We start from the raw sequence: 56207 nt of genomic DNA on the forward strand, positions 1-56207 counted from the left end.
GGATCACCTCCGAGCACATGCAGGCCATGCATGACGGGACCATCGTGTTCGAGCGTGAACGCAACGCGCGCATCCCGCGCGATCACATGTGAAGGATGTCCGGCTTTCCGTGCTGTCTCCGGTCGGTACGGAAAGCCGTCGTTCAGAGAGATCCATCCATTCGAAACCCATAATATAAACTACTGAATTTGCTACATAATTGTAATGTTTCCATTCAGTTTTGGTTCATGTTTCGAGACCTAATCCTCCTTGTGTGAACACATCAGGAGCCACACAGATGAAACGTCTTCTTCTCTCCGGCCTGGCGATTTCGATGCTCGCCGCATCGAGCCTGCCGGGTTTTGCCGCGCCGATCGCCGTTCCTGGCGTTCCTGACTCGAACCTGATCTCGGCGCAGCACCGGGAACCGGTTCGGAAGGACCGCCGCGTCGTCGACGAACGCGTCATCGTCAAGAAAAAGGTCGTCACCAAGCAGGTGGTGGTCAAGAAACGCTGGAAGAATGGCCAGCGTTACGACAGCTGGCGCAACGCCAAGGGCATGAAGGACTACAGCCGCTATGGTCTGCGCCGTCCCGGACCCGGACAGCATTGGGTTCGCGCCGGCAACGACTATCTGCTGGTCGGCATCGCCACCGGCGTGATCGCGAGTGTGATCGCCGCACGATAGGCGCAGCACTGCCTCTCGGCAAAAAAAGGCGACCCGCGCGGGTCGCCTTTTTCTGCATCCGTCAGTCCGCGCCAGCTTCGAGAGCGAAGCCATCGTCGTTATTCGACGGCGGCAAAGTCGGCCGGGTCGAAGTCGTAGCGCGTCGAGCAGAACTCACATTCGACGCTGATGTGGCCCTCTTCCGTGCTGTCCTTGATCTCCTGCGCGGTGAAGCCTTCAAGAATGCCGCGGATCTTGTCGGACGAGCAGGAGCACTGGTCGGCGACATGGACCTCGTCGAACACGCGCACGCCATGCTCGTGGAACAGGCGGTAGAGCAGCCGTTCGGTTCCAACCGTCGGGTCGATCAGTTCAGCCGGTTCGACGGTGGCCAGCAGTGCCAGCAATTCCTGCCATGAATTGTCGGCCGGATCGAGCACCGCTTCCGCCGCATCGCCGTCGCCGCCCGGAAGATCGGGTACGCGCATGCGCTCCGGCGCTTCGGGCAGGAACTGCGCGAGCACACCGCCGGCGCGCCACTGCTTGCGCCCGCCCGGCAGCACCAGCTGGGCCACGGCAAGCCTGAGGTCGGTCGGAATCTGCTCCGACTGCCTGAAATAAGTGCGCGCGGCCTCTTCCAGCGAGGTGTTGTCGAGCTGGACGATGCCCTGGTAGCGCTGCGTGTAGGCGCCCTGGTCGATGGTGAGTGCCAGCACGCCGGAACCCAGCAAGGTCTCGGCCGACACGTCGCCTGCGGCGATCGCCGCCGCCAGCTTGTCGGCATCGAAACGGGCATAGGCGCGCAGCGCGTTGGGCGTCGAGAAGTCGGCGACCAGCATATCCACCGGCCCGTCGGTGCGGGTCTGCAGGATGAACTTGCCTTCGAACTTCAGCGAGGTACCGAGCAGCACGGTGACGACACAGGCTTCCGCCAGCAGCCGGGCAACCGGCTCCGGATAGTCATGGCGCGACAGGATGGCGTCGAGCATTGGCCCGAGCTGGACGGCGCGGCCGCGCACGTCGAGCGGGCCGACCTCGAACGGCACGACATGGTCGTCGCCGGCATGGCCGAAGTCGCCGAGTTTGGGGGCCGTTTCCGTCATTCCGTGTTCAGTCAAAACAGTCGTTTCCAGCATGACAAAGTCTCCCGGCGCGGCACAACCGCCCTTTTGGGAGCATGCCTTCAAACGCCAATGATTTGCGTGATGCCCGGGAGATAGGCATCACACCGTGCTGTATCAAGTCGCAGGCCCTCGCCGCAAAACCGCGGGACACTTTTGCGGGGCCTGCCGGTATCAGGCGCCGAGACACCAGGCCAGCACTGCCTTCTGCGCATGCAGCCGGTTCTCGGCCTCGTCGAACACCACGGAATGCGGACCGTCGATCACCTCGTCGGTCACTTCCTCGCCGCGATGCGCCGGCAGGCAGTGCATGAACAGGGCATCGGGCTTGGCCTTGGCCATCAGCGCGGCATTGACCTGATAGGGCACGAACACGTTGTGGCCACGCGCACGGTGCTCCTGGCCCATCGAGACCCAAGTGTCGGTGACGATGCAGTCGACCTGGTCGACCGCTTCCTCGGCCGAGCGGGTGAAGCGGATCTTGCCGCCGTTGCCCTTGGCCCAGTCGACGAATTTCTGCTCCGGCTCGCTGCCTTCCGGCACGGCGACGTTCAGGTTGAACGCGAAGCGCGCGGAAGCCTCGACAAGCGAATGCAGCACATTGTTGCCGTCGCCGGTCCAGGCGAAGGTCTTGCCGGCCACCGGCCCACGATGTTCCTCGTAGGTCATGATGTCGGCCATCAGCTGGCAGGGATGGGTGTCATCGGTCAGGCCGTTGATGACCGGGACCGTGGCGTTCTCGGTCAGTTCGAGCAGCCGGTTGTGCGCGGTGGTGCGGATCATGATCGCGTCGACATACCGCGACAGCACCTTGGCGGTGTCGGCGATGGATTCCGAACGGCCGAGCTGCATCTCGGTACCGGTCAGCATGATCGTCTCGCCGCCGAGCTGGCGCATGCCGACATCGAAGGAGATGCGGGTGCGCGTCGACGGCTTGTCGAAGATCATCGCCAGCACCTTGCCGTCGAGCGGCTTCGAGCGCTCGCCGGCCTTGAGGCGGGCCTTGCGCGCGGCCGCATCGTCCAGAATGGCGCGCAGGTCGGTTTCGGAAACGGCGGATAGATCGGTGAAGTGACGAACGCTCATCATGTCGTCCGATTACTTCGCCGCAGCCGCAACGGCTTCCGACAGGCCCTTGGCGGCACCGCGGATACGCTTCAGGCCATCGCGGATGTCGTCTTCGGTGACGGTGAGCGGCGGCAGCAGGCGGATGACGTTGTCGCCGGCCGGAACCGCCAGCAGGTGCTGATCGCGCAATGCGCCGTTCACGGTGCCGTTGGGCATGACGCATTTGAGGCCGAGCATCAGCCCGTCGCCGCGAATGCCTTCGATGACATCGGGGAATTCGTCGGCAACGGCTGCAAGTCCCTGCTTGAACAGCAGCGCCTTGCGGTTGATGTCTTCGAGGAAGCCCTCTTGCAGCACGACGTCGAGAACGGCGTTGCCAACGGCCATGGCGAGCGGATTGCCGCCGAAGGTGGTGCCATGCACGCCGGCGGTCATGCCGCGCGCGGCTTCGTCGGTGGCCAGGCACGCGCCCATCGGGAAGCCGCCGCCGATGCCCTTGGCGATCGCCATCAGGTCTGGCGTCACGCCGGACCATTCATGCGCGAACAGCTTGCCGGTGCGGCCGATGCCACACTGGACCTCGTCGAAGATCAAAAGCAGGCCATGCTTGTCGCACAGCTGGCGCAGCCGCTTCAGCGACTGCAGCGGGAAGGAACGGATACCACCCTCGCCCTGCAGCGGTTCCAGCAGGATCGCGGCGGTCTCCGGCGTGATCGCCTTTTCGGCGGCTTCGATGTCGTCGAACGGCACCTGGTCGAAACCGTCGACCTTGGGACCGAAGCCTTCCAGATATTTGTACTGGCCGCCGGCCGCGATCGTCGCCAGGGTGCGGCCGTGGAAGGCGCCCTCGAAGGTGATGACGCGGAAGCGCTCGGGATGGCCGGTGACGAACTGGTAACGGCGCGCCGTCTTGATCGCGCACTCCAGCGCCTCGGCGCCCGAATTGGTGAAGAACACCTTGTCGGCGAAGGTCGCCTCGACCAGCCGCTCGCCGAGGCGGCGCTGTCCCGGAATCTCATAGAGATTGGAGACGTGCCAGAGCTTGTCGGCCTGGTCCTTCAGCGCCGCAACCAGGTGCGGGTGGCCATGTCCCAGCGAATTGACAGCAATGCCGGCGGCAAAATCGAGGTATCGGTCGCCCTTTTCCGTCACCAGCCAGGAACCCTCTCCTCGCTCGAAAGCCAGGGGTGCACGGGCAAAGGTCTCGTAAAGCGCCGAACCGCTCATTATATGCTGCTCCGGTACTGAAAAAATAAAAGCCGCCCAAGCGGCGGCTATTGGCAGCTTATCGTGTTTTTCGGCCATGAAGTCAACGAAAAGCTCTTTTACAGCACCGCCTGGACCAACCTGTTTCAGCTGGCGGAATTTGAATGTCGAAAATCGCTGGCGCAGCCAAGTTGGGGAAAACTGCGAAATCCGATTCGTGTTGCAGTTGGGACTCTTGTCACCGAGTCAGCGCATCGGTAATTGTGAATGAGAAATAGCTAGATTTCGTACGGCGGATCCAATCACCCCAGATATGTGGTGCCCGCCCGGCGCGAGCCGGAACGATTTTGGATTCTGAAAACACCGGACGGTTCAAAGGAGCGCGGTCTTATGAACTGGACTGACGAGCGAGTAGAACTCTTGAGGAAACTGTGGTCGGAGGGTCTGAGCGCAAGCCAGATCGCGGCCCAGCTCGGCGGGGTCAGCCGCAATGCGGTCATTGGCAAGGTACACCGGCTGAAGCTGTCCGGTCGTGGCCGCACTACGGCGGCGCCGGCACGGCAGAAGAAGGCACCGGCCGCCGGCGGCGCTTCGTCGACCAAGTCGACGACACGCACGGCTGCCAGCACCTCCCATCGCCATGTCACCGCTTCGATCGGCGCGACCGCGCTGCAGGTGCAGTTCGACGCCGAGCCGGTAGCTCGCCAGTATCTGCGCCCGGTCGAAAACGTGGTGGTGCCGATCTCGCGGCGCCTGCAGCTCACCGAGCTGACCGAGCGCACCTGCAAGTGGCCGAACGGCGACCCGCTGACGGAAGAATTCCACTTCTGCGGCAACGACGCCGGCGAAAGCGGTCCATATTGCGCCTATCACTCGCGCATCGCCTTCCAGCCGGCCTCGGAACGCCGCCGGCTGCGTTGAAGGTAAGGAACCGGGATAAATCAGGGCAGCAGGCGACCACGCCGCTGCCCTTTTCATTGCCCTACTGCCCTACTCTCCCGTCGCGCCCTGTGGTGGCGAAAGTTCAAGGCAACGGCGATCATCAGGACGATACCGACGCAGATCAGGAGAATGACGCTGCGCAGACCATCGGCTGTTGCCGCAAGACGCAGATCGCCGGTCAGGTCGCCGACGGGCGCGTTGGCGATTGGCACCAGCATGGCAAGGCCGAGCGCATAACCGATCTGCTGGGCGGTGGAAGCCAGACCCGAGGCGATGCCCTGTTCGCGCTGCAGCACATCCGTCGCCACGGCGGCGAACATGATGGTGAATGTCGCGCCCATGCCGAGACTGAGGATCATCAGTGCAGGCAACAGGGCCGGGAACGTGCTGTGCGACGAGAGCACGGCGCTGTACATCAGCGTCCCGCCCAGCCCTACGACGAGGCTGCCGATCAGCGCCACGCGCACGCCTAGCCGCGAAGCCAGCGTGCCGCCGATCGACGAACCGACGAAGATCCCGGCATAGGGCACGAGATAGGCGAGCCCGGTCTGCAGCGCGCTGTATTGCAGCACCACCTGGAAATGGATGGTCAGGAAGTAGAGCACCGAGCCGAAGGTGATCGTATAGAGCAGGATGGTGGCGATGCCCGTCGTCAGGTTGCGGTTCCTGAGCAGATGCAGCGGCAGCAGCGGATCACGGCTGCGGTATTCGACCGCCACGAAGATGACGAGCAGGATGGCTGCCGCGGCCAGGCTTGCAAGGATCACCGCCGAACTCCAGCCTGCTTCCGGCCCCTGGACCAGCCCGAAAACCAGCAGCGTTATCGCAGCCGTCGCGGTCGTTGCGCCCGGCAGGTCGAAATGCCGTGCCTGCGCCGAATGCCTGTCCGGATGGATCAGCATCAGGGCGAGGACAATGCCGATCAGCGACAGTGGGACAACGACGAAGAACACCGCCCGCCAGCCCCAGGTTTCGGTGAGCACACCGCCGAGCAAGGCACCCAGCGCCATGCCGCTGCCGCCGACGCCTGCCCATATGGCGATGGCGCGATTGCGCTGCGGCCCCTCGTGGAACAGCGTGTTGATCAGCGACAGCGTGGCCGGGAACAGGAAGGCGCCGCCGATGCCCTGGACCGCGCGGGCGGCGATCAGGATAGCAGACTTGCCGGCAAGGCCACCGGCGAGCGAGGCCACAGCGAACAGCAGCAGGCCAAGGATGAACATACGCCGCCGCCCCAGGAGGTCGCTTGCGCGCCCGCCGAGCATCAGCAGCCCGCCGTAGGGAACGACGAAAGCGCTGATGATCCATTGCTGCGACTGCGCCGAGAAGCCGAGGCTGCCGCCGATCTCGGGAAGCGCCACGAACACGATCGTATAGTCGATCGAGATGATCAGATGGGCGAAGGCGAGCAGCGCCATGACCGCAGCCAGGTTGCGCTTTTCCGGCTCGGCCGTCTCTTTGTGGGTATCGGTCGACATTGCATGCTCCATGAAAGTGAGCCGCGCAGCGTGAAGAGGCGCGTTTTGCCGACCGTTACCCCTCGTATCCGGAGCTTCACACCTAACAATTTCGCAGCGCCTCCCTACAATTCTGTATGCCGCCTTCGCTGCCTCACGGAGATCACATGGATTGGGATGACCTGAAACTGGCGCTCGCCATCGCCCGGCATGGCTCGCTGACCGCGGCCGCGCGCGCGCTGGGCGTCAGCCAGCCCACCGTCGGCCGCAGGCTGGAAGGTTTCGAGCGGAAGATCGGCGTCAACCTCTTCGACCGCAGCCTGGAGGGCCTCAGGCCGACCACATTGGGTGCGGCACTTTTCGACAGCCTGTCGATGATGGAAGAAGGCGCGCTTTCCATCGAGCGGCGCATCGCCTCGCGCAACACCGGGCTGGAAGGTTCGATCGTGGTGACCAGCCTCGACTGGCTTGCAGACTTCCTGACCGCGCCGATCGTCGCCCGTTTCGCTGCCCTGCACCCGCTGGTGTCGATCGAGCTGCTCAACGACACCCGCGTCTTCAACCTGTCGCGCCATGAAGCCGACATCGCCTTTCGCTTCGGCAAGTTCGAGCAGGAGGACCTGGTGGTGCGCAAAGTGGCGGATGTCGCCTACGGCCTCTACGCGTCCCGCGCCTATCTCGAACGCATGGGGCTTCCCGATATCGAGGCGGGCTGTCCGGACCACGCGATCGTCATGCTGCACCAGGCGGCCGGGCATGTCTGCTACCGGGACTGGCTGGCCGCACTGGCGCCCAACGCCCATGTGCTGATGCGGACGAATTCCGTGCAGTCGCATATCGCGACGGTGGAGGCCGGCATCGCGATAGGCGTGCTGCCGCGCTACGTCGCCGACCAGAAGGAAGAGCTGATCCGTATCGAGACTGGCCAGCCCGAACCGGTACAGAGCGTGCAGATGGGCGTTCACGCCGACATGCGCGACAACCCTCGTGTCCGTGCTCTGCTCGACTTCGCGGCACGGGAATTCAAGCAGCTTTCGTCGGTGCTGGTTCCAGGTTGAGAACTGGCGCGGGCGTGTGCCTTTCTCCCCGCAAGGGGGAGACATAGGGTGCCGGGCCTGCCTCGCGAAGCCATACGGTTTCGTATGCCCCCTCTGCGATGCTGACGGGTAGACGGCTGCGAGCTGTCATCGGCACCATGATCCTGTTTGTCCCTTTCGCCAGGATCCTGAAATGCGCCAGCCGAACCCATCGCTGCTTGCCCGCAGTCTCATTCCTACAGCCACGACGCTGGCAGCCGCGCTGACCATGACGGCAACGCCGGCATGGTCGGCCGAGCAAAGCTGCAGCGTGGCTGTCGATCATGACGTGCCAGCCAGGATGCGCGACGGCACGACCTTGCTCGCCGATGTCTATCGCCCGACGGAGCCCGGTACCTATCCCGTGCTGCTGATGCGGCTGCCCTACAACAAGAGCGATGCGCAGGCCTTCGTCTATGCCCGGCCGGAAATCTTTGCCTCGCACTGCTACATAGTCGCCATCCAGGACGTGCGCGGCCAGTACAAGTCCGAAGGCACGTTCTATCCGTTCCGCAACGAAGGCGCCGACGGCTATGACAGCGTCGAATGGGCCGCTGCGCTGCCGGGTTCGAGCGGCAAGGTCGGCATGTATGGCTTCTCCTATGTCGGCGCGACGCAATGGCTCGCCGCCGCCGAACGGCCGCCGCATCTGGTGGCCATCGCCCCGGCGCAGACCGGATCCGACTATTTCAACGGCTGGACCTATGAAGGCGGGGCGCTGTCGCAGGCTTTCGTGCAGTCATGGCCGCTCTCTTCGGTGGCGCTGTCGGCATCGCGGCGGCTGGGCAACCAGCAGGCGCTGAACGACATCCAGGCTGCCGCTGGCAGGCTTGCGTCGGTCTACGCCCAGTCGCCCCTCTCACGGCTGCTGCCAGCATCGAAATACGAAGCCGAGATCGCGCCCTATTACGGCGACTGGATCGCCCACAACACATGGGACGCCTACTGGAAGCCCTGGAGCATCCGCGCGCGCCATCACCAGGTCACCGTTCCCGCCCTCAACCTCGCCGGCTGGTACGACGTCTTCCTGCGCGGCGGCGTCGAGAACTACGCCGGCATGCGGGAACAAGGCGGCTCGGACACGGCGCGTTCGGGACAACGCCTGATCATCGGGCCATGGAGCCACATGCCCTGGCTGCAGAAGGTCGGTGAGCTGGATTTCGGCGCCGAGGCGACCAATCCGATCGACGCGCTGTTGCTGCGCTGGTTCGATTACTGGCTGAAGGGCGAGGCCAACGGGCTCGACGCCGACAAGCCGGTGCGCATCTTCGTCATGGGCGCCAATCGCTGGCGCGAGGCGGACAGCTGGCCGCCGGCGGAAGCCGAGACCGTTGCGTTCTACCTGCACAGCCGGGGCCAGGCCAACACCCGCTTCGGCAATGGCAGCCTGACGACAGGGAAGCCCGAGGGAGAACAGACCGCCGACCAATATCGCTACGACCCTGCCGATCCGGTGCCGAGCCTTGGCGGACATTCGTGCTGTTCGCCCGACAGCGCGCCGATCGGTCCTGCCGATCAGGCCAGCGTCGAGGACCGTGCGGACGTGCTTTATTACGCAACGCCGCCGCTGGAGCAGGACATGGAGGTGACGGGGCCGGTCAGTGTCGAACTCCATGCCAGCTCGTCGGCCGTCGACACGGATTTCACCGCCAAGCTTGTCGATATCCATCCCGACGGCAAGGCTTACAACCTGGCCAATGGCATCATCCGCGCCAGCATGCGCGACTCGCTCGAGCGCCGTACGCCGCTCGAACCCGGCAAGGTCACCCGATACACAATCGACCTCGGTCCGACATCAGCGGTGTTCCAGCGCGGCCATCGCATCGCGCTCGAAATCTCCAGCTCCAATTTCCCGCATTACGACCGCAACCTGAACAACGGAACGCTCGACGGTGCGGGAACTCCCGTGGTGGCCGAGCAGCGCGTCCTGCACGACGCCGCCAATCCATCGCGGCTGCTGCTCTCCGTCATGCCGAAACCGATCACCGCGGCGCAATAAGGCGTTTCGCAACAGCCATTCAACAGGATGATCAGACCATGCGAATAGATGTGCACGCCCATGCCTGGAGCAGCGGCTATCTGGACCTGCTCGAGGGTTTCGGCAGAAGCGAAGTCGCTGCCTACCGGCAGCTCGGCGCCGGCGTGACGGACAACGAGCTCGCCGCCCGCTTCGCCATGCTCGATGCCGTCGGCATCGACCTGCAGGTGCTGACGGCCACGCCGCTGTCGCCGCATTTCGGGGACGAGGCAACCGCCGTCACGGCGGCACGGCAGATCAACGACGAATATGCCGCGCTGGTCAGGCGCCATCCCGACCGGTTCCGGGCGATCGCCTCGCTGCCCCTGCCCCATATCGACGCCTCGCTCGCCGAGCTCGACCGGGCGATCTCGCAACTCGGCATGCTGGGTGTCTGCATCACGACCTCGGTGCTCGGCCGTTCGATCGCCGACGAGATGTTCGAGCCGCTCTACCGCGAGCTCGACCGCCGGCAGAGCGTGCTGTCGGTCCACCCTGCCGGCCACGGCGCGCATTCGCCGCTGATCACGGAACATCAGCTGACCTGGTCGATCGGCGCGCCGGTCGAAGACACGGTCGCCGCCATGCACCTGATCCTCAAGGGCATCCCCAGCCGCTTCCCCGGCATCAAGATCATCATCCCGCATTTCGGCGGGCTGCTGCCGATGACGCTGGAAAGGATCGACCAGCATGTCGCGTGGGAAGCACCACAGAACCCGGAGAAGCCGAGCTTGGCCGCCCAGCGCCTGTGGTACGACACGGTCGGACACGACCACGTGCCGGCGCTGCGGGCGGCGGTCGACACCTTCGGCGCCGAGCGGCTGCTGTTCGGCACCGACTTCCCCTTCCAGCCCGGCGCATTCTTCGCAACGAGCGTCGACTACATCAAGCGGGCGGGACTGCCGGAACGAGACGTGGAAACGATCCTCGACCGGAATGCGGCGAAGATGTTGGGAATAGGGCAGTAGGGGAATGGTGTCCTGCCCTACTGCCTTACTGCCTTATTCCCCTACTCCGCCACGAACTCGACCTTGATCCGGTCCGGATCCTCGACGAACAGGGCGTAATAATCCTTGCCGCCATTGGCGAACGGATATTTCTCGTCATAGAGGCTGGGGATGTCGTGTTCGATGCAATATTGCCTGAGCGCATCGACGGCATCCCTGCCCTTGACCTTGAAGGCGAGATGATTCAGCCCGACGCCGCAGCGATGGTACCGGCGCTGCCGATGTTTTTCGGCGACCTGCACGAAGGTCAGATAGGCATCGTCTCCGTTGCCGAGGGTGAAACCGTCGTCCCAATGACCCGTTTCCTCATAGCCGATCCTGGCCAGGATGTTGGCCCAGAACGCTTGCGACGCCGCAAGGTCCGAGACGTAGATTTCGACGTGGTGAAGCATTGGGGTCCCTAGGAGGCAGTAGGCTGTCGGCAGTCGGACGCAAACCAGCAAACGGGGGAGATGAGGCAGCCGTTGTTACCCGACTGCCGATTGCCTGCTCCCCTCTCGTTCACAGCCACCCATTCTTCCTGAAGCGCCAGTAGAGGAAGACGCAGATGCCGGCGATGGCGGCCAGCACCGTCGGGTAGCCATATTCCATCTTCAGTTCCGGCATGTCGGTGAAGTTCATGCCGTAGATGCCGGCGAAGGCCGTGGGCACCGCCAGGATGGCGGCCCATGAGGCGAGTTTCTTCGAGATCGCCGTCTCCTGGCTCTGGCCGACCAGCAGGCTGGCCTCGAAGGCGAAGGCCAGCACCTCGCGCAGGGAATCGATCTTCTCCTGCACGGTGCGGATGTGGTCGGTGACATCGCGGAACAGCGGATGCATGTCGGCATCGATCTGCGGCAGTTCGGAGCTGGTCAGCCGGCGGCAGACCTCGACCAGGGGAAGTGCGGCGTTGCGCAGCCGCAGAAGGTCGCGGCGCAGCATGTAGAGGCGCTCGATCGCCTTGGCGTCCATGGGTTTCACCAGCACGCCGTCCTCGATCTCCTCGACCTCGTCCTCGATCTGCTCCAGCACCGGGAAGTAGTTGTCGACGATGAAATCGAGGATGGCGTAGAGAACGAAATCCTCGCCCTTGGCCAGCGATGTCGGGCAGCTTTCCCAGTGCTGCCGCACCGTGGCGTAAGAGGTGGAAGGGCCATGGCGGACACTGACCAGATAGCCCTTGCCGATGAACAGGTGCGTCTCGCCGAAGCTGACGCGCTTGTCCACCAGTTGCGCCGTGCGGGCGACGATGAACAGGGCATCGCCATATTGCTCGAGTTTCGGCCGCTGGTGAGCGTGCTCGGCATCCTCGATGGCCAGCTCATGCAGGCTGAACTGCGCCTGCACGCGCCGCAACAGGTCGCGGTCGGGTTCGAGCAGGCCGATCCAGACGACATGGTCCTTCTTGCGGGACCATTCCCCGGCTTCCTCGATCGGGATGTCGGCGACACGCCGTCCGGCGACATAGACACTCGATGCGACGATGCGGGAATCCTGCGGCCCCGGCGTGAAATCGCGAACATGGTCCATCGTCGCCTCCCGAGGAACCTCAGTCTTCGGCGTAGAGTGAACCTGTGTCTGCGGAGTGGCAAGAGGCAGTCGGCAGTGAACCGTGCTTCAAACACCGAGTTCGCAAAAGGTACTATTTTCGACTGCCGACTGCCGACTGCCTATTTTGCAAGTTCCGGCTGCTGCACCACCACCCGATCGGTCTTGTCTTCCTTCGGGCGGTCGGCCGGCATCTGGTCGCCGGTGACGATGTAATAGATGGTCTCGGCGATGTTGGTGGCGTGGTCGCCGATGCGCTCGATGTTCTTGGCGCAGAACAGCAGATGCGTGCAGGAGGTGATGTTGCGCGGATCTTCCATCATGTAGGTCAAGAGCTCGCGGAACAGCGAGGTGTACATGGCGTCGATCTGCTCGTCGCGGTCGCGCACCAGGCCGATCTTGTCGACCGAGCGCGAGGCGTAGACGTCGAGCACTTCCTTCAACTGGATAAGGGCAAGGTTGGCCAGCGCCTCCAGCCCGCGATAGAGGCTTGTGGCGTCGCGGCCGTCCGTCACCGACATCACCCGCTTGGCGACATTCTTGCCGAGGTCGCCGACGCGTTCGAGGTCGGCGGAGATGCGGATGGCGCCGACGATCTCGCGCAGGTCGGTCGCCATCGGCTGGCGGCGCGCGATGATGAGGATGGCCTTGTCGTCGATCTCGCGCTGGCCTTCGTCGAGCACGATGTCGTCGCGGATCACCTTCTGGGCGAGATCCTGATCGGCATTGACGAGGGCAGCCACCGCCTGTTCGACCATGCGTTCCGCGTGACCGCCCATGGCCGCAATGCGCTTGGCCAGGAACTTCAGTTCCTCGTCATAAGCGCTGACAATATGCACGGACTGCATGGGCATTGCCTTCTGGAAGGTGCGGTGATTCGCTTGTCAATTGACTGCTGATACGCCAGCCATGTGACAATACGACGAAACGCTTTCCCCAGAGATAGTCTGCATTTGCGCTAAAATCTAGTTTGCTGGCAAATGGACCGTGAATGCAGCTCCTTTGCCGAGTTCCGAGCGGATCGACATGCGCGCGTGATGGCGGGTAAGGATGTGCTTGACGATGGAGAGGCCGAGGCCGGTTCCCTTCTGGGCGCGGCTGGTTTCGACATCGACGCGATAGAAGCGCTCGGTGATGCGGGGAATGTGTTCTTCGGCGATGCCGGGGCCGAAATCGCGAATGGTGACGTCGATGGTCGGCTCGGCGGCATTTCCTCCGGGCGCCACGCTGACCGCGACGCGACCGCCGGACTGGCCGTATTTGCAGGCGTTCTCGAGAAGATTCTCGAACACCTGGAACAGCTCGTCGCGATCGCCGGGCACGGCGAGCTCACCTTCGGCGAAGTCGCGCTCGACGACGAGGTTGCTGTCCCTGGCCAGGGGGCTGAGGGAATCGATGACGCTTTCCAGCGTCTGGCGCAGATCCACCCGCGCGCCGGGCTTGAGATAGGGTTTCATCTCCAGCCGCGACAGCGACAGCAGATCGTCGATCAGGCGCGCCATGCGGCTGGTCTGGTTCTGCATGATCTGCAGGAACTGCTCGCGGGCGGCGGGATCGTTGCGGGCCGGTCCGCGCAAGGTTTCGATGAAACCCGAGATCGAGGCGAGCGGCGTGCGCAGCTCGTGGCTGGCGTTGGCGATGAAGTCGGCGCGCATGCGGTCGATGCGGCGAGCCTCGCTCTGGTCCTTGAACACCAGAACGAACAGGTCGGTGCCGTGTCCGACGGAGGAAGCGCTGACCCGGTAGACGCGCTCGACCGGCAATTTTTCGAGATAGTCGAGTTCGTCGGAAGCAACCTTGCCGGAGACGACACTGTCGAGCAGCGCCTGCATTTCCGGCGCCCGGAACTTCAGCGGCAGCGACAGGCCGGGCGACATGCCGCCGAAAGCGACAAAGGCTGCGGCATTGGCATGCACCACCGTGGTGTTGCGGTCGAAGATGATGAGCGGATCGGCGACGGCGGCGGCCAGATATTCACCGGAAAGGCGCTGCAGGCCTTCGGTTTCCACCTCCCTCGCCTTCTCGGCGATGCGCGCACTAGGCTTGGCGCTGAAAAGCGCTGCAAACAGAAGCAGGACGGCCAGTGGCAGGGCCCAGGCCCGGCCCGGCCCGAAGCCGTAGGCGACCATCACGGCCGCAAGACCCGCCAGCAGATACCAGCGTGCCTCCCACAGCCTGACCGTCAAGCTCGTCCTCGAATGGCGATCCTCACCCGCAACGTCGCTCATATGCACTCCAATCCATCCGGGCGACCTACCGCAATTCCAGTAAAAGTTTGTGACGGTTTACCGTCCGGAATTGCATAACAAAGAATAGAGCGTTTCCGCGTTTCCGTGAAAAACGGAAACGCTCTGGTCCGGAATTGCATAACAAAGAACCAGAGCGGTTCAGCGGTTCCGTAAAAAACGGAAACGCTATCGTGCCAACTTCCCGCTGGACCCCATTACTGGCTCCCCATAGCATGAGTCTGAAAGTTGGAGAGGTTCGTATCGATGAAAAAAGAAAAGCCCGTTGCCCCGGTTGCCAGCATTCCGATCCCGGAACCGCTGAAGATTCAGATCGACGGCAAGGAGCGTCTGTTCGACATCGATGCGCCGGAACTGCCGGAATGGATCGAGGAGAACAAGCTGTCGGCGGGCGGTTATCCTTACGACAAGAAGATGAAGAGCGAGGATTATGCGCAGACGCTGGAACAGCTGCAGATCGAGCTGGTGAAGGCGCAGGCCTGGTTGCAGGCGACCGGCCAGCGGGTGATGGCATTGTTCGAGGGGCGCGACGCCGCCGGCAAGGGCGGCACCATCTTCGCGCTGCACCAGTTCCTCAACCCGCGCAGCGCGCAGAACGTGGCGCTGACCAAGCCGACCGAGACCGAAAAGGGACAATGGTATTTCCAGCGCTACGTCAACCATTTCCCGACGGCGGGTGTGCTCGTGTCGTTCGACCGCTCCTGGTACAACCGCGCCGGCGTCGAACCGGTGATGGGCTTCTGCACGCCACAGCAGCACGAGGACTTCCTCGACGAGGTGCCGCATTTCGAGAAGATGATCGTCAATGACGGCATCCATTTCTTCAAGATCTGGCTCGACATCGGCCGCGAAACGCAGCTGGCGCGATTCCACGACCGCCGCCACAGCCCGCTGAAGAACTGGAAGTTCTCGCCCATCGACATCGCCGGCGTGAACAAATGGGACGACTACACCAGGGCGCGTGACGAGATGTTCAAGCGCACGCATGCCAAGCACGCGCCGTGGATCATCGTGCGTGCCAACGACAAGCGCCGCGCCCGCCTCGCCGTCATCCGCCGCATCCTGCTCAGCCTGCCCTATGACGGTCGCGACCTCGACGTTATCGGCAAGGAAGACAAGAAGATCATCGGCGAAGGACAATCTTTCGTGAAGAAGTGACGAGAACAAGGGGCAGGGAAACGGGGGAGCTGGAAATACATTTTCGATGTATTTCCAAAAATACAGTAAGACGACTTCGCCTCACTGCCTCAGCTTCCCTCTCCCCAACCCAAGCTCAGCTCCTCGGTCGTTAACCATATTACATAAGTTATATCAATTTAGTCCGCAGCACCCCGCCAGAACCTAAAGGTTAATTTAACTTTTAAGATTTTTTTCACTGATTAAACCCTAGAACGACTCGTTCGCCATACATTTCATTAACGAAATCAAAGACGCTGTCGCACAAACAGCGCGTGGGGTCGCGTCGCATGTCTGGGGTCTGGAAAGGCTGGCTGAAGCGGAGGTTCGCCGCCATATGCGCGCCCAGCAATCCTCTGGTGGTTGAGGGGAGGCGTGGCGCGCCACGCCGCCGGGTGGTCTTCGTCGCGGCCGGCTTCCTAGCGGTCTACGCGGCGATGAGCGGCCGGCTCGTCCATCTGGGCATGCAGAGCCTGCCGGAAAGCGGCGGCCCTGCCGTCCGCCCCACGGCATCCCGGCCGGACATCATCGACCGCAACGGCGCGCTGCTGGCGACCGACATCAAGATGTCTTCGTTGTTTGCAGAGCCGCGCCGCATCGTCGATGCGGACGAAGTCATCGAAAGACTGTCGACCGTTCTTGCCGATCTCGACGTGGAGGATACCTATGCCAAGCTGAAAAGCGGCAAGGGCTTTGTCTGGCTGCGCCGCCAGCTCACACCCAGGCAGCAGGGCGACATCATGGCCCTCGGCCTGCCGGGCATCGGCTTTCGGACCGAGAAACGGCGCTTCTATCCCGGCGGACCTGTCGCGTCCTATATCGTGGGGCTGACCAATCTCGACAATCGCGGCATCTCCGGCCTGGAAAAATACATCGACGACCAGGGACTGGCCGATCTGCAGCAGCTGGGCATGGCAACCGCCGCAAGCCTCGCCCCGGTCAAGCTGTCCGTCGATCTGCGCGTGCAGCACATCGTGCGTGACGAGGCGCTCCAGGCCATGACCCGCTTTCGCGCCATCGCCGCGGGGGCCGTCGTGATCAATGCCAAAACGGGTGAAGTCGTTGCCATGGCGTCTGTCCCCGACTTCGACCCGAATAATCCAGTCGATGCCCAGAGCCCGGACAAGCTGAACCGCATGTCCGCCGGGCTTTACGAAATGGGTTCCACCATCAAGAGCTTCACCACAGCGATGGCGCTGGACTCCGGCAAGGTCGACCTCAACAGCACTTTCGATGCCAGTCGTCCGCTCAGGATCGGCCGCCAGATCATCAGGGATTTTCGCGGCAAGGGCAGAGTACTGACCCTGCCGGAGGTGTTCCTCTATTCATCCAACATCGGCTCGGCGCGCGAGGCGGATGTGGTCGGCATCGAGGGGCATCGCGAATTTCTCAAGCGCCTCGGCCTGCTCGACCGAACGCGGACGCAACTGCCGGAGGTCGCCCAGCCGACCGAGCCACGCGTCTGGAAGAAGGTGCATTCGATCACCGCGGCCTTCGGGCACGGTTTCTCGACAACGCCGCTGCAGACCGCCGTCGGCGTGGTTGCGCTGATGAATGGCGGCCGGCTTATGCCGCCGACTTTCCTGCCTCGAGGCTTGCAGGAAGCCCTCGCCGTCTCTGAACAGGTGGTCAAGGACAAGACCAGCCGGGACATGCGCTACATCTACAAGCTGAACGGCGAAAAAGGGTCCGGCAGGTCGGCGGCGGTCCCCGGATATCGTGTCGGCGGCAAGACCGGCACCGCGGAGAAGGTGGTCAACGGCCGCTACTCCAAAGACAGGAACTTCAACGCCTTCGTCGCCGCCCTGCCCATGGACGACCCGCAATTCGTGATCCTGACCATCGTTGACGAGCCGAAGCGGGAGAACTCGGAGCGTGCCGCCACCGCCGGCTTCAGCGCGGGCCCGATGGCGGCCAACATCATCCGCCGCGCGGCTCCCATGCTCGGCGTCATGCCCAGGTTCGAGGTGGAAGCCGCAGCGGAAAATATCAGCATCGAATAGGCAGTCGGCAGTCGAAATGTGCGCGAGGCGACGCACCTGCAATTGTTTTTTGGCCGACTGCCTATTGCCGACTGCCTACCCCCCCATTGTATGAAAAGCAGAACAGGAGGTTCGATTTGAAGCTGCGCCGGTTAGCCCTGACTGCTCTGGCGGCCATGTTGGCCTGCGGCCCGGCCGCGCGCGCGGCAGAACCACAGCCGCCAATGCTTTGGGACGCCAATGAGCGGCTGCCGAAACCCGACCTCACGAAACTGGCGCGGCTGCGTTTCCTGACCACCACCGATTTCCCGCCTTTCAACTTCCTGGACACCGCCGGCAAGCTGTCCGGCTTCCATGTCGACCTCGCCCGCGCCATCTGCGCCGAACTTGCCGTTGCCGACAAATGCCAGATCCAGGCGCTGCCCTGGGCCGAACTAGACGATGCGCTGGCCAAGGGCGACGGCGAGGCGATCATGGCCGGCGTCGCGGTGACGCAGGAGAACCGCGAGAAGTACGCCTTCTCGCGCTCCTACCTGCAGTTTCCGGCGCGCTTCGTCATGCCGAAGGCCAAGGCCGTGACCGAACCACTTTACGAGAAGCTCAAGGGCAAGCGCGTCGGCGTGGTGGCAAGCTCGGCGCATGAACGCATGCTGCGTGACGATTTCCCGGAGGTGACCACGGCGCCGTTCCCGACCGAAGCGGCACTGTTTGCCGACATCAAGGCCGGCAAGATCGATGCTGCCTTCGGCGACGGCATGCGCTTCGGCTTCTGGCTGGCGGGTTCGGATGCCGCCGATTGCTGCCGTTTCGCCGGCGGGCCTTACCTGGCGCCGGAATATCTCGGCACCGGCCTGGCCATTGCGGTCAAGCCGGACGACAAGGACATCGCCGCGGCACTCGACTACGCGCTGCAGCAGATCGCGCTGAAGGGTACCTTCGCCGAACTTTATCTGCGCTACTTCCCGGTGAGTTTCTACTGAAGATCGCCGCGCAGCCTGAATTGCTGCCGGCACCCGACCGATCAACTGGCCAACGCCAGGCCGCCATATCGGCCGATGTCGCCCTCGATCTCCGTCATCAGCGTATCGAGGGCGGGATTGCGCACCTTGCGACCGCGCCGCGCCACATAGACGAGCGGCGGTGGCGGCGGCAGACCATCTGCAATGATTTGCATCTCCGGGCGTAAATGCCGTTCACCGAGCAACGCGACGCCCATCGCCGCGTTGACCGCCGCGACGATCCCGGCAGCGCTCGAACACTCGAAGACGGTCTCCAGCACGATGCCTCCGTCCTGTCCGAGGTCAAACGCCCAGCGGCGATAGAAACACTCATCGTCGAACGACAGAAACGGTATCGGCCCGCCTTCCGGCAGATCGAGTTCGGGATGCTTCACCCAATGCAGCTTTTCTTTCATGAGAACGAGATCGGTCGGGCGCACTTCGTGCGCGAACATCTGGATGATCGCCGCGTCGATCTCGCCTCGCTCCAGCATCGATCCCAGCACCAGGCTCATGCGGACCTTGGTGCGGACACTGACCTGCGGGTGCAGCCGGCGGAACCTGCCCAGAATGCGGGAAAGCGCGGTGCAGGTGGTGTCCTCGGTCAGGCCGAGGGCAATGCGCCCCGCCAGCGTCGTCTTCGACAGGCTGAGCAGGGCTTCGTCATGAAGCCCGAGGATGCGAATGGCATAGTCGAGCAAGTCGTTCCCCGCCGCGGTGAAGGCAGTCGAGCCCGGCAGGCGGTTCAGAAGTTCGCAGCCGAGACTCGTCTCCAGTCTTTTGATCTTGTGGCTGACGGCGGACTGGGAAAGGCCGAGCGCTTCGGCCGCTCGTGTGACGCCGCCGTGATGCCGGATGGCAAGCAGAGCCCGCAACGCATCGATTTCCAAACGCCGGCGGGTGAGGTCCGTCATGTTCTCGTCTCGCGCTGCATTGCAGTCATCTGCACACAGGCGGCATGAAAATGCAATTTTCCATGACTTGGGCGACGAATTTGTCATGTCATGATCGAAATTTGTCATGTGCCTCCAGGGGTCTGCTGCTGATAGCTGCCGGTGAAACGCCGGAATGAAAAGCACATGACCGACCAGCCATTGTCACTGCCCGTCCAGAACCGTTTTATCTGGCCCGCGACAGCCTCGCTGCTGATCCTGGTCTGGAGTTCCGGTTTCGTCGGCATGCGCTACGCGAGCGAAGAGGCGGCCGCCGTAACCATCCTGTTCTGGCGCACGCTTCTCTCGGGTCTGATCCTGCTGCCGTTCGCCCTGGCGATTGGACCGAAGATGATGCCGCGCGCGATACTCGCCCAGATGTGGTTCGGGGTGATGTCGGTATTCCTCTACCTCGGCGGTCTCGCCCTGGCGATCGAGCAAAGGGTTCCCACCGGTCTTGTCGCTCTGATCTCGGACCTGGTGCCGCTGGCGATCGCCGTGCTGTCGCAGCCCGTGCTGGGCGAACGGCTCAGCGTGCGGCAATGGCTGGGAACGGCTGTCGCCGTGGCGGGCGTGCTGATCGTGTCGCTGGACAGCCTGAGCTTCGGCGGCGCGCCGATCTGGGCCTATGGCCTGACCATCGGCTCCATGCTCGTCTTCGCTCTGGCATCCGTGCTGCACAAGCGGCGCCGAACCGGACATATGCCGATCCACCAGAGCCTCTGCATCCACACCTTGACGGGTGCGGCGCTGTTTGGCGCCTGCGCACTGCTGGAAGGCAACGTAGCGCCGCCGACGACCAGGAACTTCGCCATCGGCATGGTGTGGCTGGTGCTGTTCGCGACCTTCGCCGCCTACTCCGTGTATTACACGGCCTTGCGGATGTTTCCGGCCGCGAAAGTCAGCGCCGCGATCTATCTCAGCCCACCCGTCACCATGCTGTGGTCGTGGGCTCTGTTTTCGGAGCCGTTGACGCTGCTGATGTTCGCAGGGCTGGGCGTGACGCTCGTGGGAGTCTGGATGACTTCGCGCGGCTGACCGACGCGACCCAGAGCATTTTGTAGCCGAGTGGAATCGCTCGGCGTTACAAAATGCGGCGAAAACAAAAACTTAGAGCGTTTCCGCGTTTCCGTGAAAGACGGAAACGCTCTAGGTCAGCATGCGATGACGGGCCTTGGCCGAGCGCTCGATGGCGGCGACCGTCAGCGTGTCGAGGTCGAGCGCGCGGCGGATGAGCTGCAGCACGCGCACTTCCTCCATGCGCATTTCGAGGTCGACGGCGGCAACCTCGAAGGCGGCTGCATAGGCTGTGTCGTGGAGCCGTTCCGGCAAGGCCCTGGCCGCCTTGGTGAGCACGCCGTCGAGCCCATCCTTCTCATGCAGCAGTTTCTGGCACTTCTGCGCGATCGCAATCAGCTTGTTGTGGCTGAAGTCCTCGAAGACTGGCCATGACGAGACCACATTGCCGATCCGCGCCAGTTCCACATCGGTCATGTCGCGGTCCGAAGCCGAGGTGATCACCATCAGGTGGATCAGGGCTCCATGCGGATTGAGGCCAGGCATCATGTCTCCATTCGGTTTGCCATGGAGCAATTCCAGGAAAAGTGTGTGACGGTTTCCGTCCGGAATTGCCTAAAAACGAAAGCTGGAGCGTTTCCGCCTTCACGAAAAACGGGAACGCTCCAGGGTGGATTGAAGCGGGAAGAAAAAGGCGGCAACAAGGAAGATCGTCCTGCGGACGCCATAACTGTCAGGAGATTGCGCGGATGATGCGAGCTTTCGATCCCGATGTCGTGCTTTCCCTGCCGCTGATGGCGAACCTGGCGACGGCTGCCGATGACGGCGCCCCGCGCAATGCGCCGGTCTGATTCATCTGGGAAGAAGAGGCGCTCTGGATGCTCGGCGACGAAGGCGGCAGCTCGGTCAGCCGCCTGCAACGGGAACCACGATGTGCGGTGGAGATCGTGCATTTCGACAATGCCGCCGGCGTCCTGCTGCATTGCGGCCTGCGTGGATCGGCCACGATCGAGGCCTCGTCGCCGGCCCGGTTCCGTCGCCTGCTGCTGAAATATCTCGGCGCGCAGGAACACTGGAACGAATGGTTCCTCGACACCGTCGCCAAGACGGAGGACCCGACAAACCGCATGATCAGGCTGGCTCCCGAGAGCATCTTCACCAACAACGTATCGTTTTTCAGGACCGGCCCTGACTATGCCTGGCCATGAGACGCGTTCGGATCTGAGATGATCGCAGTTCCGTCGGTCGCCGAGACGATTTCACAGCTTCGCAAGCCGAAAGGGTGACAGACCTGCGAACAGCCACCCTCACGGGTGCCAGCTGTCCTCTCCCTCGCCGTTGTAATAGAGGGTGCCTTCGGGCGTGCTGACAGCGCCCGGATCCGCGCGCTTCATGTTGGCAAGGCTGTCTTTCGGCGGCTTGTTGCCGGCCGCATCCATGGAGAACTTCAGGTTGGGATCGTCCGGCGCACGGCCGACGGCCGTCATTGCGGGATCGGACCAGTGATAGGTCTCACTCATGACATCCTCCTCTCTTGATGGCGCGCCTCGCCCGGAAATCGGTTTCCCACGACGCCGGCCTTTTCGACGACCAGTTCGGTCTCGCTGCTTTCCACCGCCGCGCGGATGCGGACAGGGATCGACTTGTAGGCCGGCGTGCGGCTTTCCGGATCATGGTGTTCGAGCGCCACGAGCGGCTGCGCTTCCGGATAATAGGCGCCACAGCATCCGTCGGGCAGGTTGTATTCGACAAGCGTCAGCCCGCGCACGATGCGATGATCGCCGGCATGGTCGAGCGCGGTCAGGATGTCGACGACATCGCCCTCCACGAAGCCGAGACGCTGCAGTTCGCGGGCGTTGATGAACAGCACGTCGCGACGACCGAACACGCCACGATAGCGGTCGTCGAGCGCATAGACGGTGGTGTTGAACTGGTCGTGGGATCGCAGCGTGGTCAGGTTCAACACTGCCGGATCGCTGCTGGCAACATCTTCCTGGAGGCCGGGGGCGACCAGGAAATTGGCCTTGCCGCTCGCGGTCTTCCACACACGCTGTGCGGCCGCATTGGGCAGGTTGAACCCGCCCGGAACCGCCACCCTGGCATTGTAGTCGCGGAAATCCGGGAAGACGGCCTCGATCTTGTCCCTGATCAGATCATAGTCGGCGGCCATCGCGTCCCAGTCCACCGCGCCCTTCCCCTGCAGGGTCGCCTTGGCGATCTGCGCGACGATCCAGGGTTCCGACCTGACATTGCCACTCGGCGGCTTGATGAAACCCCGCGAGGCATGAACCATCGACATGGAATCCTCGACTGTCACGAACTGCTGGCCGTTCGCCTGTTCATCGATGTCGGTGCGGCCGAGACAGGGCAGGATGAAGCTCTCGCGGCCGACCAGCAGATGCGTGCGGTTGAGCTTGGTGGTGATGTGGGCGGAAAGGTCGAGCTTGCGGAACGCCTCGGCGCAGGCCTGCGGATCAGAAGAGGCGATGGCGAGGTTGCCGCCCAGGCAGATCACCGCCTTGGCGGAACCGTCGCGCATCGCCGCGATCGCATCGATGACGGAATGGCCGTGTGCCCGCGGCGGCTCGAAACCGAACACCTGCCCGAGCCGGTCGAGGAAGGCTTCTCCCGGGCGCTCCCAGATGCCGACGGTGCGATCGCCCTGGACATTGCTGTGTCCGCGCAGCGGACAAAGCCCGGCGCCGGGTCGGCCGATATTGCCTTTCAGAAGCAGGAGGTTGACGAGCTGCTGGACGTTGCTCGTGCCGGTCCTGTGCTGGGTGATGCCCATGCCATAGCAGATGATGGTGGCTTTCGATCTTGCATAAGCCTCCGCCACGCTCTCCAGGGCCGCCCTGGAGAGACCGCTGGCCTTCTCGATGTCGGCCCAGCCTGTGGCCGCCACATCGTCGGCAAAGTCGTTGAAGCCGAATGTGTGTTCGTCGAGGAAGCCGTAGTCGAGGATCGGCTCAAGTCCGGCGGGCTGCGTCAACTGGTCCATCGCCAGCAGCGCCTTGCAGATGCCCTTGATCGCCGCGGCGTCGCCGCCGACCTTGACCTGGAAATAGGTGTTGGCGATGGGGGTCGAGGTCAGCGTCACCATCTCCACGACCGACTGCGGCGACTCGAACCGCTCCAGCGCCCTTTCCTTCAGCGGGTTGAGGACAATGATCTTTGCACCCCGCTTCTTCAGCTGCCGCAGGGTGGCCATCATGCGCGGGTGGTTGGTGCCCGGATTGTGACCGATCGACAGGATCAGGTCGGCATGGTCGAAATCCTCCAGGCTGACCGTGCCCTTGCCGACGCCAATGGATTTCGGCAGGCCGACCGAAGTCGCTTCGTGGCACATGTTGGAGCAGTCGGGGAAATTGTTGGTGCCGTAGAGCCGGACAAACAATTGATAGAGGAACGCGGCCTCGTTGGAGGCGCGTCCGGACGTGTAGAACTCGGCCTGATCGGGATGGTCGAGCGCATTGAGGCCGGCGGCGATCCCGGCAATCGCCTCATCCCAGGCGACCGGCTCGTAGTGATCGGTATCGGGATTGTAGCGCAGCGGATCGGTGATGCGGCCCTGGTCCTCCAGCCAGTAGTCGGATTTCTGCCACAGCTCGCGGACGCTGTATCGCTTGAAGAAGTCCGGGCCGATGGTCTTGGTGGTCGCCTCCCAGGCAACCGCCTTGGCCCCGTTCTCGCAGAATTCGAAGGATGCGGTGTGTTTGGGATCAGGCCAGGCACAGCTTGGGCAATCGAAGCCGTCAGGCTTGTTCTGGCTCATGAGCGCGCGGGCCCCCCGCGCGACCACCTGCTGGTCCTTCAGGGCGAGAGCCACCGCTCTCAACGCTCCCCAGCCGCCGGCCGGCCCCTTGTAGTCAGTTATGCCTTCGGGACGTTTTTTCGTCATTCAACATCTCCAGGGGGCGGGCCTTGTCTGCCGCTCCGGGTTTTCATTTCGGCCGTGGCAGCCGTCTCTCCGCCTTGGCTACGGCCCGTCCGATCTTGTCTCGGCATTTTCCTGTTTCGGTTTCGAATTGCCGCCGGCTTTTGCCTTTTTCGGCTCCTGCGACGGAGACTTGTCGGCATCCGGTGCTGCCGGACGCGTCACCTTGAAGGCGACACCGGTACCCTCCGCATAGCTGCAGTCGACCGTGTCCCCTTCCTGGACCCGGCCCGACAGCATCTCCTTGGCCAGCGGCGCTTCGAGGACGCGGCGGATTTCGCGCCGCAATTCACGCGCGCCGAACTGTGGCTGATATCCCTCGTCGGCCAGATGGCCGACGAGGCTCTTGTCGAAGCTCAGCGTGATGCCCTGGCCGAGCGCGACCTGGCGGACGAGATTGAGCTGCAACTCGACGATGCTGCCGATCTGTGTCCTGGAGAGCGGATCGAAGATGATGATCTCATCTATCCGATTGAGGAACTCCGGCCGGAAATGCTTGCGCAGCACCGCCATCACATCATCGCGCACGGCCTCCGACGGGACCGAACCCGCCAGGCTCGGACGGCCCATGATGACATCCGAAGCCAGATTGCTGGTGGCGATGATCATGGTGTTCTTGAAGTCGATGACGCGGCCCTTGCCGTCGGTGAGCCGGCCATCGTCCAGCACCTGGAGCAGCACGTTGTAGACGTCGGCATGCGCCTTTTCGATCTCGTCGAAGAGGACGACGCTGTAGGGACGGCGGCGGACACGCTCCGTCAGCTGGCCGCCCTCGTCATAGCCGACATAGCCCGGCGGCGCGCCGATCAGGCGGGCGACGGCGTGGCGCTCCATGTATTCGGACATGTCGATGCGGATGACGGCATCCTCGTCACCGAAGATGACCTCGGCCAGCGCCTTGGCAAGCTCGGTCTTCCCGACACCCGTCGGCCCGAGGAACAGGAAGGTGGCGATCGGCCGGTTGCCCTGCTTCAGGCCGGCCCTGGCCAGCCTGACCGCATCGGAAACCGCCTGGATTGCCTGGTCCTGGCCGATGACGCGCTGATGCAGCCGCTCCTCCATCTTGAGCAGCTTTTCCTTCTCTTCCTGCGTCAGCTCGTTGACCGGGATCCCCGTCAGCTTGGAGACGATGTCGGCGATGTCGCTGACCTGCACGTCGGCGCTGCTCGACCCGATCTTCTGCTTCCACTGGTCGGTCTTGTCGTCGAGGTCCTTTTCCTGCCTGGCGATCTTCGCCTCGATGTCCTTGGCCTTGTCGAACTGCTTGCGCGACGTCGCATAGGCCTGCTCACGCTTGAGCTGGGCGAGCTCCGCTTCCGCCTCCTGCAGGTCGGCCGGGCGCGAGGTGGTCGACAGGTGCACCCGCGCCGCCGCCTGGTCGATCAGGTCGATCGCCTTGTCGGGCAGGAAGCGCCCGGTGATGTAGCGGTCGGACAGTTCGGCCGCGGCGACCAGCGCCTCGTCCTGGATGATGACCTTGTGGTGCGCCTCCATGCGGTCGCGCAGGCCACGCAGGATGTTGATGGTCTGGTCGACCGTCGGCTCGGGCACCATGACCGGCTGGAAACGGCGTTCGAGCGCAGCGTCCTTCTCAATGTATTTCTGGTATTCGTTCAGCGTGGTCGCGCCGATCAGGTTCATCTCGCCGCGCGCCATCGCCGGCTTGAAGGTGTTGGCGATGTCGAGGCCGCCCTCGCCGCCGCCCTGTCCGGCGCCGACGATGGTGTGGACCTCGTCGATGAACAGCACCAGCTCGTCCTGTTTCTCGGCGATCTCGTCCATCACCTGCTTGATGCGCTCTTCGAATTCGCCCCGGTATTTGGAGCCGGCGACCAGGGAATTGATATTGAGCTCGATGAGACGCTTGCCGCGCAGGACCTCCGGCACCTCGTTGTTGATGATGCGCTGCGCCAACCCTTCGACGATCGCCGTCTTGCCGACGCCGGGCTCACCGATCAGCACCGGATTGTTCTTCTTGCGGCGCGCCAGCACCTCGATCGTGGTCTCGATCTCCTTCGAGCGGCCGATCACCGGGTCGAGCTTGCCGTCGCGCGCCATCCTGGTGAGATCGCGGCTGAACTTGTCGAGGTTGGGCGTGTTGGTGGGCGTGTCGACCTTGCCGTCTTCCGCGCCCTTGCCGACGACCTTCACCGACTGCTGACGCAACGCCTGTGCCGTCAGGCCGTATCGCTTGAGCAGCGTTCCGGCATAGCTGTCGGGCACCTCCGCCAGTCCGATCAGCAGATGCTCCGGGCCGACATAGCTGTGGCCGAGTTCGCGTGCGGCGGTATAGGCCCGCGCCAGCGCGCTCTTGACCCTGGGCGACACACCGACTTCCCCCTTGGGGTCCGCCTTGTCGCCCGATTGTTCGGGGCTGTATCTGTCTATCTCCGCCTGGAGATCGGCGGGCGATACCTTGAACTGCTTCAGGATGGTCTGGACGACATCGCTTTCGGGCAGCACGTAGAGCAGGTGCTCGGTATCGACTTCGCGGCGGCCGCTCTGGGCCGCCCGCTCGGCCGCCCGCTGCAGCATCTCCTTGGCCTGCTCGCTGAACTGCTCGATATATTGCCGCTCGCCGGTCGTATCGGGCGCCGAGCCGCCGCGGCGCGTGTTGAAGGCGCCGGGAGAACTGTCCGCCAATCCATCGGAGCGGTTGAAGAAATCCCCGAACGGGCTTCCGCCGAAAAGGGATTCGAAAGGCGAAAGATATTTCTGGTGGCGTGTCAGTTGCCCGTAGTCGTATTCGCAGACGTCCAGGTCCTCACGGGCCCCGTCCCTGACGACGGTGACGCGGATTGCGGCCGGACGAACACCACAGATCTCGCATAGCTTGGCTGCCATTGGATTACCCCTTGCCGGTTTCAGTTCCGTGCACGAAATTTTGCCTTTGGTAATGCCCTTGCCGTTGCCCGAAGCCCCATCGGGCAGCCGCTGACCTCATTCTCCTTTTGAAAATACGCCACCGTCGCCAGTGCCGGCATCCCGGCGCAGGCGAAGACAGGTCCAGGCTGTTCCGCAAAGCGAACCCAGCGCCGTTGGGAATGGGGGAACGAGAACCCTTGGCTGTCCGCTTCCAGCCCGGCCCGTGGTCTCTTCCTCGTCTAACCGCCCCCGTATCCTGCCCATGATAGCGCGGCGGCGCAACGTCAAAACGCACTCGATGCGAAAAACCTGCCGCACGCCGATTGGAAGCAAGGCTTTGGCCGAGCGTCAAAAATTGGGCCTCAGACATTCATCATCCTGGTTGGAACAGCTCGGGTCGCGGCGTTCACCGCACAGCGCTTTCAGGGGGATGCCTATGGTCGACGTATCGGGAAGATTGCGCATTGCCGTGCTGTTCGGCGGCCGCTCGGCCGAGCATGACGTCTCGCTGCTTTCCGCAGCCAATGTCATGAAGGCGCTGGCCCCGGAAAAATACGATCCCGTTCCGATCTTCGTCACCCGCGACGGTCTGTGGCTGTTGAGCGCCTACGAAAACGGCACGCTGGCAACGCCATCCAGCGGCACCGAAATCTGTCTGCTGGCGGGAAGACACGGAAGGGCAATCGCCTTGCCCAAGGACGACGTGCCCTACGAAGCCCCAAAGATCGACATTGTGTTTCCCGTCCTGCACGGCCTTCCCGGCGAGGACGGAGCGGTGCAGGGACTGGCCGAGGTGGCCGGCGTGCCGCTCGCCGGATGCGGCATACCGGGCTCTGCCAACGCGCTCGACAAGGACATCGCCAAGCGGCTGTTCAACGCGGCGGGTGTACCTGCCGCGCGGTCGGTGACGATCCGTCGCGGCACCGCACCGGCCTTCGATGGACTGGAAAAGGCGCTCGGCCTGCCGATCTTCATCAAACCGGCCCGCCAGGGTTCGTCGGTCGGCATCAACAAGGTCTCGACGCAGGCGGACTATGAGACAGCCCTGTCCGAGGGTTTCCGCCATGACGACAAGCTTTTGGCCGAGGAATTCATTCGCGGCCGCGAGATCGAATGCGCGGTGCTGGAGAACCCGGACGGCACGCTGTTCGTGTCGCGAACCGGCGAGATCACCCCCGCCGCAAGCCATGGCTTCTATAGCTACGACGCCAAATACATCGACGCCGACGGGGCGGCGTTGAAGGTTCCGGCAGACATCCCCGGGGATGTCGAGGACGAGATCCGCGCCCATGCGGCGACGGCGTTTCGTGCGCTCGGCTGCGACGGCATGGCACGCGCCGATTTCTTCGTCACTGCGGACAACCGCATCTTCATCAACGAACTGAACACCATCCCCGGTTTCACCGACATCAGCATGTATTCCAAGGTGATGGGCGCCAGCGGGGTCAGCTATCCGGAGATCATCGACCGGCTGGTCGCGCACGGCATGGCGCGCGCAGGCCGTTCTCTCTGAAAGCCGGTCGGTCTTACATGCGCACCACAACCTTGCCCTTGGCGCGCCCGGCTTCCAGATAGGCAAAGGCATCGGCGATCCCGGCGAAAGGGAATACCCGGTCGATGACCGGCTCCAGCTTCTTCCGCTCGATCAGCTGTGCGAGTTCGGCAAGCTCGCTGCCGCTCGGATGCATGAACAGATAGCGGTACGAGACGCCGTGCTTCCTGGCTTCGGCACGCAGGCTGAACGATGCGAGCCAGAACAGCGCAGCCAGCCCCATGCCCCGGCCAAGGTCCTTCAGCGCGGTCTGGGGCTCCGGCATGCCGGCGATCGAAACCACCTTGCCGCCGCGCTTCACCACCTGGAATGTTTTCTTGAGCGTCTCGCCGCCGAGCAGATCGAAGGCGCCGTCCATGTCGCGCACACGATCCTCGAACTTCTGCGTGGTGTAGTCGATGACCACGTCGGCTCCCAGCCGCTCGACGAGCGCCCTGCCGCGCGGCGACGCCGTCGTGGTAACCTCCGCTCCAAGATGCTTCGCCAGCTGGATGGCGAAAGTACCGACGCCACCCGCCCCGCCGGGAATGAAGACGCGACTGCCCTTCTTCACGCCGAGTTCGTCGCGCAGCGCCTGCAGCGCGGTGAGCCCGGCCAGCGGAACGCCGGCGGCGCTTTCGAAATCCAGCGATGCCGGCATGAGGGCAACGAGGTCGGCGGGAACAACCGCATAGTCCGCGAAGGCACCCATGGCGGCCTTCGGCATACGGGCGAAGATCCGGTCTCCTTTCGCGAACGATGTCACGCCCGCGCCGGGTTCCTCGACGACGCCGGCCAGCTCGTTGCCCATGATGGCCGGCAGCGGATACCGCTGGATGACCTTCAGCTTGCCTTCGCGCGTCTTGAAATCGACCGGATTGAGACCCGCAGCATGAACACGCACCAGCACCTCGCCACGGGCGGGGCGTGGCCGCGGCATCTCGCGCAGCTCGGCGGCTTCGGCACCGCCATATCCCGTCAGAACAAAGGCCTGCATTGCGCACCCCATCGATCGTTGGCTCCTGCGCACTTCTAGCATGCGACGGGCTGGCCTAGAATGTCGGCAACATGTGATCAAGTGCCGGCCGGGACTGATCAGCCTCGCCGGATCATCAGGAAGGCTAGCACGGCAATTGCTCCGGCGGCGACGGCGACGGCGAGCGAAGGGATGACCCCGATCCGGATCATGCCGAATGCCAGCGCGAACGGGGCGACTGCCGAGACGACGAGGCGCGCGGAATTCACCCTGCCCTGCAGCCTGCCATAGCCCTCGCTGCCGAACAGATGAAGCGGCAGCGTGCCCGAGACGATGCTGAGCAGCCCGTTGCCCAGGCCGAACAGGATGGCGAAAGCCATGGCGCCGGCAACCGATGGCGCCGTCAGGGCGAGGACCAGCACACCCAGGGGCATCAGGGTTGCTGCGATGACGGCCAGCACCACCGGCGACAGGTTGCGCCCGAACCCCATGTTGATCAGGCGGCTCACCACCTGCGACGGACCGAACAGCGTTCCGATGAACGCCGCCGACGCCCCGAGGCCAAGGCCCGAAAGCAACGGCACCATGTGCACCAGTATGGCCGCGCCGACCAGTGACTGCAGCGCGAAGCCGGCCACCATCAGGGCGAAGCCTGACCGCCTGCCGCCTTCAGGCAATCGTCCAAGGACGGGAACTGGCGCCGTCGACATGGCGGCCCGGCTGCGGGCCAGCCCCGCCGACAACCATCCGTGCAGCGGCAGGCAGACGACCAGGTTGAGCGCGGCAAAGACCAGATAGACTTCCTGCCAGCTCAACTGCCGGTGCAGCGCGCTGGTGATCGGCCAGAAGACGGTCGAAGCAAAGCCGCCGATCAAAGTGAGATAGGTGATGCTGCGGGCCGCGACATGCGGCTGCAGCTGCACCAGGAGCGCAAAGGCCGCGCCGTACTGGACGAGGTTCGAGGCGAGTTCGAGAGCGATCAGGGCCGCGACGAAAACGGCACCGTTCGGAGCCGCGGCGCAAGCGGCAAGCGCTGCCGCGGCGAGCAGCGAGCCGGCCGACATCATGCGCCCGGCGCCATGGCGATCGATCAGCCGCCCGAACCAGGGCGCCGCGAACCCACCCGCCAGCAGCGCCGCCGACAATGCGCCGAACACCCATTCCGTCGACCAGCCGAGATCGCGGGCCATATCGGGCGCGAGGATCGAGAAGCTGTAATAAAGCGTGCCGTAGGCGATGATCTGGGTGAGGCCGAGTGCGAGGACGGCCGCGACCGGAATCCGCTCGCCGACTGTATTCACGGCTGGCCCTTGGCTGGATGGTGCACAACCTCGCCGTCTTCCTTGGTGAAGGTGGCAACGGGGTTGGCGAGCAGGTCGAGGACGGCTTCGGAGGGTCGGCAGAGCGCCGTGCCTTTCGGCGTCTCCACGATCGGCCGGTTGATCAGGATCGGGTGCGCCATCATGAAATCGATCAGCTCGCCGTCAGACCATTTGCCGTCGGCCAGGCCGAGTTCGCCATAAGGCGTGTCCTTCTCGCGCAGCAACTGCCTCGGCGTGATCTGCATGGCCGCCATCAGTTCGACCAGCCGCTGCCATGACGGCGGATCGACGAGGTATTCGATGACAACAGGCTCTTCACCACTGGCCTTGATCATGGCCAGGGTGTTGCGGGACGTGCCGCAGGCAGGATTGTGATAGATGGTGACGGTCATCGCGCCCTTCCGGTTTCCGTGACAGGAGCAGGCTTCAGGCCCCGCTCATACCAGCCTTTGCTGCGGTTCACGATCCAGACGACCGAGAGCATCACCGGCACCTCGACCAGCACGCCGACGACGGTGGCGAGTGCGGCACCCGAGTTGAAGCCGAACAGGCTGATGGCCGCGGCGACCGCCAGCTCGAAGAAGTTTGAAGCTCCGATCAGTGCCGAGGGACCGGCAACGCAATGCTGCTCGCCGCTGATGCGGTTGAGCAGGTAGGCGAGCCCGGCGTTGAAATAGACCTGGATCAGGATCGGTACGGCCAGCAGCGCGATGATCAGCGGCTGCGCGATGATCTGTTCACCCTGGAAGCCGAAAAGCAGAACCAGCGTTGCCAGCAATGCGACGAGAGAGACCGGCTGCAGCGTAGCAAGCAGCCGGTCCAGCGCCGACTGCCCGCCCTTAGCCAGCAGGCGCCGGCGCACGAACTGGGCGGCCACGACCGGGATGATGATGTAGAGCACGACGGACAGCACCAGCGTGCCCCATGGCACCGTGATCGCCGAAAGGCCGAGCAGCAGGCCGACGACCGGCGCGAAGGCCACAACCATGATGGCGTCGTTCAAGGCTACCTGAGACAGCGTGAAATGCGGTTCGCCCTTGGTCAGGTTCGACCACACGAAAACCATTGCCGTACAGGGGGCGGTTGCCAGAATGATCAGCCCGGCAATGTAGGAATCGATCTGGCCGGCCGGCAGATAGGGCCGGAACAGCCAGCCGACGAACAGCCAGCCGAGCAGCGCCATCGAGAATGGCTTGACCGCCCAGTTGATGAACAGCGTCACGCCGATGCCGCGCCAATGGCGGCCGACTTCGCCGAGTGCCGCGAAATCGATCCTGAGCAGCATCGGCACGATCATCAGCCAGATCAGCAGAGCCACCGGCAGGTTGACCCTGGCGATCTCGGCCGAGCCGGCAAGCTGGAACAGGCCTGGAAAGAGATGGCCGAGCAGGACGCCCGCGACGATGCACAGGCCGACCCACAGGGTCAGGTAGCGTTCGAATGTGGTCATCGCTCAGGCCGCCGGCGCGTTCTGGTGCAGGCCTGCCGATGTCGCGCCATCGGTCGAACCGATCCGTTTCAAATGATGCTGAAGGGCGAGACGATCGATCGAGGCGTGCGGCAGGTTGAGGAAAGCGTCGATGCGGTTCTTCATGTAGCGCGCCGCGGTGGAGAAGGCGCGTTCCCTGTCGATGTCGGAGCCTTCGACGGCGGCCGGATCCTCGATGCCCCAATGCGCGGTCATCGGATTGCCAGGCCAGACCGGGCAGGCTTCGCCGGCGGCACTGTCACAGACGGTGAAGACGAAATCCATCTCCGGTGCGCCGGGCACAGCGAACTCGTCCCAGCTCTTGGAGCGGAACCCTTCGGCCGGATAATCCAGCGCGGCGAGCACCTTGAGCGCGAACGGGTTGACGGTGCCCTTCGGCTGGCTGCCCGCCGAATAGGCCCTGAACCGGCCGGCGCCTTCCCTGTTGAGGATGCTTTCCGCCAGGATCGAGCGCGCGGAATTGCCGGTACACAGGAACAATACGTTGTAGACGCGGTCGCTCATTGAACAATGTCCTTGGACGGGGTGCAGCAGGCGGCTGCGGTGACAACAGGGGCGCAGACTTCCGGATGGCCGCCGCAGCAATCCTCCATCAGGAACCGGATCAGGCCGCTCAGCGCCTCATATTCGGCGCTGTAGATGATCGAACGCGCATCGCGCCTTGCCGCGGCAAGGCCTGCCCGCTCCAGTTCCTTCAGATGAAATGACACGTTAGAGGCCGACACTTCGGCCTTCTCGGCAATGGCCCCGGCGGCAATGCCCTGGGGGCCGGCCACCACCAGCATGCGCAGGATGCGCAGGCGGGTCTCCTGCGACAGGGCACCGAAGGCTGCGAGGGCTTGACGTTCATCCATATTTCAATAATCCTAAAAATATCGAAATGAGGAATAGCGCAGATGAATGCTCCTGGCAACGTCAATGTTTCGGTGGCAGCCGACGACATCACGATCGGTGAATTGCTGGAGGTACTCGACCGGCATCCATCGAGCCCGCTCACCTTCCGCTGCGAAGGGCGCCGGCTGCGCAAGGGCTATCATGTGACGGAGGTGAAGGCCGGAACCTTCGCCGGTCTCGACTGCGGCGCCAATCCGGAGGCCTGGACGGAAATCTTCGTGCAGTTGTGGGACGTCGATGACGCGCCTGAACAGATGACGGCCAAGAAGTTCGCCGCGATCATCGGCAAGGTCGCCGACCACCTTTCACTTGACCGGAGCGCCCGGCTGACCTTCGAGGTGAGCGATGGCGTGCAGCCCATGCAGTTGCACCGAGCCGCCGCGCCGTCGATCGGCGCCGGCGAAATCGTCGTGGCGCTTTCGCCACGCCCGGCAAGCTGCAAACCACGCGATCGCTGGCTGGCTGAGCAGCAGGCCGCGGGTTCCTGCTGCGGACCGGCAGGTTCGCCGTGTTGTCCGTAGCGACATCAAGGAAAAATGCCCGAAATCGTTGGCGCCCCGGTGCGTCACGGAGCGAAGCGCCATCGGCCTGATCCGCTCCATATCTTTGCCTCGAGCATGATCCTGGTCCGAAAAGTCTTCAACTTTGCGGGATCATGCTCTAGAGCAGACCGTCCGGCAGCGTGGCCGGGCTTGTTTTCAGGGCATCCATAATGGCCATATCCAATTCGATCGATCTCAATCCCGAACTCCTTGCCGCCGCCGTCGAGAGCAAAGCATGGCCGTTCGAGGAAGCCAAAAAGATCGTCGAACGCTACAAAGGCCGTGAATTCCCGGAGACCGTGGTGTTCGAAACCGGCTACGGCCCGTCCGGCCTGCCGCATATCGGCACCTTCGGCGAGGTGGCGCGCACGACCATGGTGCGCCATGCCTTCCATGTGCTGACCAGAGGCGAGGTCAAGACCAAGCTGCTCTGCTTCTCCGACGACATGGACGGCATGCGCAAGATCCCGGAAAACGTGCCGGACCGCGCCGCGCTCGAACCTTACCTGCAGATGCCGCTCACCGTCGTGCCGAACCCCTATGGCGGCGACTACAAGAGCTTCGGCGACCACAACAACACCATGCTGCGGCGCTTCCTCGACACGTTCGGCTTCGACTACGAATTCGCCAGCGCGACGGAGTACTACAAGTCGGGTCGCTTCGACGACATGCTGCTGCGCGCAGTCGAGAAGTACGATGCCATCATGAAGGTGATGCTGCCGACGCTGGGCGAAGAACGCCAGGCGACCTACAGCCCCTTCCTGCCCATCTCGCCGAAGAGCGGGCGCGTTCTCTACGTGCCGATGAAGCATGTCGACGCCAAGGCCGGCACCATCACCTTCAACGACGAGGACGGCACCGAGACGACGCTGCCGGTAACCGGCGGCAAGGTGAAGATGCAGTGGAAGCCGGATTTCGGCATGCGCTGGGCCGCCCTCGGCGTCGATTTCGAGATGTTCGGCAAGGATCACCAGACCAATGCCGGCATCTACGACAAGATCTGCAACATTCTTGGCGGCCGCGCGCCGGAGCATTTCGTGTTCGAGCTGTTCCTCGACGAGCATGGCCAGAAGATCTCGAAGTCGAAGGGCAACGGCCTGACCATCGACGAGTGGCTGACCTACGCGCCGACCGAGAGCCTCGGCCTCTACATGTACCAGCGGCCAAGGCAGGCGAAGAAGCTCTATTTCGACGTCATCCCGAAGGCGGTGGACGAGTATTATTCCTTCCTCTCCGCCTATCCGCGCCAGGAATGGAAGGAGCGGCTCGGCAATCCGGTCTGGCACATGCATGACGGTCATCCGCCGGTCATCGACATGCCGGTCTCGTTCGCGCTGCTGCTCAATCTGGTCAGCGCCTCGAATGCCCAGAACAAGGACGTGTTGTGGGGCTTCATCTCGCGTCATGCACCGGGCGTGACGCCGGCCACACATCCCGAGCTCGACAAGCTGACCGGCTATGCGATCCGTTATTTCGACGACTTCGTGAAGCCGACCAAGGTCTACCGCGCCGCCGACGATGTCGAGCGCGACGCACTGGCCAGGCTGTCGGAGGCCCTGGGCGCCCTGCCTGCAGGCTCGAACAGCGAAACGATCCAGAACGCGGCGCTCAACGTCGCGCGCAAGATCGAACGCTACCAGGACCATGCCAAGCAGAGCCCGGAAGGCGGACCCGGCGTGTCGGTCGCCTTCTTCCAGATGATATACCAGGTGCTGATCGGCCAGGAGCGCGGCCCGCGCTTCGGCTCGTTCGCCGAGCTCTACGGCATCGCCGAGACGCGCGACCTCATCGCGCGGGCGCTGGAGGGAAAGCTCGCAGCGTAGGATCGCCGCCCGGCGCCGGTCCGGCCGGAGCCTGCCAGATCGACGGCGAACTGTTCGGCGACGCGGGCGCATCCAGGCCCGAACTGTCGATGATCGAACTCGGTACCGCTTCCGGCGCCGAGACAGGCGGCGGGGCTGGTGGCAGGCCAGTCCCCTCCGGCGCCTTGCCGAAGATGCCCCGCTTCTCCGCCTTCGCCTTTTCGCCGGCCTCCGCATAAGGACCGCCGGCGGCGGGCCGGGCCCAGCCATTGCTCACCAGCCACTCGCCGACATCGACCTTGCCGATGTGGCAAGGCGCGGAGATCAGGTCGCGCCCACCTTCCGGTGGCACCACGCAGTTGACGGCGCGCTGGCGGATGAGGGCGCGGAAGGCTCCGCGCGCGCGTGCGCCGCAAGGCCATGATTTGCCGGCTTCGTCGGTGCAGGTCTCGTCCTCCGGCATGATGTCGACGCCCGAGACAGCGACCGAATAGCCCTTGGCTTCGATGCGACCCGCGGCCGGCGCCACCGCCTGGTAGAGCGGCGTGCCTTTCCACTTGTCCGGCATCGGCGGCTTCTTCGGCTGCGCCAGCGAAAGCTTGCTCAGCGGCGCGCGCGGTTCGATGCGCTGCAAGGCGCCGGGATCGCCCGGCGCCGCCGCCATCATCGGGTCGATCGCCCTTGATGCCGCCTCCGCCTGCTGCTGGATGGTCTCCGCCGTGGCTTGCTGCGTTGCGGCCTGCGTCTGACCCGACTGCTGTGGTGCCGCCGGCATTCCTGACTGTTGCGTCGTCGACACGCCCGGTTGAAGCGGCTTCTCCGCTGGCGCCTGTTCGGTCGCGGGCTCGGGCTCCGGCGGTGGAGCCGCGTCGTTGTCCACTCCAGCCGGCTGGTCGGCAGGAGGGTCGCCCAGCATGTCGAGCGTCGGCACGTCCTCGTTCGATATCTCGACCTTGGCGCCCTCCCCGGTGATGCGCCCACCCGCGACGATGGCAGCGGCGGAAGCCCCAAGCATCAGGATGGCAACGACTGCGGGAAGCGGTCTCATACCGCCATCCTACTGGCTTGCCCAGACGATGCGGGCCACCCACTCCACCTCGACCATCTGCAGGTCGCGGTTGGGGTGATCCGGGTTCAGCGAGAGCAGCGAGATGGTGCGCGCCGTCTGGCGCTCCAGCACCTTGGCCATGACCTCGCCGGAGCCGGTCTTGACGACGACGCGGTCGCCGCGGCGCACGGTGGCACCCGGCTCCACGATCAAAACGTCGCCATTGCGGTAAAGCGGCAGCATCGAATCGCCCTGGACCTTCAAGGCATAAGCCGTATCGGTGGATTGCGCCGGCAATTCGACCAGATCCCAGCCTTGTCCAACCGGGAAGCCGGCATCGTCGAAATAACCGCCGGCGCCGGCCTGCGCGAAACCGACCAGGGGCACGGCAGCGCCAGAACCGTGCGGCCGGGCAGGAGATTGCCCGCCCTGGATCAGCCCCATGAATTCGTCGAGCGTCGCGCCCGTCGCTTCCATGATCTTGGCGAGCGACTCGGTGGAGGGCCAGCGCGGGCGCCCGTCCGACGACTGCCGCTTCGATTTGTTGAATGCCGTCGAGTCGAGGCCGGCGCGCCTGGCGAGACCAGAGGCCGACAGCGAATAACGCTCCGCTAGGGCATCTATCGCGGCCCAGACACGATCATGCGAGAGCACGGCCCGCTCCCTTCGAAGAGGAAAAAATACCTTTCCGTTGTAGCCACGCGAATCGGGCTTGTCCACCGCAAGCGTTGTCAAACCTGTCGGCAGCGAGGGCAACGCAACCGCTCGTTACGATTCCGGGTGCTGAAACACGATCAAGGTCGCGAAAAGCCGTTTCATGGACGATGATGACGCCGACCGCTTCGCCAACAGCCCGTGCAGCCTTCATGCTTTTCATCCCGCTTCCCTTCGTCGTTGCCATCCTGCTGCTGATCCTCTTCGTCACCGTCGTCCGGCGCGATGACGATGCGCCGCCGAACATCCCCTTTCTCGTCCTGATCCTGGTTGCAGTGCTGCAATCGGTGCTGCTGGGACTGCGATGGGGGTACGGCATCGGCAGTGTCGGCATCATCCTTCCGGTCGTTGCGGCCACCGTGCCGCCGCTGGTGTATGCGGGCGTGTCCGGGCTGGTGCGCGGGAGTGCCCTTTCGACACTCCCGCGCCTCGGTTTCCATCTCATTCCGGCAATCGCCATCGTGCTGCTCATGGTTTTCTGGCGAAATGCCATCGACCTGGCGATCGCGTCGATCTTCACCGGCTACGCCATCGCGATATTGCTGCTGACGCGGCTGGGCACCGACGCGCTACGCCTGGCGCCTTTCGAGAATGCCGGGCCTGCCTATCGGGCGATCCTGTTTGCGGCGTGTGCCCTGCTCCTGTCGGCGATGATGGATGTTTTCGTCCTTGCCGACTTTGCCTGGACACAGGGAACGCATGCCCCGCTCCTGATCACGATCGCGAATCTCGCGGTGCTGGCGGTGCTGGCGATCGCGGTCGCAACCGCAGGCCGCCGCGGCATGCCGGTGCAGCCGTCCGAAACTCAACAGCGGCTGGAACTGGTGGAGGACAAAGAGACCCTTGCCGCGGTCCAGACCCTGATGGAGACCCGGCACATCTATCGCGATGTCGACCTCAATCTCGACAGGCTGGCCCGCAAGACGGGAATCCCGGCGCGGCAGATTTCCACGGCCATCAATCGGGCGACGGGCAAGAACGTCTCGCAATATGTCAACGACCACAGGATCGCGGAGGCATGCAGCCTGCTCACCGATACCGCGAAGCCGGTGACCGAGATCATGTTCGACGTGGGCTTCCTGACCAAGTCCAACTTCAACCGCGAATTCCGCCGCGTCACCGACAGGACGCCGCTGGCCTGGAGGCAGACGAAGGCCGGGGCTGATTGAGGGCGACGGACTGAATCGCGATCGAGGACGACCGGAAACGCGTTCCAGGTCTCTTTTGCCGCCACGCCGGCCATGCTGGCGGCATGAACATGATCACAGAACACGAACGCAAACTCGCCGCAGCGCTCACGCCGTTGTCACCCTTTCCGGACAGTGGTGCGGCGCGACCGGGAATGTCCCGGCGGCTGGTCCGTCTCCTGGGCCTTTCCGCGCTGGCGGCGGCAGCTGCCATCGCCTTCCTCCAGCCGCAAATCTATCGCGCTATCGAAACCGGAGGCCCGACAGCGGGCCAGCCGCATGAGGCGGCCGGCGCCTCGACGCCCGTGGAGAAGCCAGCTCCTTCGAAGGCTGCGCCAACGAAAGGGCCTGTCAGTGCACCGGCCGGCCGCGAGATCAGCGGCTCGGGTTATGTGGTCGCGCCCCGCATCACCACCGTCTTTTCCAAATACGAAGGCAGGATCATCGGCGTTGCCGTCCAGGCGGGAGACCTGGTGGCGGCCGGCCAGATCCTCGTGACGCTCGATGACGCAGGCGCCCGCTTCGCGCTCGAACGAACCAGGGCAGCAAGAGCCACGGCCGATCTCTTGCTTGCCGCCCACACCATCGACCTCGACCAGGCACGCGCCTCCCTTGGCCGCACCGAAACACTTGCAGCCCGTGACACGGCTTCGAAGCAGCAGCTGGAAGAGGCGCGCAGAACCGTCGAACGCGCGGAGAACGCCGCGGCACAGGCCCGCCAGGATCTCGCAACGGCGGAACTTGCCATCCGCGTCGCCGAGGAGCCCGTCCGCGAACTGACGGTGCGCGCGCCGTTCGCCGGGACCGTGACGCGGCTCGATGCCCATGTCGGCGACACCGTGCTCGCCCGTGTCGACAGCGTGCGCGAGAACCAGAGCCTGCTCACGATCAGCGACCAGACGACCATGGTGATCGATGCCGATGTCGCGGAGACCGGCATGGCCGACCTGCAGCGAGGACTGCGTGGCGAGGCGGTTCTCGACGGTTTTCCCGATCGCCCCTTTGCGATCGAGGTGCAACGTGTCGCCCCTGTCGCCTCGATCGAAAAGGGCACCGTCAGCCTGCGCCTCGCACTCACCGATCCGCCAGCCGGTATCCGGCCGAACATGGCCGCGCGCATTCGCCTCCAACTCACCGACAGCAAGACCGGAGCAGACAGCCAATGACCCACGATTTCTACATAGTGCTTGCCGGCATACGCAAAGGCTATCGCATCGGCGGCGAGCCGATGCCGATCTTCAGCGGGCTCGACCTCGTCATCCCGCGTGGCGACTTCGTTGCGATCATGGGCCCTTCGGGATCGGGCAAGTCGACACTGCTCAACATGCTGGCCGGGATCGACGTGCCGGATGCCGGCAGCCTCAGCATCGGCAACCACCGGCTCGACCAGATGGGCGAGAGCGCGCGCTCGTCCTGGCGGGCGCACAATATGGGCATCGTCTTCCAGTTCTATAATCTGCTGCCGATGCTGAACGCAGCGGAGAATGTGGAGCTGCCGCTGCTGCTGAAGCCCCTGTCGGCAAGCGAACGCCGCGCGCGGGTCGGCAAGGTGCTCGATCTGGTCGGGCTTGCCGGCCGCGAGAAGCAGTATCCCGCCATGATGTCGGGCGGCCAACAGCAGCGTGTCGGCATCGCCCGCGCCATCGTCTCCGATCCCGGCCTGCTTCTCTGCGACGAGCCGACCGGTGATCTCGACCGGAACTCGGCCGACGATGTGCTGGAGATGCTCGGCTTCCTCAACCGTAGCCTGGAAAAAACCATCGTCATGGTGACGCACGACCCGCAGGCGGCACGCTCCGCCAGGAGGACGCTGCATCTCGACAAGGGCCAGTTCGTCGAAGAGAAGAGGGCCGCCTCATGACTTTCTTCGGTCTTGCCCGCAAGAACGCCTGGCGAAAGCCGCTGCGTACCGTGCTGCTGATGATCTGCGTCGCGATCGCCTTCCTCATTTACGGCCTGACCGCAAGTTTCCTGGCCGGTTCGCAAGGGGCTTCCGCCGCCAGCGAGGACATATTGGGCGTGATGAGCGCCGGGGGCCGTGGACAGGCGCTGCCGATGTCGCACCTCGCCCGCATCGCCACTGAACCCGGCACCGGCGCGGTCGGCTACATGGCGCGCATGCGTGGATTTTCCGGCAGTGAGAAAAATGTCATCGCAGTCAGCGCCGTCGAGCAGCAGGCGCTCATGGCCGTCAACGGCAAGGAACTCGGACTGACGCCAGCGTTGATCGCAACACTGGATCAAGGCCGCGAGCGGGTGCTGGTCGGCCGCGCGCTGGCGGAGGCTCAAGGCTGGTCGGTCGGCCAGCGCATCGCCATCACCGCTCTCCAGATGGCCAGGCAGGATGGCGGCCGCGACTGGCGCTTCGAGATCGCCGGCATCTTCGAAGGCGCTGGCGCCAGCACCGACACCTATTTCGTCATTGCCCGATACGACTATGTCAACGCGGCCCGCGCCAAGGGCAAGGATACGGTCGACGCCTTCATCGTTCGCCCGGGTGACGGCATCAAGGCAAGTGCGCTTGCTGCCCGCATCGACGCCCTGTTCGCCAACTCGGCCGCACCGACCCGAACGCAGTCGGAAAAGCAGTTCCTGGAAGCCTTCCTGCGCCAATATGCCGACATCGGGCTGATCGTCGACCTGGTCACGGGGACGGCCTTCCTCACGCTGCTGATGATCGTCGTCAACACCATGGTCTTCGCCGTGCGCGAGCGCACCTTCGAGATCGGTGTGCTGAAGACGCTGGGCGTCTCCAATCTCAGGATCTTAGCCCTTGTGCTCGGCGAGACGCTGTTCATCTGCATCATCGGTGCAGGCGTCGGTCTCGCCCTGGCCAAGCTCGCGACGGTGCTTGTCGGACCGGTTGTCGGCCTCGTCTTCTCGCCGCCGGTGCTGGCCAAGGCGACAGCGATCGCTCTCCTGCTCGGCTTCGCGACCGGCCTGCTGCCGGCCATCAATGCCATGCGCACCCCCATCGTCAAAGCCTTCGGAGCGAGGTAGCCGCCATGTCCACCCAGATCAGACAGACGCTCGTGATGACGCGGGCCAATTTCGGCAGCCTGCGCCGCCGCCTGGCGATCTCGTTGTCGATGGTGCTTTCGGTCGCGCTTGTCGTCGCCGTCCTTGCCGGGTTCCTGGCGATGGCCAGGGGTTTCGAAAAGGCACTGACCAGCACAGGTTCGCCGCTGATCGCCATTGTCCTCGGCGGCGGCACGAACCAGGAGACCGGATCCGATATTCCCGCCGATGCGATCCGCGGCGTCCAGTCGCTGACGGGGGCAACGACCGCGGATATTGTCCGGGATGCGAACGGGACACCGCTTGTGTCCCGCGAGCTGGTGGTGCCGGTGGATGTCGCCGGCAGGCAGACCTCGACGGCCGCGCTTCGCGGCATGGATGCCAATGGTCCCTCGATCCGCGAAGGCATCACGCTGCAGGCGGGCCGACTGTTTACACCCGGCGCCCGCGAGATCGTGGTCGGCGCTCGCATAGCGGCCGACTTCGCGGGCTTTGCGATCGGCGACACGGTTCGGCTGGGGACCGTGGACTGGACGGTTGTCGGCCATTTCACGGCCAGCGGCAGTGCTTTCGAATCCGAGATATGGGGCGACCTCGACGCGGTTCGCGCCGGCTTCGACCGGCAGGGACAGGTGCAAAGCCTGCGTTTGCGCCTCGCCACGCCTGCATCGCTCGCAGCGCTCAAGGCAGGCCTGGCGACTATAACCTCGACACCGCTCGTCGCCATCTCCGAAGCCGATCTCTACGCCGCGCAATCGGGGCGTACAGCCAGCCTCATCCGCTTGTTCGGCTGGCCGGTCGCGCTCTTGATGGCGATCGGCGCGACAGCCGGAGCACTCAACACGATGATGAGCTCGGTCTCCGACCGGACCATCGAGATCGCCACCGTTCGTGCGCTCGGCTTCGGCAGGCTGCCGGCTTTCCTGGCGACATGGTTCGAAGCGGTCGTACTTGCTGCTGCCGGCGTGATGCTGGGTATTCTCGCTTCATGGCTGCTGTTCAACGGCTGGGAGGCCAGCACCGTCGGTGCGAACGACGCCAGCATGGGCTTCAGGCTGGCGGTCGACGCGGACGTGATGGTTCCCGCCGGCCTGCTCGGCCTGACGATCGGCATCATCGGCGGCGCTCTCCCGGCAATCGCGGCAACCCGGCTGCCACTGACGGCGGCCCTGCGGGCACGCGGGTAGTGCAGCACCGTGGCAGGACACCTAGTCGATGTCGACCTTCGCCATACCCGATCCCGGCAAGGCCGCATCGCGCCCGGACATGCTGCCGATTCGCCTGCGCGCTATGCCGATCTGCTCCAGCGTCAGGCGCGTCCATTCCAGCGCCGGCCACAACGTCAGGCGCACGACGTCGTTTTGCGGGACATTGTCTGCACCCATGGCTGCGGTGCAGGGGCCAGGCACATGATAGGTGCCGAATACCCGGTCGAAGAAGGGAAACACGTTGGCGAGGTTCTTGCCGTAAGCCTCGGGAGCATTCGCGTGATGCCAGCGATGAAAGCGCGGCGAAGCGATCAGCAGGCGAAACGGTCCGTGATCCCAATCGACATCGACGTGAACGTAGATCGTATGCAGCACCAGGATGACGGCACCCATGCCGATGGCGTCGGCGGGAAGGCCGAGCCATGTCAGCAGGATGGTGTAGGACCCCCACATGACCAATGTCTCGAGCGCATGGATGCGATAGGCCGTCAGCGCATTCACATGCGGATCGGAGTGATGGATCGCGTGCACCGGCCACAGCCATTTCATGTGCATGAGCCGGTGATTCCAGTAATTGGCAAAGTCATGCGCCACGATGGCGACGAGCATGAGAGCCCAGACCGGAAAAGCGGACCAGGCCGATGTCGGGATGCTTGGAATGCCTGCCAGCGCATAGAGCGCCTTGATCTGGTCCGAAAGCAGCCAGATGGCCGGAGCCAGGATGAGATTGATGTTGAAGATGGCGATCGTCGCGGCCACGCTGCGAACCGCAAGCCGGGACCACGAAAGCCGCCATCCCTTGCGCGCTATATCGAGGACCAGCAGCAGGACCAGGAATGCGAAGACGCATTGATTGGCGGGCGATCTGATCGCCGTCGGCCAGACCCCGATCATCGTCTCCAGGAATTCGACGATCTGCTCCACGCCCTGCCTCCCACCGCAACAGCAGTGCCGCCGCGAAACCAGCCCTGGAGCGCAATTTAGCGGGCCTTGCTTAAGGGGGTCTGAATGTCACTCGGCAGTCGGCAGTCGGCAGTCGGCAGTCGGCAGTCGGCAGTCGGCAGTCGGCAGTCGGCAGTCGGCAGTCGGCAGAGAGCATGCGGTCAAACACCGACCATGCAACACCGGCTGCCGACTGCCTCACTTGCCCTTCGAAGGCTTTCGCGGTTTCACCCGGCGCCCGAGCAGGTACTGATCGAAAGCCATGCTCCGCATTGACAAATTTTTTTGTCAATGCAAGTCTGAACCGATGATCGAAGTGGAAGTCATCGAAACCGCCGTTGTGGCCACAGCCGTCCTCGATCCGATCCGATCCCGGCTTCTGGCGGAACTCACGCAGCCCGCCTCCGCGGCAACCCTGGCGGCACGGGTGGGTCTTGCCCGCCAGAAGGTCAATTATCACCTTCGTGCGCTGGAGGAGCACAAGCTGGTTGTCCCGGTCGCGGAGCGGCATTGGGGCGGCCTTACGGAGCGGCTGATGATCGCGACCGCTTCCTCCTACGTCGTTTCACCGGCGGCGCTCGGACCGATTGGAGCCGATCCGTCACGGAACCAGGATCGCCTCTCGGCCGGCTACCTCATCGCGCTCGCGGGGCGCGCCATCCGCGAAGTCGGAGATCTGTGGCGCAACGCCCGTGTGAAGGGCAAACGGCTTGCCACCCTGTCGATCGATACGACTATCCATTTCCGGTCACCCGCCGATCGCGCGGCCTTCGCAGCCGATATGACCAATGCGATCGCCGCACTGGCGGCTCGCTATCACGACGACGCGGCACCCGGAGCACGTCCCCACCGTCTCGTGGTGGCGGCCTACCCCGCTCCCGGCGACACCTGAAAGGAAGTCCGATGCCGATCAAGAAGGACGAAACTGGCAAGCGCTGGGTCGAGATGGAGCTGAGCGTGCCCGGCACGCCCGAACAGGTGTGGCAGGCGATCGCGACGGGTCCCGGCTATACGGCCTGGTTCACCCCGACCGCCATCGATGGGCGCGTCGGGGGCGCGCTCCGGTTCGACATGGGCGAGAACGGGGAATCCAACGGAGAGGTGACCCTCTGGGAGCCTCCCTTCCGGTTCGGTTATGTCGAACGCGACTGGGCCGAGGGCGCGCCATCGCTGGCAACAGAAATCACGGTGACGGCCAGATCGGGAAACCGCTGCATCGTGCGCATGGTCCATTCGCTGTTCGCTTCGACCGACGAATGGGATGACCAGATCGAAGGCTTCGAGAACGGCTGGCCCGGCTTCTTCGAGGTCCTGCGCCTCTACCTCTCGCTTTTCTCCGGCGAGAAAGCGGCGGTATCTGCCGCGATGGCGCGTGTGGAAGCGCCCCAGCTTGATGTCTGGAAACGTCTGGTTGATGGCCTTGGCCTGGTCGGGGCCAACGCCGGCGAGACGAGGACGGCTTCGCGAACGCCAGAGCAACTGTCAGGTGTTGTCGAGCGCGTGCAGCAGAGCGACACGGAACGCTACATGCTTCTGCGCCTGACACAACCATCGCCCGGTATCGCGTTGATCGGAACCTATGGCATCGGGGATGCCACCAGCGTCGGCATAACCTTGTACCTCTATGGCGACGACGCCGGGCAACGCGTCGCGGAGGGCGCTCCTGGATGGAAGGATTGGCTCCGCGAGACCGTCGGGCAGGCTGCGCATTGAAAGAAGAGGCAGTGGGGCAATTTACTGCCGTACTGCCCCTGTTCCGCCAGTGCCTCGCTAACTGCCCTTCGCCGCCGCCCTCAGTCCCTGATGCGAAGCCATGAAGGCTTTCTCGGCTTCGTTCGGCGCGCGCGGCGAGGCGTCATAGCCGAGCGCCTCGACCAGATCCTGGATGTCGACGAAATGCCTGGCCTTGCGGTCATAGACACCGGCGGTGGTCTTCATCAGGGCCGCGGTCTCGCCGTTCTCCAGCACGAAACGATGCGCGCCGAGCACCTGGGTGCCGTCCCAGGTCTCGATCGAGGACACGACCTGGAAATTGCGCCACAGCTTGATCTCGCGCACATAGACGGTCTGCAGCCCGCCCAGCATCGGCGCCCAGCCGCGCTGCCTCGCCAGCGCTATCAGGCCGGCGCGGATGAAGATGTCGATGCGACCGAGATCGGCCAGCATCATGTAGCGCGCATTGTTGAGATGGACGTTGAAGTCGATGTCGGTCGGCAGGCAGCGGAAAGTGAGCCGGCTTTCATCTCCGACGCGGTAGGCGCCGCGCGACTTCGCCGTCAGCGCCATGCGCGCAAAACGTGCCCAGACATACATGCTGTTACTTTCTTCCTTCTCCCCGTTCACGGGGAGAAGGTGGCCCAAAGGGCCGGATGAGGGGCAGCACCAATGATTGCAAGGCAGGTGCGGCCCCTCACCTGCCTGCCGGCATCCTCTCCCCGCAGACAGAGAGAGGAACGCTGTTCCCGCTTACGCGGCTTCCTTGACCTCGCCCTTCGCATAGGGGTCGAAGCGCTGGTAGAAGGTCTCGCCCTTCTCGGCCATGTCGAGAAGCAGCTTCGGCGCCTTGAACTGCGCGCCATACTTCTTCTGCAGGCCCTTGGCGATCTTCACGAAAGCCTTGGCACCGATGCCGTCGATGTAGGACAGCGCGCCGCCCGTGTAGGGAGCAAAGCCGAAAGCCAGGATCGAGCCGACATCCGCTTCGCGCGGGTCGGTGACGATGCCTTCTTCCATGACGCGTGCGGCTTCGAGCGCGATGGTGACCAGCAGGCGCTGCTGCACCTCCTCATAGTCGACCTTGTCGGGATCGAGCTGCGGGTAGAGGTCCTTCAGGCCCGGCCACAGCTTCTTCTTGGCCGGCTTCGGCGGATAGTCGTAGAAGCCCTTGGTGTTCTTGCGGCCGAGGCGCTCGTGCTTGTCGACGAGCGCGTTGATCAGCGCGAACTGGTCCTTGTCGACGGCCTTTTCGCCGAGGTCGCGGATGGTCTGCTTCATGATCTTCTGCGCGAGGTCGATCGCCGTCTCGTCGGTCAGCGCCAGCGGGCCGACCGGCATGCCGGCTGCCTTGGCGGCGTTCTCGATCATCGGTGCCGGGATGCCTTCGATCAGCATCTGGAAGGCTTCCGACATGTAGCGCAGCACGCAGCGGTTGACGTAGAAGCCGCGCGTGTCGTTGACGACGATCGGCGTCTTCTTGATGGCGCGCACATAGTCGATCGCGGTGGCGATCGCCTTGTCGCCGGTCTTCTTGCCGAGGATGATCTCGACCAGCATCATCTTGTCGACCGGCGAGAAGAAGTGCAGGCCGATGAAGTTCTTCGGCCGCGACGAGTTCTTGGCCAGCGCGCTGATCGGGATGGTCGAGGTGTTGGAGGCGAAGATCGCCGACGACTTCAGCACGGCTTCCGCCTTCTCGGTGGCGCCCTTCTTGACTTCCGAATCCTCGAACACCGCCTCGATGACGAGATCGCAGCCGGTGAGATCGGCATAATCGGCCGTCGGCGTGATCAGCGACAGCAGCTTTTCCTTCTCCTCAGGCTTGGCGCGGCCCTTCTTGACCTGCTCGGAGATCAGATTGTCGGAATGCGCCTTGCCCTTCTCGGCCGATGGCAGGTCGCGGTCGAGCAGCACGACCGGGATACCGGCCTTGGCGGTGACATAGGCGATGCCGGCACCCATGAAGCCGGCGCCCAGCACGCCGATCTTCTTGAACTTCGCATCCGGAATACCTTCGGGACGGCGTGCGCCCTTGTTGAGCTCCTGCAGCGACACGAACAGCGAGCGGATCATCGCCGCCGCTTCCTTGGTCTGCAGGATCTCGGTGAAGTAGCGGGTCTCGATCTTCAGCGCGGTGTCGAAAGGCACCAGCAGGCCTTCATAGACACATTTCAGGATCGCTTGTGCCGCCGGATAGTTGCCATAGGTCTCACGACGCAGGATGGCGATGGCCGGCGGCCACAGGTTCGCGCCGGCAACCGAATAGACCGGGCCGCCCGGCAGCTTGAAACCCTTCTCGTCCCAGGGAGCGACCGGCTTCAGGCCGTTGCGGATCATCGCCTTGGCGGTGTCGACCAGCTTGGCCGGCTCGGCGATCTCGTGGATCAGGCCCATGGCCTTGGCCTTCTGCGCGGTCAGGTTCTTGCCGGAAGTCAGCATCTCCAGCGCGCCCTGCGTGTCGGTCAGCCTCGGCACGCGTTGCGTGCCGCCGGCGCCCGGGAAGATACCGACCTTCACTTCCGGCAGCGCCATCTTGACCTTGTCGGAGTCCGCGGCGACGCGGCCATGGCAGGCCAGCGACATCTCGAAGGCGCCGCCCATGCAGGTGCCGTTGATGGCCGACACCCACGGCTTGCCGCAGGTTTCGAGCTTGCGGAACAGGCCGGTCATGAAGCCGACATTGGTGAACAGCGTCTGGGTGGCCTTTTCCTTGTCCTTCACCTTCTCCTTGGCGAAGAGGCCCAGCATCTGCTGCAGCATGGTGAGGTCGGCACCGCCGGAGAAAGTCTCCTTGCCCGAGGTGATGACCGCGCCCTTGACCGTGCTATCTGCCACGACCTGGTCGATGATGGCGTTCAATTCACGCATCACCTCTTCGGTGAACACGTTCATGGAGCGGCCGGGCATGTCCCAGGTGACGAGCGCGATGCCGTCGCCGTCGATATCGACCGAAAAGTTCTTGTAGCTCATTGTCTTCTCCTTCCGGCCGAAATCAGACGCGCTCGATGATCGTGGCGGTGCCCATGCCGGCGCCGATGCACAGCGTCACCAAAGCGGTGTTGAGGTTGCGGCGCTCGAGCTCGTCGAGCACGGTGCCGAACACCATGGCGCCGGTGGCGCCGAGCGGATGGCCCATGGCGATGGCGCCGCCATTGACGTTGATCTTGTCGTGCGGAATGTCGAACGCCTGCATGTAGCGCAGCACGACCGAGGCGAAGGCCTCGTTGAGCTCGAACAGGTCGATGTCCGACAGCTTCATCTTGGCGCGCTTCAGCAGCTTCTCGGTGACGTCGACCGGACCGGTCAGCATGATCGCCGGCTCGGAGCCGATGTTGGCGAAGGCGCGGATGCGGGCGCGCGGCTTCAGGCCCATCGCCTTTCCGCCCTTCTTCGACCCGAGCAGCACGGCGGCAGCGCCGTCGACGATGCCCGACGAGTTGCCGGCATGGTGGACGTGGTTGACCTCTTCCAGCTCCGGATAACGCTGCACGGCAACCGCGTCGAAGCCGCCCATCTCGCCAGGCATGATGAAGGACGGGTTGAGAGAGGCCAGCGACTGCATGTCGGTCGACGGGCGCATGTGCTCGTCATGGTCGAGGATGGTGAGGCCGTTCTGATCCCTGATCGGCACGACCGAGTTCTTGAAATAGCCCTTCTGCCAGGCATTGGCGGCGCGCTTCTGGCTCTCGACCGCATAGGCGTCGACGTCGTCGCGCGAGAAGCCATGCTTGGTGGCGATGAGGTCGGCCGAGATGCCCTGCGGCACGAACCAGCCGGGGAAGCCGACCGAAGGATCCATGAACCAGGCGCCGCCCGAGGCGCCCATGCCGACGCGGCTCATCGATTCGACGCCGCCAGCGATGACGATGTCGTCGGCGCCCTGCGCGATCTTGGCCGCACCCAGATTGATGGCATCGAGGCCGCTGGCACAGAAGCGCGACAGCTGCATGCCCGGCGCCTTGGTGTTGTAGCCGGCCTCGAAGGCGGCGGCGCGCGGGATCACCGAACCGGCTTCGCCGACCGGGTCGACGCAGCCGAAAATGATGTCGTCGACCGCGCCGGTGTCGAGCTCGTTGCGGTCGCGCAGCGCTTCCAGCACCTTGGCGCCGAGACGCACCGCCGGCACCTCGTGCAGCGATCCGTCCTTCTTGCCCCTGCCGCGCGGCGTGCGCACGGCGTCATAGACATAAGCGTCAGCCATTTTCGTGCTCCTTACTGGTTGGATCGGCCGCTCAAAGCGTCCGATCGGGCTCTCTGGATCGGCTGCTCAAGGCACCGATCGGGTATGTTGTGACCGGCTGCTCAGAGCGAGCGGCCGATCAACATCTTCATGATCTCGTTGGTGCCGCCGTAGATGCGCTGCACGCGGGCATCGCGATACATGCGGGCGATCGGGTATTCGTTCATGTAGCCATAGCCGCCATGCAGCTGCAGGCATTCGTCGACGACCTTGCACTGCAGGTCGGAGAGCCAGTATTTGGCCATCGAGGCGGTGACCGGGTCGAGCCCGCCATTGAGATGGCGCTTGACGCAGTCATTGTAGAAGACGCGACCGATGGTGGCTTCGGTCTTCAGTTCCGCGAGTTTGAACTGGGTGTTCTGGAACTCCACCACCGCCTTGCCGAACGCCTTGCGTTCCTTGACGTAATCGACGGTGACGGCGAGCGCGCGCTCGATCATGCCGACGGCCTGGGCGCCGATCAGCAGGCGCTCCTGCGGCAATTGCTGCATCAGCTGGACGAAACCCTGGCCTTCCTCATGGCCGAGCAGATTGGCGGTCGGCACGCGCACGTCGTTGAAGAAGAGCTCGGAAGTGTCGTTGGCCTTGAGGCCGATCTTGTCGAGGTTGCGGCCGCGCGTGAAACCCTCGACCTCGTCGGTCTCGACGACGATCAGCGAGGTGCCCTTGGCGCCCTTGGTCGGGTCGGTCTTGGTGACGACGATGATGAGATTGGCGTTCTGGCCGTTGGTGATGAAGGTCTTGGATCCGTTGATCAGGTACTGGTTGCCATCCTTCTCGGCCCGCGTCTTGATGCCCTGCAGGTCGGAGCCGGCGCCCGGCTCGGTCATGGCGATGGCGCCGATCAGCTCGCCGGTCGCCATCTTCGGCAACCACTTCTTCTTCTGCTCTTCCGAGCCGTAGTGCAGGATGTAAGGGGCGACGATGGCGTTATGCAAAGCGATGCCGAAGCCGTCGACACCGACATGGCCGAGCGCCTCGGCGATGACGCTTTCATGCGCATAGGTGCCGCCAGAGCCGCCATATTCCTCCGGCATGGAGGCGCAGAGCAGGCCGGCGGCGCCGGCCTTTTCCCAGGCGGAACGGTCGACGATCTCGTTCTTCTCGTATTCGTCGTAATGCGGCTTGATCTCTTCCGACAGGAAGCGGGTCGACATGTCGTAGAGCATGGCGACCTCGTCGCCGGCCCAGCCGGCCTTCGGCAAGGACAGAATGTCGGCGGGGTTGGTTGCCATGAACTGCTCCCTGTTGACCGCTTTTATATAGGGCGTCTGTTCAAGCCTGAACAGACGCCGGCACCGTTCAGAACGCGTCGGCCGGCAGCGCCATCATGGAATCGGCGCCGGACGAGAGACGGGCGAGGTGCGCCGCCGTCTCCGGCATGATGCGATCCATATAATAGCGGGCCGTGACCAGCTTGTTGTCATAGAAAGATGACGAGCCGTTGGCGCCTTCGGCGAGCTTGGCCTGCGCGGTCTTGGCCATCTGGCCCCACATGTAGCCGAGCGTGACGAGGCCGAAGAGGTGCAGGTAGTCGGTCGAGGCCGCGCCGGCATTATCGGGGTTCTTCATGCCGTTCTGCATCAGCCACATGGTGGCGGCCTGCAGATCGTTGAGCCCCTTCTTCAGTGCCTTGGTGAACGGCGCCAGCTTCTCGTCGGAGCGGTTTTCCTCGCAGAATTCGCCGACTTCCTTGAAGAAGGCCTGGATGGCACGGCCGCCATTGGCGCCGAGCTTGCGGCCGACCAGGTCAAGCGCCTGGATGCCGTTGGCGCCTTCATAGATCATGGCGATGCGGGCATCGCGCACGAACTGGCTCATGCCGTGCTCTTCGATATAGCCATGGCCGCCGAACACCTGCTGCGCCATCACGGCATGCTCGAAACCCTTGTCGGTGAGCACGCCCTTCACCACCGGCGTCATCAGGCCCATATGGTCGTCGGCGGCCTGGCGGTCGGCATCGTCACCGGAGCGATGGGCGATGTCCGACTTCAGCGCGGTCCACAGCGTGAAGGCGCGGCCGGCCTCGTTGAAGGCGCGCATGGTCATCAGGTTGCGGCGGATGTCCGGGTGCACGATGATCGGGTCGGCCTTCTTGTCGGGCGACTTGGCGCCCGAGATCGAACGGCCCTGCAGACGCTCCTTGGCGTAGGCGACGGCGTTCTGGTAGGCGACCTCCGACTGCGCCAGGCCCTGCAGGCCGACGCCGAGGCGCGCCTCGTTCATCATCGTGAACATCGCCTTGAGGCCGCCATTGGCCTCGCCGAGCAGCACGCCTTCGGCCTCGTCATAGTTCATGACGCAGGTGGAATTGCCGTGGATGCCCATCTTCTCCTCGATCGAACCGCAGGAGGCCGCGTTGCGCTCGCCCGGATTGCCATCGGCATCGAGCTTGAACTTGGGCACGATGAACAGCGAAATGCCCTTCACGCCTTCCGGCGCCCCCTCGATACGGGCCAGCACCAGATGGATGATGTTGTCGGACATGTCGTGCTCGCCGGCCGAGATGAAGATCTTCTGGCCGGAAATCCTGTAGGTGCCGTCGCCGTTCGGCACCGCCTTGGTGCGCAGCAGGCCGAGATCGGTGCCGCAATGCGGCTCCGTCAGGTTCATGGTGCCGGTCCACACGCCTTCGATCAGCTTCGGCGCGAAGGCGGTCTTCTGCTCGTCGGTGCCGTGGGTGAGGATCGCGGCGATCGCGCCCTGGGTGAGGCCCGGATACATCAGCAGCGCGAGGTTGGCCGAGACCATGTATTCGGCGACCGCGGTGTGCACCGCATAGGGAAGGCCCTGGCCGCCAAATTCGGCGGGCGCCGCAAGCCCCATCCAGCCGCCTTCGCAATATTGCCGATAGGCTTCCTTGAAACCCTTCGGCGTCGTCACCGAGCCGTCGTCGTGGCGCACGCAGCCTTCCATGTCACCGGTGCGGTTGGTCGGCTGGATGACGTTTTCGGCAAGCTTCGCGCCCTCGGCGAGGATCGCCTCCAGCACGTCGCCGGACGCATCGGCAAAACCGGGAAGGTTGCTGTAACGCTCGAAACCGAGCACCTCGTTGAGAACGAACAACGTATCGCGGACAGGCGCCTGATAGATCGGCATTGCGTCTTCCTCCACAAAATCAACGCGCCCGCACCAAAACGGCTTTCGGGCCGACTGTAGTGTCTGGATAACAAATATTGACGTTTGCGTAAACGTCAATCTGCGCGGGCGACCACTTTTTTAGGATGGTTTTCGGGCGAAGAGCAGGACAATGCATCTGGACGCGTCATTCAATGCGCGACGGGTCTGGCCGGCATGGGTGAATCCATGCGGGATCTAGAACCAAATCAACACCGCGAACATTCTCATCGACTCCGTGTAGATCAAGATCGTTGTACCGGCGTGCCGATACAACGATCCTGGCGATGACATGATTTTCAGATATTGTTTTTCCATATTGGCCGGAATCCCCTCGCCGCACGAGAAAGAAGTCGGCAATCCATTCCCTAGCCAGCCCCGGGGAACGGGAGTTGGGTGGATATCGGGCAATTGCGCCACAGCGCCTTGACCATCGACTCCATCGCGGAGCTTGAAGATCGCCACGCCGCAAACATCTCGGAAAAAGCCTGTGTCATAAGTCATCGCAATCAGCTCTGATTGCTTGAGAGCATCAGGAACATCCTCAAGTGCGAGAGACTTCACCTCGGATTTCTGAGCCAATATGAAGCCCTGAAAAGCGAATATCGGCGCAGCAAGCAGCATCACCGCGAAAACAATCCAGCCACGCCCCTTCACTTTACCACAGGCTCCCACTTCGAGGTCCGGGATCAAGCATACCGCCGAGAAACTCAGCGCCTCGAAAACAGCCGGATGATGGCCATCATGCCTAAAACAAAAAGGCGCATCGCCGAAGCAACGCGCCTTCCATCTTGATGCAGATCGCCTACCGGCGATCCGGAAATCAGTTCGCGGCGACCGAGGTCGAGGCGGCGCGGTCGGCGACCATCTGGCGGACGGAATTCATGGCGCCACTCAGTTCGTTGATGGCGTCGTCGATCAAAGCGCGCTGCTTCTGCAGGCGCACGAGCTGCTTTTCCGACTTTTCCAGCGCCAGGCGCAGCTGCTTGGTGTTGGTGCCGGTCGGATCGTAGAGATCCATCATCTGCTTGACCTCGCGCAGCGAGAAACCGACCTTGCGGCCGAGCAGGATGAGCTTGAGGCGCACGCGGTCGCGATGCGTGTAGAGGCGGGTGGCGCCGTCGCGCTCCGGCTTCAGCAGGCCCTTGTCCTCATAGAAGCGCAGCGTGCGCAGCGTGACGCCGTATTTCTTGGCCATCTCGCCGATGCGCACCAGCTCTTCGGAGGTTTCGTTCGACATGATGTTGGAGTTGCCGGCTGCTTCGCCAGCGGTGTTCATCTGCACAGTCATCGACATTTCCCGTTTAGGCCCCGGCTATGGCGCGCGGCATCGGCTGCCTGGCTTCGCCCGTGGCGGAAGCGCTAGGGGGCTTTGCTTCCTGGTTTCGACATAGATTCGCAAGCCTTGCCGCACCGCACAACTTACGTTTACGTAAAGGTATATCGGTATCGTTGCGAAAATGCAAGTGGGGTGCCCCTACGCCATGCCCCAGGGGCAGGGGCGGAAAGCTTTTCTCAACGAATCCTGCGGCTTCTTAAGCTTGGTTAACGGGTTGTTTACCATGCTGGGCGAAAGGTGCGGCTGTCGGTCCGTGTCCATCCTGTCTCGCTTTTCACACGGGTTTTCATCGAAGCGCGAGCCTGTCCGGGAACAATCTTCCGCTGGCCGAGCCGTCTTCGGACCCGACTGGGTGGTTTGGGGAACTGCTGGCCGAGGCCAGCCAAATGCGAAACGGGCGCTCGATGAACAACAAGCGGTCCTATCTCGACAATCTGAACGCCGGGCGGCAGCGCCGGAGCTATGCCTCGCTGGAAGAGCTCAACCGGTCGATGGAAGCGCTGGAGCAGCGGCTCGACCGCAACCGCGAGGAGCCTGCCCGCCGGGAAGAGCCGCGCTACGGCCGCAGCCAGCCCTATGCCGACCGCTACGATGCGCCGCGCCAGCGCGGCTACGAGGAACAGCGCCCACGCGAGCGCGACTATGAAGGCGCGCGCGGCTATCAGCGCCCCTATGAAGAACCCCGCCCCTATCGCCAGCGCAGCGAGCGGCCCTACCAGTCGATCGCCCGCGACATCGAACGCATGCGCGGCCAGGAAGACGGCGTGGCGATGGTGAGCAAGATCGCCGGCGAACTGCGCGGCCTGCGCGAGGAATTGCGCCAGCAGATGAGCTCGGGCCTGCAGCGCGAATTCCAGGCGCTGCGCAAGGATATCCAGCGCGCCGCGCAGGAAGCTCCCTCTTCCCGCGACAGCGCCGAGCTCGGCCTCGAATTCGAACGCCTGTCGGGCGCCATCCGGGGTCTCGCCGAAAAGAGCGATGACAAGGGCGTGCACCTGCTCAGGCTCGAGCTGGAGCAGGTCCGCAACGCCATGGAAACACTGGCGCGCGAAGAGAGCGTGCAGGCCGTGGACCGCCGTTGGCAGGAATTCGACCAGCGCTGGTCGGCCTTCGAGAACCGCTTCGACGGCAATGCCGGCAAGCGTGACGGCGTCGATGTCACCGCACTCGCGGAACGGCTCGAACAGATCGGCGCCGCCGTCAACAAGCTGCCGGAATCGCTGTCGCTGCGCTCGCTGGAAGAAAAAGTGCGCACGCTGGCCGGCGCTGTCGACCATTTCGCCAGCCAGCAGGGCCGTCGCGGCGGCGACGTCTACGGCATGATCGACGAGCGGCTGGACGAAATCTCGCGCGCCATCGTCGCCTCCACCGTCGCAGCCCAGTCGAGCGCCTTCGACCCGGCCCCGTTCGAGCGCATCGAGCAGCGCATCGCGGCCCTTGCCAGCCAGATCGAGGAAGTGGCCGACGAGCGCCCACGTGGCGAGGTGATGGACCACCTCTTCCAGGGGCTGGAACAGCGCTTCGAGGCGCTGTCGGGCATCATCGAACGCCGCCAGGACGACGCCATCCAGCAGGGAAACATGCTGTTCCGCGACCTCGAGCGCCGGCTGGACGATGTCGCCGACCGCATCGAGCGCCGTGCGCCCGAGCCCGACAATAGCGGCATCATGGACGCCATCGACGCGCGTTTCAGCGCGCTGGCGCAGCGCCTGGAAAGCCGCGGCCCCGACATCGCCGGCCAGGATGCGATCCGCAGCCTGGAGAGCCGGCTCGACGACATCTCCAGCCGCCTCGACTCCAGCTCGGTGCAGGCAGCCGGCATCGATCCGGACCTGCTGCGCAGCCTGGAAGCCCAGGTTTCCGGCCTGGCCACGCATCTGTCGCGTCCTGGCGCACCGCTGC

At 63.9% G+C, this 56207-nt stretch carries 51 protein-coding genes (2 of these 51 only partly in view); 22 read left to right on the top strand and 29 right to left on the bottom strand.

Annotation, left to right across the window (positions count from 1 at the left end; all coding sequences use genetic code 11):
• Positions 1-92, top strand: the 3' portion of a protein-coding gene (locus ACFJIU_RS20870; protein WP_379063111.1) for a CocE/NonD family hydrolase. It extends 1903 nt beyond the left edge of the window; only the last 92 of its 1995 coding nucleotides appear in the window; its start codon lies off the left edge, out of view; it ends in the stop codon at positions 90-92.
• Positions 93-277: 185 nt separating this feature from the next.
• Positions 278-667, top strand: coding sequence for an RcnB family protein (locus ACFJIU_RS20875; RefSeq protein WP_379063113.1), 390 nt, complete (start codon positions 278-280; stop codon positions 665-667).
• Positions 668-765: 98 nt separating this feature from the next.
• On the opposite strand, the gene ACFJIU_RS20880 is transcribed toward ACFJIU_RS20875, so the two are convergent.
• The 3 genes from ACFJIU_RS20880 to ACFJIU_RS20890 all read right to left on the bottom strand — a co-directional run bounded on the left by ACFJIU_RS20880 (position 766) and on the right by ACFJIU_RS20890 (position 4062).
• Positions 766-1782 (bottom strand): Hsp33 family molecular chaperone, encoded by a 1017-nt coding sequence (locus ACFJIU_RS20880; RefSeq protein WP_379063115.1) that lies wholly within the window; start codon positions 1780-1782, stop codon positions 766-768.
• Positions 1783-1941: 159 nt separating this feature from the next.
• A complete protein-coding gene (argF, locus tag ACFJIU_RS20885; protein WP_379073180.1) occupies positions 1942-2853 on the bottom strand; it encodes an ornithine carbamoyltransferase in 912 nt (303 codons plus the stop codon).
• 12 nt (positions 2854-2865) lie between these two features.
• Positions 2866-4062: an aspartate aminotransferase family protein gene (locus ACFJIU_RS20890; RefSeq protein WP_379063117.1), complete on the bottom strand. Its 1197-nt coding sequence runs from the start codon at positions 4060-4062 to the stop codon at positions 2866-2868.
• A gap of 369 nt (positions 4063-4431) precedes the next feature.
• Between ACFJIU_RS20890 and ACFJIU_RS20895 the strand changes: the two genes are divergently transcribed.
• Positions 4432-4962, top strand: a complete 531-nt coding sequence (locus tag ACFJIU_RS20895) for a GcrA family cell cycle regulator (protein ID WP_379063119.1) — start codon at positions 4432-4434, stop codon at positions 4960-4962.
• A 53-nt stretch (positions 4963-5015) separates the two neighbouring features.
• Here the strand turns inward: ACFJIU_RS20895 and ACFJIU_RS20900 are convergent, their stop codons facing one another.
• Positions 5016-6461: an MFS transporter gene (locus ACFJIU_RS20900; protein ID WP_379063121.1), complete on the bottom strand. Its 1446-nt coding sequence runs from the start codon at positions 6459-6461 to the stop codon at positions 5016-5018.
• A gap of 146 nt (positions 6462-6607) precedes the next feature.
• Between ACFJIU_RS20900 and ACFJIU_RS20905 the strand changes: the two genes are divergently transcribed.
• From ACFJIU_RS20905 to ACFJIU_RS20915, 3 genes are all read left to right on the top strand, one after another.
• Entirely contained in the window at positions 6608-7498 is an 891-nt protein-coding gene (locus ACFJIU_RS20905; protein ID WP_379063123.1) for a LysR family transcriptional regulator, read from the top strand.
• Positions 7499-7670: 172 nt separating this feature from the next.
• Entirely contained in the window at positions 7671-9515 is a 1845-nt protein-coding gene (locus tag ACFJIU_RS20910) for a CocE/NonD family hydrolase (protein ID WP_379063125.1), read from the top strand.
• A 38-nt stretch (positions 9516-9553) separates the two neighbouring features.
• A complete protein-coding gene (locus tag ACFJIU_RS20915) occupies positions 9554-10501 on the top strand; it encodes an amidohydrolase family protein (RefSeq protein WP_379063127.1) in 948 nt (315 codons plus the stop codon).
• 41 nt (positions 10502-10542) lie between these two features.
• Here ACFJIU_RS20915 and ACFJIU_RS20920 read toward each other — a convergent pair whose 3' ends face one another.
• The 4 genes from ACFJIU_RS20920 to ACFJIU_RS20935 all read right to left on the bottom strand — a co-directional run bounded on the left by ACFJIU_RS20920 (position 10543) and on the right by ACFJIU_RS20935 (position 14295).
• A complete protein-coding gene (locus tag ACFJIU_RS20920) occupies positions 10543-10932 on the bottom strand; it encodes a VOC family protein (RefSeq protein ID WP_379063129.1) in 390 nt (129 codons plus the stop codon).
• Between the two features lie 109 nt (positions 10933-11041).
• Positions 11042-12049 (bottom strand): magnesium and cobalt transport protein CorA, encoded by a 1008-nt coding sequence (locus tag ACFJIU_RS20925; protein WP_379063131.1) that lies wholly within the window; start codon positions 12047-12049, stop codon positions 11042-11044.
• 140 nt (positions 12050-12189) lie between these two features.
• On the bottom strand, positions 12190-12915 hold the full coding sequence (phoU, locus tag ACFJIU_RS20930; protein WP_379063133.1) for a phosphate signaling complex protein PhoU: 726 nt from the start codon (positions 12913-12915) through the stop codon (positions 12190-12192).
• Positions 12916-13032: 117 nt separating this feature from the next.
• Positions 13033-14295, bottom strand: coding sequence for an ATP-binding protein (locus ACFJIU_RS20935; RefSeq protein WP_379063135.1), 1263 nt, complete (start codon positions 14293-14295; stop codon positions 13033-13035).
• 264 nt (positions 14296-14559) lie between these two features.
• On the opposite strand from ACFJIU_RS20935, the gene ppk2 reads away from it, so the two are divergent.
• From ppk2 to ACFJIU_RS20950, 3 genes are all read left to right on the top strand, one after another.
• On the top strand, positions 14560-15471 hold the full coding sequence (gene ppk2, locus ACFJIU_RS20940; RefSeq protein ID WP_379063137.1) for a polyphosphate kinase 2: 912 nt from the start codon (positions 14560-14562) through the stop codon (positions 15469-15471).
• A 308-nt stretch (positions 15472-15779) separates the two neighbouring features.
• Positions 15780-17492 carry a peptidoglycan D,D-transpeptidase FtsI family protein gene (locus tag ACFJIU_RS20945; RefSeq protein WP_379063139.1) on the top strand — a complete coding sequence of 571 codons (1713 nt, stop codon included), beginning with the start codon at positions 15780-15782 and terminating at the stop codon, positions 17490-17492.
• A 155-nt stretch (positions 17493-17647) separates the two neighbouring features.
• Positions 17648-18451, top strand: coding sequence for a transporter substrate-binding domain-containing protein (locus ACFJIU_RS20950; RefSeq protein ID WP_379073181.1), 804 nt, complete (start codon positions 17648-17650; stop codon positions 18449-18451).
• A gap of 41 nt (positions 18452-18492) precedes the next feature.
• Here the strand turns inward: ACFJIU_RS20950 and ACFJIU_RS20955 are convergent, their stop codons facing one another.
• Positions 18493-19383 carry a LysR family transcriptional regulator gene (locus ACFJIU_RS20955; RefSeq protein WP_379063141.1) on the bottom strand — a complete coding sequence of 297 codons (891 nt, stop codon included), beginning with the start codon at positions 19381-19383 and terminating at the stop codon, positions 18493-18495.
• Between the two features lie 165 nt (positions 19384-19548).
• Here ACFJIU_RS20955 and ACFJIU_RS20960 point away from each other — a divergent pair, with 165 nt between their 5' ends.
• Positions 19549-20439 (top strand): DMT family transporter, encoded by an 891-nt coding sequence (locus ACFJIU_RS20960; RefSeq protein WP_379063143.1) that lies wholly within the window; start codon positions 19549-19551, stop codon positions 20437-20439.
• Between the two features lie 111 nt (positions 20440-20550).
• On the opposite strand, the gene ACFJIU_RS20965 is transcribed toward ACFJIU_RS20960, so the two are convergent.
• Positions 20551-20964, bottom strand: coding sequence for a tellurite resistance TerB family protein (locus tag ACFJIU_RS20965; protein ID WP_379073182.1), 414 nt, complete (start codon positions 20962-20964; stop codon positions 20551-20553).
• A 332-nt stretch (positions 20965-21296) separates the two neighbouring features.
• Here ACFJIU_RS20965 and ACFJIU_RS20970 point away from each other — a divergent pair, with 332 nt between their 5' ends.
• Positions 21297-21626, top strand: a complete 330-nt coding sequence (locus ACFJIU_RS20970) for a hypothetical protein (RefSeq protein ID WP_379063145.1) — start codon at positions 21297-21299, stop codon at positions 21624-21626.
• Between the two features lie 99 nt (positions 21627-21725).
• On the opposite strand, the gene ACFJIU_RS20975 is transcribed toward ACFJIU_RS20970, so the two are convergent.
• The 3 genes from ACFJIU_RS20975 to ACFJIU_RS20985 all read right to left on the bottom strand — a co-directional run bounded on the left by ACFJIU_RS20975 (position 21726) and on the right by ACFJIU_RS20985 (position 27199).
• Positions 21726-21938 carry a hypothetical protein gene (locus tag ACFJIU_RS20975; protein ID WP_379063147.1) on the bottom strand — a complete coding sequence of 71 codons (213 nt, stop codon included), beginning with the start codon at positions 21936-21938 and terminating at the stop codon, positions 21726-21728.
• Complete coding sequence (locus tag ACFJIU_RS20980) at positions 21935-24319, bottom strand: FdhF/YdeP family oxidoreductase (RefSeq protein WP_379063148.1); 2385 nt, start codon at positions 24317-24319, stop codon at positions 21935-21937. Before ACFJIU_RS20980 ends, ACFJIU_RS20975 begins: the two co-directional genes overlap by 4 nt.
• Before the next feature lie 78 nt (positions 24320-24397).
• Entirely contained in the window at positions 24398-27199 is a 2802-nt protein-coding gene (locus ACFJIU_RS20985) for an ATP-dependent Clp protease ATP-binding subunit (RefSeq protein ID WP_379063150.1), read from the bottom strand.
• A 457-nt stretch (positions 27200-27656) separates the two neighbouring features.
• Here ACFJIU_RS20985 and ACFJIU_RS20990 point away from each other — a divergent pair, with 457 nt between their 5' ends.
• Positions 27657-28733 carry a D-alanine--D-alanine ligase family protein gene (locus ACFJIU_RS20990; protein WP_379063152.1) on the top strand — a complete coding sequence of 359 codons (1077 nt, stop codon included), beginning with the start codon at positions 27657-27659 and terminating at the stop codon, positions 28731-28733.
• 13 nt (positions 28734-28746) lie between these two features.
• On the opposite strand, the gene ACFJIU_RS20995 is transcribed toward ACFJIU_RS20990, so the two are convergent.
• The 6 genes from ACFJIU_RS20995 to ACFJIU_RS21020 all read right to left on the bottom strand — a co-directional run bounded on the left by ACFJIU_RS20995 (position 28747) and on the right by ACFJIU_RS21020 (position 33392).
• A complete protein-coding gene (locus tag ACFJIU_RS20995; RefSeq protein ID WP_379063154.1) occupies positions 28747-29748 on the bottom strand; it encodes an NADP-dependent oxidoreductase in 1002 nt (333 codons plus the stop codon).
• A 98-nt stretch (positions 29749-29846) separates the two neighbouring features.
• Positions 29847-31028: an arsenite efflux MFS transporter ArsK gene (gene arsK, locus ACFJIU_RS21000; protein WP_379063156.1), complete on the bottom strand. Its 1182-nt coding sequence runs from the start codon at positions 31026-31028 to the stop codon at positions 29847-29849.
• Positions 31025-31441 (bottom strand): arsenate reductase (glutaredoxin), encoded by a 417-nt coding sequence (gene arsC / locus ACFJIU_RS21005; protein ID WP_379063158.1) that lies wholly within the window; start codon positions 31439-31441, stop codon positions 31025-31027. The genes arsK and arsC overlap by 4 nt, the downstream gene beginning before the upstream one ends.
• Positions 31438-32499, bottom strand: a complete 1062-nt coding sequence (gene arsB / locus ACFJIU_RS21010) for an ACR3 family arsenite efflux transporter (protein WP_379063160.1) — start codon at positions 32497-32499, stop codon at positions 31438-31440. The genes arsC and arsB overlap by 4 nt, the downstream gene beginning before the upstream one ends.
• 3 nt (positions 32500-32502) lie before the next feature.
• Positions 32503-33042 carry an arsenate reductase ArsC gene (locus tag ACFJIU_RS21015; RefSeq protein WP_379063162.1) on the bottom strand — a complete coding sequence of 180 codons (540 nt, stop codon included), beginning with the start codon at positions 33040-33042 and terminating at the stop codon, positions 32503-32505.
• On the bottom strand, positions 33039-33392 hold the full coding sequence (locus ACFJIU_RS21020; RefSeq protein ID WP_379063164.1) for an ArsR/SmtB family transcription factor: 354 nt from the start codon (positions 33390-33392) through the stop codon (positions 33039-33041). Before ACFJIU_RS21020 ends, ACFJIU_RS21015 begins: the two co-directional genes overlap by 4 nt.
• Before the next feature lie 42 nt (positions 33393-33434).
• On the opposite strand from ACFJIU_RS21020, the gene ACFJIU_RS21025 reads away from it, so the two are divergent.
• Entirely contained in the window at positions 33435-33953 is a 519-nt protein-coding gene (locus ACFJIU_RS21025) for a DUF6428 family protein (RefSeq protein ID WP_379063166.1), read from the top strand.
• A 191-nt stretch (positions 33954-34144) separates the two neighbouring features.
• Positions 34145-35797, top strand: coding sequence for a lysine--tRNA ligase (locus tag ACFJIU_RS21030; protein ID WP_379063168.1), 1653 nt, complete (start codon positions 34145-34147; stop codon positions 35795-35797).
• Here ACFJIU_RS21030 and ACFJIU_RS21035 read toward each other — a convergent pair.
• Complete coding sequence (locus tag ACFJIU_RS21035) at positions 35760-36824, bottom strand: thermonuclease family protein (RefSeq protein ID WP_379063170.1); 1065 nt, start codon at positions 36822-36824, stop codon at positions 35760-35762. The genes ACFJIU_RS21030 and ACFJIU_RS21035 overlap by 38 nt on opposite strands.
• Before the next feature lie 9 nt (positions 36825-36833).
• Complete coding sequence (locus ACFJIU_RS21040) at positions 36834-37478, bottom strand: helix-turn-helix transcriptional regulator (protein ID WP_379063171.1); 645 nt, start codon at positions 37476-37478, stop codon at positions 36834-36836.
• A 173-nt stretch (positions 37479-37651) separates the two neighbouring features.
• On the opposite strand from ACFJIU_RS21040, the gene ACFJIU_RS21045 reads away from it, so the two are divergent.
• The 5 genes from ACFJIU_RS21045 (at position 37652) to ACFJIU_RS21065 (ending at position 42930) form a co-directional block, all read left to right on the top strand.
• Positions 37652-38707 carry a helix-turn-helix domain-containing protein gene (locus ACFJIU_RS21045; RefSeq protein ID WP_379073183.1) on the top strand — a complete coding sequence of 352 codons (1056 nt, stop codon included), beginning with the start codon at positions 37652-37654 and terminating at the stop codon, positions 38705-38707.
• Positions 38708-38796: 89 nt separating this feature from the next.
• Positions 38797-39891, top strand: a complete 1095-nt coding sequence (locus tag ACFJIU_RS21050; RefSeq protein ID WP_379063173.1) for an efflux RND transporter periplasmic adaptor subunit — start codon at positions 38797-38799, stop codon at positions 39889-39891.
• Entirely contained in the window at positions 39888-40586 is a 699-nt protein-coding gene (locus ACFJIU_RS21055; RefSeq protein ID WP_379063175.1) for an ABC transporter ATP-binding protein, read from the top strand. The genes ACFJIU_RS21050 and ACFJIU_RS21055 overlap by 4 nt, the downstream gene beginning before the upstream one ends.
• Complete coding sequence (locus tag ACFJIU_RS21060) at positions 40583-41725, top strand: ABC transporter permease (RefSeq protein ID WP_379063177.1); 1143 nt, start codon at positions 40583-40585, stop codon at positions 41723-41725. The genes ACFJIU_RS21055 and ACFJIU_RS21060 overlap by 4 nt, the downstream gene beginning before the upstream one ends.
• Positions 41726-41730: 5 nt before the next feature.
• Positions 41731-42930, top strand: a complete 1200-nt coding sequence (locus tag ACFJIU_RS21065) for an ABC transporter permease (RefSeq protein ID WP_379063179.1) — start codon at positions 41731-41733, stop codon at positions 42928-42930.
• 21 nt (positions 42931-42951) lie between these two features.
• Here the strand turns inward: ACFJIU_RS21065 and ACFJIU_RS21070 are convergent, their stop codons facing one another.
• Positions 42952-43875 (bottom strand): sterol desaturase family protein, encoded by a 924-nt coding sequence (locus tag ACFJIU_RS21070; protein ID WP_379063181.1) that lies wholly within the window; start codon positions 43873-43875, stop codon positions 42952-42954.
• A gap of 325 nt (positions 43876-44200) precedes the next feature.
• Here ACFJIU_RS21070 and ACFJIU_RS21075 point away from each other — a divergent pair, with 325 nt between their 5' ends.
• Together ACFJIU_RS21075 and ACFJIU_RS21080 are read left to right on the top strand one after the other, a co-directional pair.
• Positions 44201-44785: a winged helix-turn-helix domain-containing protein gene (locus ACFJIU_RS21075; RefSeq protein WP_379063183.1), complete on the top strand. Its 585-nt coding sequence runs from the start codon at positions 44201-44203 to the stop codon at positions 44783-44785.
• 11 nt (positions 44786-44796) lie between these two features.
• Positions 44797-45606 (top strand): SRPBCC domain-containing protein, encoded by an 810-nt coding sequence (locus ACFJIU_RS21080; protein WP_379063185.1) that lies wholly within the window; start codon positions 44797-44799, stop codon positions 45604-45606.
• Between the two features lie 57 nt (positions 45607-45663).
• Here the strand turns inward: ACFJIU_RS21080 and ACFJIU_RS21085 are convergent, their stop codons facing one another.
• The 7 genes from ACFJIU_RS21085 to ACFJIU_RS21115 all read right to left on the bottom strand — a co-directional run bounded on the left by ACFJIU_RS21085 (position 45664) and on the right by ACFJIU_RS21115 (position 54257).
• The gene (locus tag ACFJIU_RS21085; RefSeq protein WP_379063187.1) at positions 45664-46206 is read right to left on the bottom strand and encodes a thioesterase family protein; all 543 of its coding nucleotides are present in this window, start codon (positions 46204-46206) and stop codon (positions 45664-45666) included.
• A 153-nt stretch (positions 46207-46359) separates the two neighbouring features.
• On the bottom strand, positions 46360-48579 hold the full coding sequence (locus tag ACFJIU_RS21090) for a 3-hydroxyacyl-CoA dehydrogenase NAD-binding domain-containing protein (protein ID WP_379063189.1): 2220 nt from the start codon (positions 48577-48579) through the stop codon (positions 46360-46362).
• A gap of 22 nt (positions 48580-48601) precedes the next feature.
• Positions 48602-49810, bottom strand: coding sequence for an acetyl-CoA C-acetyltransferase (locus tag ACFJIU_RS21095; protein WP_379063191.1), 1209 nt, complete (start codon positions 49808-49810; stop codon positions 48602-48604).
• A gap of 101 nt (positions 49811-49911) precedes the next feature.
• Positions 49912-51084, bottom strand: a complete 1173-nt coding sequence (locus tag ACFJIU_RS21100) for an acyl-CoA dehydrogenase family protein (protein ID WP_379063193.1) — start codon at positions 51082-51084, stop codon at positions 49912-49914.
• A gap of 67 nt (positions 51085-51151) precedes the next feature.
• Positions 51152-52948: an acyl-CoA dehydrogenase C-terminal domain-containing protein gene (locus tag ACFJIU_RS21105; protein ID WP_379063195.1), complete on the bottom strand. Its 1797-nt coding sequence runs from the start codon at positions 52946-52948 to the stop codon at positions 51152-51154.
• Between the two features lie 216 nt (positions 52949-53164).
• On the bottom strand, positions 53165-53659 hold the full coding sequence (locus tag ACFJIU_RS21110; protein ID WP_379063197.1) for a hypothetical protein: 495 nt from the start codon (positions 53657-53659) through the stop codon (positions 53165-53167).
• Between the two features lie 130 nt (positions 53660-53789).
• The gene (locus tag ACFJIU_RS21115; RefSeq protein WP_379063199.1) at positions 53790-54257 is read right to left on the bottom strand and encodes a MerR family DNA-binding transcriptional regulator; all 468 of its coding nucleotides are present in this window, start codon (positions 54255-54257) and stop codon (positions 53790-53792) included.
• 452 nt (positions 54258-54709) lie between these two features.
• Between ACFJIU_RS21115 and ACFJIU_RS21120 the strand changes: the two genes are divergently transcribed.
• Positions 54710-56207, top strand: partial view of a peptidoglycan-binding protein gene (locus ACFJIU_RS21120; RefSeq protein WP_379063201.1) — the 5' end (the start) only. Its footprint extends 2216 nt past the window's final position; only the first 1498 of its 3714 coding nucleotides appear in the window; the start codon lies at positions 54710-54712; its stop codon lies off the right edge, out of view.

Origin of the sequence: Mesorhizobium sp. UC74_2 (assembly GCF_042701485.1) — a bacterium.
Lineage (GTDB): Bacteria > Pseudomonadota > Alphaproteobacteria > Rhizobiales > Rhizobiaceae > Mesorhizobium.

Excerpts from the sequence above, each read along its gene's own strand:
- ACFJIU_RS21050 (WP_379063173.1), top strand. The coding sequence starts at position 38,797 with ATGATCACAGAACACGAACGCAAACTCGCCGCAGCGCTCACGCCGTTG.
- ACFJIU_RS20900 (WP_379063121.1), bottom strand. The coding sequence starts at position 6,461 with ATGTCGACCGATACCCACAAAGAGACGGCCGAGCCGGAAAAGCGCAAC.
- ACFJIU_RS21030 (WP_379063168.1), top strand. The coding sequence starts at position 34,145 with ATGGCCATATCCAATTCGATCGATCTCAATCCCGAACTCCTTGCCGCC.
- ACFJIU_RS21045 (WP_379073183.1), top strand. The coding sequence starts at position 37,652 with ATGACGCCGACCGCTTCGCCAACAGCCCGTGCAGCCTTCATGCTTTTC.
- ACFJIU_RS20960 (WP_379063143.1), top strand. The coding sequence starts at position 19,549 with ATGACCGACCAGCCATTGTCACTGCCCGTCCAGAACCGTTTTATCTGG.
- arsC (WP_379063158.1), bottom strand. The coding sequence starts at position 31,441 with ATGACCGTCACCATCTATCACAATCCTGCCTGCGGCACGTCCCGCAAC.
- ACFJIU_RS21115 (WP_379063199.1), bottom strand. The coding sequence starts at position 54,257 with ATGACTGTGCAGATGAACACCGCTGGCGAAGCAGCCGGCAACTCCAAC.
- ACFJIU_RS20935 (WP_379063135.1), bottom strand. The coding sequence starts at position 14,295 with ATGAGCGACGTTGCGGGTGAGGATCGCCATTCGAGGACGAGCTTGACG.
- ppk2 (WP_379063137.1), top strand. The coding sequence starts at position 14,560 with ATGAAAAAAGAAAAGCCCGTTGCCCCGGTTGCCAGCATTCCGATCCCG.
- ACFJIU_RS21085 (WP_379063187.1), bottom strand. The coding sequence starts at position 46,206 with ATGTATGTCTGGGCACGTTTTGCGCGCATGGCGCTGACGGCGAAGTCG.
- ACFJIU_RS20890 (WP_379063117.1), bottom strand. The coding sequence starts at position 4,062 with ATGAGCGGTTCGGCGCTTTACGAGACCTTTGCCCGTGCACCCCTGGCT.
- ACFJIU_RS20910 (WP_379063125.1), top strand. The coding sequence starts at position 7,671 with ATGCGCCAGCCGAACCCATCGCTGCTTGCCCGCAGTCTCATTCCTACA.
- ACFJIU_RS20880 (WP_379063115.1), bottom strand. The coding sequence starts at position 1,782 with ATGCTGGAAACGACTGTTTTGACTGAACACGGAATGACGGAAACGGCC.
- ACFJIU_RS20995 (WP_379063154.1), bottom strand. The coding sequence starts at position 29,748 with ATGCAGGCCTTTGTTCTGACGGGATATGGCGGTGCCGAAGCCGCCGAG.
- ACFJIU_RS21105 (WP_379063195.1), bottom strand. The coding sequence starts at position 52,948 with ATGCCGATCTATCAGGCGCCTGTCCGCGATACGTTGTTCGTTCTCAAC.
- ACFJIU_RS21090 (WP_379063189.1), bottom strand. The coding sequence starts at position 48,579 with ATGAGCTACAAGAACTTTTCGGTCGATATCGACGGCGACGGCATCGCG.
- arsB (WP_379063160.1), bottom strand. The coding sequence starts at position 32,499 with ATGACCACATTCGAACGCTACCTGACCCTGTGGGTCGGCCTGTGCATC.
- ACFJIU_RS20905 (WP_379063123.1), top strand. The coding sequence starts at position 6,608 with ATGGATTGGGATGACCTGAAACTGGCGCTCGCCATCGCCCGGCATGGC.
- ACFJIU_RS20920 (WP_379063129.1), bottom strand. The coding sequence starts at position 10,932 with ATGCTTCACCACGTCGAAATCTACGTCTCGGACCTTGCGGCGTCGCAA.
- ACFJIU_RS21065 (WP_379063179.1), top strand. The coding sequence starts at position 41,731 with ATGTCCACCCAGATCAGACAGACGCTCGTGATGACGCGGGCCAATTTC.
- ACFJIU_RS20875 (WP_379063113.1), top strand. The coding sequence starts at position 278 with ATGAAACGTCTTCTTCTCTCCGGCCTGGCGATTTCGATGCTCGCCGCA.
- ACFJIU_RS21025 (WP_379063166.1), top strand. The coding sequence starts at position 33,435 with ATGAATGCTCCTGGCAACGTCAATGTTTCGGTGGCAGCCGACGACATC.
- ACFJIU_RS21100 (WP_379063193.1), bottom strand. The coding sequence starts at position 51,084 with ATGGCAACCAACCCCGCCGACATTCTGTCCTTGCCGAAGGCCGGCTGG.
- ACFJIU_RS20990 (WP_379063152.1), top strand. The coding sequence starts at position 27,657 with ATGGTCGACGTATCGGGAAGATTGCGCATTGCCGTGCTGTTCGGCGGC.
- ACFJIU_RS20925 (WP_379063131.1), bottom strand. The coding sequence starts at position 12,049 with ATGGACCATGTTCGCGATTTCACGCCGGGGCCGCAGGATTCCCGCATC.
- ACFJIU_RS20945 (WP_379063139.1), top strand. The coding sequence starts at position 15,780 with ATGTCTGGGGTCTGGAAAGGCTGGCTGAAGCGGAGGTTCGCCGCCATA.
- ACFJIU_RS20950 (WP_379073181.1), top strand. The coding sequence starts at position 17,648 with ATGTTGGCCTGCGGCCCGGCCGCGCGCGCGGCAGAACCACAGCCGCCA.
- ACFJIU_RS21095 (WP_379063191.1), bottom strand. The coding sequence starts at position 49,810 with ATGGCTGACGCTTATGTCTATGACGCCGTGCGCACGCCGCGCGGCAGG.
- ACFJIU_RS21080 (WP_379063185.1), top strand. The coding sequence starts at position 44,797 with ATGCCGATCAAGAAGGACGAAACTGGCAAGCGCTGGGTCGAGATGGAG.
- argF (WP_379073180.1), bottom strand. The coding sequence starts at position 2,853 with ATGAGCGTTCGTCACTTCACCGATCTATCCGCCGTTTCCGAAACCGAC.
- phoU (WP_379063133.1), bottom strand. The coding sequence starts at position 12,915 with ATGCAGTCCGTGCATATTGTCAGCGCTTATGACGAGGAACTGAAGTTC.
- ACFJIU_RS20915 (WP_379063127.1), top strand. The coding sequence starts at position 9,554 with ATGCGAATAGATGTGCACGCCCATGCCTGGAGCAGCGGCTATCTGGAC.
- ACFJIU_RS20955 (WP_379063141.1), bottom strand. The coding sequence starts at position 19,383 with ATGACGGACCTCACCCGCCGGCGTTTGGAAATCGATGCGTTGCGGGCT.
- ACFJIU_RS21075 (WP_379063183.1), top strand. The coding sequence starts at position 44,201 with ATGATCGAAGTGGAAGTCATCGAAACCGCCGTTGTGGCCACAGCCGTC.
- ACFJIU_RS20975 (WP_379063147.1), bottom strand. The coding sequence starts at position 21,938 with ATGAGTGAGACCTATCACTGGTCCGATCCCGCAATGACGGCCGTCGGC.
- ACFJIU_RS21015 (WP_379063162.1), bottom strand. The coding sequence starts at position 33,042 with ATGAGCGACCGCGTCTACAACGTATTGTTCCTGTGTACCGGCAATTCC.
- ACFJIU_RS20980 (WP_379063148.1), bottom strand. The coding sequence starts at position 24,319 with ATGACGAAAAAACGTCCCGAAGGCATAACTGACTACAAGGGGCCGGCC.
- ACFJIU_RS21035 (WP_379063170.1), bottom strand. The coding sequence starts at position 36,824 with ATGAGACCGCTTCCCGCAGTCGTTGCCATCCTGATGCTTGGGGCTTCC.
- ACFJIU_RS21055 (WP_379063175.1), top strand. The coding sequence starts at position 39,888 with ATGACCCACGATTTCTACATAGTGCTTGCCGGCATACGCAAAGGCTAT.
- ACFJIU_RS21060 (WP_379063177.1), top strand. The coding sequence starts at position 40,583 with ATGACTTTCTTCGGTCTTGCCCGCAAGAACGCCTGGCGAAAGCCGCTG.
- ACFJIU_RS20970 (WP_379063145.1), top strand. The coding sequence starts at position 21,297 with ATGCTCGGCGACGAAGGCGGCAGCTCGGTCAGCCGCCTGCAACGGGAA.
- ACFJIU_RS21020 (WP_379063164.1), bottom strand. The coding sequence starts at position 33,392 with ATGGATGAACGTCAAGCCCTCGCAGCCTTCGGTGCCCTGTCGCAGGAG.
- ACFJIU_RS20965 (WP_379073182.1), bottom strand. The coding sequence starts at position 20,964 with ATGCCTGGCCTCAATCCGCATGGAGCCCTGATCCACCTGATGGTGATC.
- ACFJIU_RS20895 (WP_379063119.1), top strand. The coding sequence starts at position 4,432 with ATGAACTGGACTGACGAGCGAGTAGAACTCTTGAGGAAACTGTGGTCG.
- ACFJIU_RS20985 (WP_379063150.1), bottom strand. The coding sequence starts at position 27,199 with ATGGCAGCCAAGCTATGCGAGATCTGTGGTGTTCGTCCGGCCGCAATC.